51 protein-coding genes and 2 tRNA genes are annotated in these 49,375 nt (G+C 42.8%); 50 read left to right on the forward strand and 3 right to left on the reverse strand.

The window, feature by feature from the left end; genetic code table 11:
• Nucleotides 1-199 precede the first annotated feature (199 nt).
• The 11 genes from P855_RS0100395 (at nucleotide 200) to rsmI (ending at nucleotide 7,583) form a co-directional block, all read left to right on the forward strand.
• Nucleotides 200-382, forward strand: coding sequence for a sigma factor G inhibitor Gin (locus P855_RS0100395; RefSeq protein ID WP_028781754.1), 183 nt, complete (start codon nucleotides 200-202; stop codon nucleotides 380-382).
• Nucleotides 383-494: 112 nt separating this feature from the next.
• A complete protein-coding gene (locus tag P855_RS0100400) occupies nucleotides 495-1,922 on the forward strand; it encodes an aminotransferase class I/II-fold pyridoxal phosphate-dependent enzyme (RefSeq protein ID WP_028781755.1) in 1,428 nt (475 codons plus the stop codon).
• Between the two features lie 17 nt (nucleotides 1,923-1,939).
• A complete protein-coding gene (tmk, locus tag P855_RS0100405) occupies nucleotides 1,940-2,584 on the forward strand; it encodes a dTMP kinase (protein ID WP_028781756.1) in 645 nt (214 codons plus the stop codon).
• A gap of 44 nt (nucleotides 2,585-2,628) precedes the next feature.
• Complete coding sequence (locus P855_RS0100410) at nucleotides 2,629-2,958, forward strand: cyclic-di-AMP receptor (protein ID WP_028781757.1); 330 nt, start codon at nucleotides 2,629-2,631, stop codon at nucleotides 2,956-2,958.
• A gap of 21 nt (nucleotides 2,959-2,979) precedes the next feature.
• On the forward strand, nucleotides 2,980-3,420 hold the full coding sequence (locus P855_RS0100415; protein ID WP_028781758.1) for a YaaR family protein: 441 nt from the start codon (nucleotides 2,980-2,982) through the stop codon (nucleotides 3,418-3,420).
• A gap of 13 nt (nucleotides 3,421-3,433) precedes the next feature.
• Complete coding sequence (gene holB, locus P855_RS0100420; protein WP_028781759.1) at nucleotides 3,434-4,420, forward strand: DNA polymerase III subunit delta'; 987 nt, start codon at nucleotides 3,434-3,436, stop codon at nucleotides 4,418-4,420.
• A gap of 6 nt (nucleotides 4,421-4,426) precedes the next feature.
• Nucleotides 4,427-5,254 carry a PSP1 domain-containing protein gene (locus tag P855_RS0100425; protein WP_028781760.1) on the forward strand — a complete coding sequence of 276 codons (828 nt, stop codon included), beginning with the start codon at nucleotides 4,427-4,429 and terminating at the stop codon, nucleotides 5,252-5,254.
• 16 nt (nucleotides 5,255-5,270) lie between these two features.
• On the forward strand, nucleotides 5,271-5,624 hold the full coding sequence (yabA, locus tag P855_RS0100430; protein ID WP_028781761.1) for a DNA replication initiation control protein YabA: 354 nt from the start codon (nucleotides 5,271-5,273) through the stop codon (nucleotides 5,622-5,624).
• 89 nt (nucleotides 5,625-5,713) lie between these two features.
• The gene (locus P855_RS0100435) at nucleotides 5,714-6,457 is read left to right on the forward strand and encodes a tRNA1(Val) (adenine(37)-N6)-methyltransferase (protein WP_028781762.1); all 744 of its coding nucleotides are present in this window, start codon (nucleotides 5,714-5,716) and stop codon (nucleotides 6,455-6,457) included.
• The gene (locus P855_RS0100440; RefSeq protein ID WP_028781763.1) at nucleotides 6,447-6,710 is read left to right on the forward strand and encodes a GIY-YIG nuclease family protein; all 264 of its coding nucleotides are present in this window, start codon (nucleotides 6,447-6,449) and stop codon (nucleotides 6,708-6,710) included. The genes P855_RS0100435 and P855_RS0100440 overlap by 11 nt, the downstream gene beginning before the upstream one ends.
• Nucleotides 6,711-7,583 (forward strand): 16S rRNA (cytidine(1402)-2'-O)-methyltransferase, encoded by an 873-nt coding sequence (rsmI, locus tag P855_RS0100445; protein WP_028781764.1) that lies wholly within the window; start codon nucleotides 6,711-6,713, stop codon nucleotides 7,581-7,583.
• A 314-nt stretch (nucleotides 7,584-7,897) separates the two neighbouring features.
• Here the strand turns inward: rsmI and P855_RS0100450 are convergent, their stop codons facing one another.
• A complete protein-coding gene (locus P855_RS0100450; protein ID WP_028781765.1) occupies nucleotides 7,898-8,173 on the reverse strand; it encodes an AbrB/MazE/SpoVT family DNA-binding domain-containing protein in 276 nt (91 codons plus the stop codon).
• A gap of 484 nt (nucleotides 8,174-8,657) precedes the next feature.
• Between P855_RS0100450 and metG the strand changes: the two genes are divergently transcribed.
• The 25 genes from metG to P855_RS0100575 all read left to right on the forward strand — a co-directional run bounded on the left by metG (nucleotide 8,658) and on the right by P855_RS0100575 (nucleotide 32,776).
• Nucleotides 8,658-10,607, forward strand: a complete 1,950-nt coding sequence (metG, locus tag P855_RS0100455; RefSeq protein WP_028781766.1) for a methionine--tRNA ligase — start codon at nucleotides 8,658-8,660, stop codon at nucleotides 10,605-10,607.
• Nucleotides 10,608-10,690: 83 nt separating this feature from the next.
• On the forward strand, nucleotides 10,691-11,461 hold the full coding sequence (locus tag P855_RS0100460) for a TatD family hydrolase (protein WP_028781767.1): 771 nt from the start codon (nucleotides 10,691-10,693) through the stop codon (nucleotides 11,459-11,461).
• 301 nt (nucleotides 11,462-11,762) lie between these two features.
• Nucleotides 11,763-13,022, forward strand: coding sequence for a G5 and 3D domain-containing protein (locus P855_RS0100465; protein ID WP_028781768.1), 1,260 nt, complete (start codon nucleotides 11,763-11,765; stop codon nucleotides 13,020-13,022).
• Nucleotides 13,023-13,123: 101 nt separating this feature from the next.
• Nucleotides 13,124-13,687: a ribonuclease M5 gene (gene rnmV, locus P855_RS0100470; protein WP_028781769.1), complete on the forward strand. Its 564-nt coding sequence runs from the start codon at nucleotides 13,124-13,126 to the stop codon at nucleotides 13,685-13,687.
• The gene (gene rsmA, locus P855_RS0100475) at nucleotides 13,680-14,567 is read left to right on the forward strand and encodes a 16S rRNA (adenine(1518)-N(6)/adenine(1519)-N(6))-dimethyltransferase RsmA (RefSeq protein ID WP_028781770.1); all 888 of its coding nucleotides are present in this window, start codon (nucleotides 13,680-13,682) and stop codon (nucleotides 14,565-14,567) included. Before rnmV ends, rsmA begins: the two co-directional genes overlap by 8 nt.
• Nucleotides 14,568-14,638: 71 nt before the next feature.
• On the forward strand, nucleotides 14,639-15,553 hold the full coding sequence (gene yabG / locus P855_RS20175) for a sporulation peptidase YabG (protein WP_051353021.1): 915 nt from the start codon (nucleotides 14,639-14,641) through the stop codon (nucleotides 15,551-15,553).
• A gap of 263 nt (nucleotides 15,554-15,816) precedes the next feature.
• Entirely contained in the window at nucleotides 15,817-16,080 is a 264-nt protein-coding gene (gene veg, locus P855_RS0100485; protein ID WP_028781771.1) for a biofilm formation stimulator Veg, read from the forward strand.
• Nucleotides 16,081-16,230: 150 nt separating this feature from the next.
• Nucleotides 16,231-16,410: a small, acid-soluble spore protein, alpha/beta type gene (locus tag P855_RS0100490; protein ID WP_028781772.1), complete on the forward strand. Its 180-nt coding sequence runs from the start codon at nucleotides 16,231-16,233 to the stop codon at nucleotides 16,408-16,410.
• A 74-nt stretch (nucleotides 16,411-16,484) separates the two neighbouring features.
• Nucleotides 16,485-17,351: a 4-(cytidine 5'-diphospho)-2-C-methyl-D-erythritol kinase gene (gene ispE / locus P855_RS0100495; protein ID WP_028781773.1), complete on the forward strand. Its 867-nt coding sequence runs from the start codon at nucleotides 16,485-16,487 to the stop codon at nucleotides 17,349-17,351.
• Nucleotides 17,352-17,410: 59 nt separating this feature from the next.
• The gene (purR, locus tag P855_RS0100500; RefSeq protein ID WP_028781774.1) at nucleotides 17,411-18,232 is read left to right on the forward strand and encodes a pur operon repressor; all 822 of its coding nucleotides are present in this window, start codon (nucleotides 17,411-17,413) and stop codon (nucleotides 18,230-18,232) included.
• Nucleotides 18,233-18,436: 204 nt separating this feature from the next.
• The gene (spoVG, locus tag P855_RS0100505; protein WP_028781775.1) at nucleotides 18,437-18,727 is read left to right on the forward strand and encodes a septation regulator SpoVG; all 291 of its coding nucleotides are present in this window, start codon (nucleotides 18,437-18,439) and stop codon (nucleotides 18,725-18,727) included.
• Nucleotides 18,728-18,937: 210 nt separating this feature from the next.
• Nucleotides 18,938-20,317, forward strand: coding sequence for a bifunctional UDP-N-acetylglucosamine diphosphorylase/glucosamine-1-phosphate N-acetyltransferase GlmU (glmU, locus tag P855_RS0100510; protein WP_028781776.1), 1,380 nt, complete (start codon nucleotides 18,938-18,940; stop codon nucleotides 20,315-20,317).
• A gap of 15 nt (nucleotides 20,318-20,332) precedes the next feature.
• Nucleotides 20,333-21,286: a ribose-phosphate diphosphokinase gene (locus tag P855_RS0100515; RefSeq protein ID WP_028781777.1), complete on the forward strand. Its 954-nt coding sequence runs from the start codon at nucleotides 20,333-20,335 to the stop codon at nucleotides 21,284-21,286.
• A gap of 87 nt (nucleotides 21,287-21,373) precedes the next feature.
• Nucleotides 21,374-22,027, forward strand: a complete 654-nt coding sequence (locus P855_RS0100520; RefSeq protein ID WP_028781778.1) for a 50S ribosomal protein L25/general stress protein Ctc — start codon at nucleotides 21,374-21,376, stop codon at nucleotides 22,025-22,027.
• Between the two features lie 143 nt (nucleotides 22,028-22,170).
• The gene (gene pth / locus P855_RS0100525; protein WP_028781779.1) at nucleotides 22,171-22,731 is read left to right on the forward strand and encodes an aminoacyl-tRNA hydrolase; all 561 of its coding nucleotides are present in this window, start codon (nucleotides 22,171-22,173) and stop codon (nucleotides 22,729-22,731) included.
• Between the two features lie 132 nt (nucleotides 22,732-22,863).
• Nucleotides 22,864-23,094: an anti-sigma-F factor Fin family protein gene (locus P855_RS0100530; RefSeq protein WP_028781780.1), complete on the forward strand. Its 231-nt coding sequence runs from the start codon at nucleotides 22,864-22,866 to the stop codon at nucleotides 23,092-23,094.
• A 60-nt stretch (nucleotides 23,095-23,154) separates the two neighbouring features.
• Nucleotides 23,155-26,691 (forward strand): transcription-repair coupling factor, encoded by a 3,537-nt coding sequence (gene mfd / locus P855_RS0100535; RefSeq protein WP_028781781.1) that lies wholly within the window; start codon nucleotides 23,155-23,157, stop codon nucleotides 26,689-26,691.
• 195 nt (nucleotides 26,692-26,886) lie between these two features.
• Nucleotides 26,887-27,423, forward strand: coding sequence for a stage V sporulation protein T (spoVT, locus tag P855_RS0100540; RefSeq protein ID WP_028781782.1), 537 nt, complete (start codon nucleotides 26,887-26,889; stop codon nucleotides 27,421-27,423).
• A 162-nt stretch (nucleotides 27,424-27,585) separates the two neighbouring features.
• Complete coding sequence (locus P855_RS0100545; RefSeq protein WP_028781783.1) at nucleotides 27,586-29,178, forward strand: putative polysaccharide biosynthesis protein; 1,593 nt, start codon at nucleotides 27,586-27,588, stop codon at nucleotides 29,176-29,178.
• Nucleotides 29,175-30,626: a nucleoside triphosphate pyrophosphohydrolase gene (mazG, locus tag P855_RS0100550; protein WP_028781784.1), complete on the forward strand. Its 1,452-nt coding sequence runs from the start codon at nucleotides 29,175-29,177 to the stop codon at nucleotides 30,624-30,626. Before P855_RS0100545 ends, mazG begins: the two co-directional genes overlap by 4 nt.
• Nucleotides 30,627-30,643: 17 nt before the next feature.
• A complete protein-coding gene (locus P855_RS0100555) occupies nucleotides 30,644-30,907 on the forward strand; it encodes an RNA-binding S4 domain-containing protein (protein WP_028781785.1) in 264 nt (87 codons plus the stop codon).
• Nucleotides 30,908-31,035: 128 nt separating this feature from the next.
• The gene (yabP, locus tag P855_RS0100560; RefSeq protein WP_028781786.1) at nucleotides 31,036-31,338 is read left to right on the forward strand and encodes a sporulation protein YabP; all 303 of its coding nucleotides are present in this window, start codon (nucleotides 31,036-31,038) and stop codon (nucleotides 31,336-31,338) included.
• Nucleotides 31,335-31,925: a spore cortex biosynthesis protein YabQ gene (gene yabQ, locus P855_RS0100565; protein WP_028781787.1), complete on the forward strand. Its 591-nt coding sequence runs from the start codon at nucleotides 31,335-31,337 to the stop codon at nucleotides 31,923-31,925. Before yabP ends, yabQ begins: the two co-directional genes overlap by 4 nt.
• A gap of 13 nt (nucleotides 31,926-31,938) precedes the next feature.
• Nucleotides 31,939-32,313 (forward strand): FtsB family cell division protein, encoded by a 375-nt coding sequence (locus P855_RS0100570; RefSeq protein ID WP_028781788.1) that lies wholly within the window; start codon nucleotides 31,939-31,941, stop codon nucleotides 32,311-32,313.
• Between the two features lie 73 nt (nucleotides 32,314-32,386).
• Nucleotides 32,387-32,776: a S1 domain-containing RNA-binding protein gene (locus tag P855_RS0100575; RefSeq protein ID WP_028781789.1), complete on the forward strand. Its 390-nt coding sequence runs from the start codon at nucleotides 32,387-32,389 to the stop codon at nucleotides 32,774-32,776.
• A gap of 821 nt (nucleotides 32,777-33,597) precedes the next feature.
• On the opposite strand, the gene P855_RS0100585 is transcribed toward P855_RS0100575, so the two are convergent.
• Together P855_RS0100585 and P855_RS0100590 are read right to left on the reverse strand one after the other, a co-directional pair.
• A tRNA-Glu gene (locus tag P855_RS0100585) sits at nucleotides 33,598-33,669 on the reverse strand.
• Nucleotides 33,670-33,706: 37 nt separating this feature from the next.
• Nucleotides 33,707-33,783: transfer RNA gene (locus tag P855_RS0100590), tRNA-Met, on the reverse strand.
• 295 nt (nucleotides 33,784-34,078) lie between these two features.
• Here P855_RS0100590 and spoIIE point away from each other — a divergent pair.
• From spoIIE to lysS, 14 genes are all read left to right on the forward strand, one after another.
• Entirely contained in the window at nucleotides 34,079-36,523 is a 2,445-nt protein-coding gene (gene spoIIE / locus P855_RS0100595; protein ID WP_028781791.1) for a stage II sporulation protein E, read from the forward strand.
• 83 nt (nucleotides 36,524-36,606) lie between these two features.
• The gene (locus tag P855_RS0100600; protein WP_028781792.1) at nucleotides 36,607-37,344 is read left to right on the forward strand and encodes a vWA domain-containing protein; all 738 of its coding nucleotides are present in this window, start codon (nucleotides 36,607-36,609) and stop codon (nucleotides 37,342-37,344) included.
• Nucleotides 37,310-38,266, forward strand: a complete 957-nt coding sequence (locus P855_RS0100605; protein ID WP_028781793.1) for a serine/threonine protein kinase — start codon at nucleotides 37,310-37,312, stop codon at nucleotides 38,264-38,266. Before P855_RS0100600 ends, P855_RS0100605 begins: the two co-directional genes overlap by 35 nt.
• A 94-nt stretch (nucleotides 38,267-38,360) precedes the next feature.
• Nucleotides 38,361-39,761, forward strand: coding sequence for a tRNA lysidine(34) synthetase TilS (gene tilS, locus P855_RS0100610; RefSeq protein ID WP_028781794.1), 1,401 nt, complete (start codon nucleotides 38,361-38,363; stop codon nucleotides 39,759-39,761).
• Between the two features lie 12 nt (nucleotides 39,762-39,773).
• Complete coding sequence (hpt, locus tag P855_RS0100615) at nucleotides 39,774-40,310, forward strand: hypoxanthine phosphoribosyltransferase (RefSeq protein ID WP_028781795.1); 537 nt, start codon at nucleotides 39,774-39,776, stop codon at nucleotides 40,308-40,310.
• Nucleotides 40,311-40,429: 119 nt separating this feature from the next.
• Complete coding sequence (gene ftsH / locus P855_RS0100620; protein WP_028781796.1) at nucleotides 40,430-42,484, forward strand: ATP-dependent zinc metalloprotease FtsH; 2,055 nt, start codon at nucleotides 40,430-40,432, stop codon at nucleotides 42,482-42,484.
• Nucleotides 42,485-42,656: 172 nt separating this feature from the next.
• Entirely contained in the window at nucleotides 42,657-43,448 is a 792-nt protein-coding gene (locus tag P855_RS0100625; protein ID WP_028781797.1) for a type III pantothenate kinase, read from the forward strand.
• 6 nt (nucleotides 43,449-43,454) lie between these two features.
• Nucleotides 43,455-44,345 carry an Hsp33 family molecular chaperone HslO gene (hslO, locus tag P855_RS0100630; protein WP_028781798.1) on the forward strand — a complete coding sequence of 297 codons (891 nt, stop codon included), beginning with the start codon at nucleotides 43,455-43,457 and terminating at the stop codon, nucleotides 44,343-44,345.
• Between the two features lie 89 nt (nucleotides 44,346-44,434).
• Nucleotides 44,435-45,364, forward strand: coding sequence for a cysteine synthase A (gene cysK, locus P855_RS0100635; protein ID WP_200865931.1), 930 nt, complete (start codon nucleotides 44,435-44,437; stop codon nucleotides 45,362-45,364).
• 118 nt (nucleotides 45,365-45,482) lie between these two features.
• The gene (gene folP / locus P855_RS0100640; protein WP_028781800.1) at nucleotides 45,483-46,307 is read left to right on the forward strand and encodes a dihydropteroate synthase; all 825 of its coding nucleotides are present in this window, start codon (nucleotides 45,483-45,485) and stop codon (nucleotides 46,305-46,307) included.
• Nucleotides 46,308-46,309: 2 nt separating this feature from the next.
• A complete protein-coding gene (gene folB / locus P855_RS0100645) occupies nucleotides 46,310-46,672 on the forward strand; it encodes a dihydroneopterin aldolase (RefSeq protein ID WP_028781801.1) in 363 nt (120 codons plus the stop codon).
• A complete protein-coding gene (gene folK / locus P855_RS0100650) occupies nucleotides 46,673-47,206 on the forward strand; it encodes a 2-amino-4-hydroxy-6-hydroxymethyldihydropteridine diphosphokinase (protein ID WP_028781802.1) in 534 nt (177 codons plus the stop codon).
• Complete coding sequence (locus P855_RS0100655; RefSeq protein WP_028781803.1) at nucleotides 47,158-47,394, forward strand: helix-turn-helix domain-containing protein; 237 nt, start codon at nucleotides 47,158-47,160, stop codon at nucleotides 47,392-47,394. The genes folK and P855_RS0100655 overlap by 49 nt, the downstream gene beginning before the upstream one ends.
• 262 nt (nucleotides 47,395-47,656) lie before the next feature.
• Nucleotides 47,657-49,141 carry a lysine--tRNA ligase gene (lysS, locus tag P855_RS0100660; RefSeq protein ID WP_028781804.1) on the forward strand — a complete coding sequence of 495 codons (1,485 nt, stop codon included), beginning with the start codon at nucleotides 47,657-47,659 and terminating at the stop codon, nucleotides 49,139-49,141.
• Nucleotides 49,142-49,375 lie beyond the last annotated feature (234 nt).

Here is a 49,375-nt window from a genome sequence, read left to right on the forward strand (position 1 = left end):
TTTTTGCTTGTGAATTAAAATTCTGTTAGTGAAATGTGTTTTAGACCGTAAAGTCGAAGACTTGTTTCGATATATGGGAGAATCCAAGATTGTTGGGGGAATGGATCCTATTAAATCATCTCCTTCTTTCAAAATATCAATAAAAAAATAGTATAAGAGATGATAGATTTGCACATACTAATGCCATGGAGGTGGAAAGATGAAAACAATCAACCGCTGTGGCATATGTGATCGTAATACGACAGAAGGCATTCATATCTATCAATTATTCATTTGTGAATCTTGTGAAAAAGAAATTCTGGAAACAGAACCAGGCGATGCCAGATATTCTTTTTACATCAATAAGTTAAAGAATATCACGCCAACGAAAATACATTCTTAAAAAATAAAGAAGATCTTTGCAAAGAAGCGAAGATCTTTTTTTGTTTGTAATCAACTCACGAGTTAGGTAAGATGGAATAGATTTTTCAATTGCACGGAGAAGGTGAAACTCGATGGCACTTGACCAAACAGAAACACCGTTGTACGATAGGCTGTATTTCCAAAAAAACAAAAGTTACGATTCGTTTCATGTTCCAGGTCATAAAAACGGGAGAATATTTTCTGAGAAGGGATATGAAGACTTCCGTTCTATCCTCTCCATGGATTTTACCGAGATAACAGGTATGGATGACTTGCACGACCCTCATGGTGTCATTCAGCAAGCGCAGATATTGGCATCTGATTACTTTAACAGTGATTTCTCCTACTTTTTAGTGAATGGTAGTACTGGGGGAAATTTAGCAATGATTTTAGCTGTGTGTAAGACTGGAGATCAAGTTCTTGTTCAGCGAAATTGTCATAAATCAATTTTGCATGGACTGGAGTTAGCAGGAGCTCAGCCCGTCTTTTTGACCCCTGCTTATGAGGAAAATACAAAGCGATATAGCAAAATGGAAGTAGATTTGGTAGAGAAAGCATTAGCCCGTTTTCCAAATGCAAAAGGATTGATACTGACTTACCCAGATTATTTTGGTCGAACCTATGAAATAGAAAAAATTATTAGAACAGCCCATGCACACGATGTCCCGGTGCTGGTAGATGAAGCGCACGGTGTACATTTTCATCTAGGTTCTCCTTTTCCAACACCGTCTTTAACAGCAGGGGCAGATGTCGTGGTACAGTCCGCCCATAAAATGGCACCCGCCATGACGATGGCTTCTTTTATACATGGGCGAAAAGGCCGCATCAATCTGGAAAAATTACGTTATTTTCTTCAAGTGGTACAGTCAAGCAGTCCTTCCTATCCACTGATGGCAAGTTTGGACTTAGCCCGTCACTTTTTAGCTAATACAACTAAGGAAAATGTTGAAAAAGCGCTTGATCATACAGAAAATATCCGAAGAGTCCTGGTTGAAGGAGATGGATGGACGTTATTACCTGCCAGTCATAAGGATGATCCATTGAAAATAGTTTTACATGCGGATAAAGGATGGACAGGTTTCCAATTGGCGGGCTTACTGGAACAGGAAGATATATATCCTGAGCTGGCAGATAATAACCAGGTACTGCTTATTACAGGGCTTGGTGAATACGCCGATCTTTCCAATTTGAATAAGTGTATCGCTAATATTAATGAGCAATTAAAAACCACTTCAAAGCATGCTACAATAAAGGATAGAGTTTCATTCCCCACCAGCACTCAAGAATTACTATATTCTTATGAGGAAATGAAAACGAAGCAAACCACATTTTCGGAGTGGTCGAAGGCAGTTGGTAAGGTAGCAGCCCAACCTGTGGTACCTTATCCGCCAGGTATTCCATTACTGGTTAAAGGGGAAAAGATTACTATTCAGCATGTAGAACTGATTAGGTTATTACTTGAACAGGGTGCCCGTTTCCACAATGAGCAGATAGAAACAGGAGTCTTCACCTTTCAATAGATTTGAGGAGAATGAGTGTGAAAGGATTATTTATTACGTTTGAGGGCGGAGAAGGTGCCGGGAAAACTTCTGTACTCCAGGCGCTCTCCCAGGAATTACACCAAGAAGGATATGACGTACTGGCCACCAGGGAGCCAGGAGGAATAGAAATTGCAGAAAAAATTCGCCAGATCATTTTAGATCCAGCACATACGGCTATGGATGGGCGTACTGAAGCCCTACTATATGCTGCAGCACGGCGACAGCATCTGGTCGAGAAAGTATTACCTGCTCTTAAACAAGGGAAAATTGTTCTTTGCGACCGTTTTGTCGATAGCAGCCTGGCTTATCAGGGGCATGCCCGCGGATTGGGTATAGAAGAAGTGTTCCAAATCAATCAATTCGCCATTGAAAATTGTATGCCAGATGTAACGTTATTTTTTGATATTTCCCCGGAAGAAGGGCTTCAAAGAATAGCTGCGAATAGGGGCAGGGAGCAGAACCGGCTTGATATGGAGAAATTGGGTTTCCACCAAAGCGTTTATGAAGCTTATCAAATGCTGATCAGGAAATTTCCGGAGCGTATTCATGTCGTCGATGCCTCTCAAGCATTCGAATTGGTACAAGAGGATGTTTTAGCAAAACTTCACCCATATTTGCCGAACAGTAATGAGCACAGGTGACATTTGGTATAATGTAAAAAAAGGAAACAGGAGGCTGCAACGTTATGAAAATGATCATTGCGGTTATTCAAGATAAAGACAGTAGTCGTCTGACCGATGCATTAGCAGAGAATAATTTTCAGTCGACAAAACTTGCTACAACGGGTGGATTCCTGAAAGCCGGAAATACGACGTTAATGATCGGGTGCGATGATGAGTCCGTCGATGAGGCTTTGGAAATTATTAAAGATAATTGCAGTCAGAGGGAACAGATGGTAGCACCGATTTCTCCAATGGGTGGGAATGCAGATTCCTATATACCTAAACCAGTGAAAGTGGAAGTCGGTGGTGCGACTGTGTTTATATTGCCTGTTGAATCTTACTTTCAATTTTAGGATGAAGGGGGCTTTTTCATAATGAAAATCAGTCAGAAAATGCGGGCCCAGGTAGAAGCCGCGCAAAAACCCTCTTCCACTAATGTAAAAGGTCAGAAGGGATTTGATGCACTCGTGCACTCCCAAAACCAAAAATTGAAAGAACAGGAACTGGGGAAGTTAATAAAAGATATTACTGCACAGGGAAACCGTGTCGCCCGACATCGTTCCTTCCGAGATTTGGCAAAATATAAGCGGATGATCAAAGATTTTCTTCAGGAATCTGTCCATCATGGGGTGAACCTGAAGCATTCACAAAGCTGGACAAGGGATGGACAGCCTCGGAAACTTACCACTGTTGAATTGCTCGATGAACGACTGAAAGAATTGGCCGATACAGTGGTGGATCAGGAAAAGAGGTCCATTGACATCTTAGGGATTGTCGGAGAAATCAAGGGTTTATTAATTAATTTATATACTTAAGGACGGAATCCATATGTATACATGGGAAGACATGAAACAAATCCAGCCGCTGGTCAGTAAAATGCTGATCAATAGTTTTAAGAAGGACCGTATTTCACATGCTTATCTTTTTCAGGGAGCACAAGGAACAGGAAAAAGAGAGATAAGCCTGTTATTTACAAAAGCGATTTTTTGTCCGAACCGGGATGGAGCAGAGCCATGTCATCAATGCAATGCATGTAAAAGAATTGAATCTGGAAATCATCCTGATGTTCATTGGATAAAGCCGGATGGGCAGTCGATAAAAAAAGACCAAATTCTTCACCTCCAAAAAGAATTCACTTATACGGGCATGGAATCGAATAAAAAAGTTTATATTGTCGAAAGCGCAGATAAAATGACAGTCAACGCTGCAAATCGGCTGCTTAAATTTTTAGAGGAGCCCAGCAAACAAACGACTGCCATGCTGCTGACTGAAAACAGTCATGCGATTCTTGATACGATTCGTTCCCGGTGCCAATTGATGGCATTTCATCCTCTCAACGCTCTAAACGTCGAAGAAAAGCTTACCGGTGAAGGTGTAAGTGAATCTACTGCTAAGATACTCTCTCAAATGACTAACAATTTATCAGAAGCATTGGAAATAAACGCCGATGATTGGTTTGCTAATGCACGAAAATTAGTGATACAATTAATAGAAGTGCTGAACAATAAACCAAATGAAGCGCTTTTATTTATCAATCATCAGTGGATGCCTCATTTTAAGGAAAGAGAACAGCTTCAACGCGGTTTAGACTTGTTGATATTCTGGTTTAAGGACTTGATCAATCACGAGTTGGAAAGAGAAGAGGCCATCATTTACTCACAAGAAAGAGATAGGATGGAGCAAATGTCCATGTCCTGGTCTCGCGAAAGCGCGGTAAGAGGCTTATCATCGATCCTTGAGGCGAAGCGGAAGATAAATCAGAATGTCCATCCCACACTTGTGATGGAACAACTTACACTTCACTTGAAGAGGTGATCATAATTGATCGAAGTGATAGGCGTCCGCTTCAAGCAAGCGGGTAAAATATATTATTTTGACCCAAGGAACATTAAGATGACAACCGATGATTATGTAATCGTGGAAACAGTCCGCGGTATTGAATTTGGTAAAGTCGTCATTGCTAACAGGCAGGTGGATGAGGAAGATATTGTATTGCCTTTGAAAAAAGTCATTCGGATCGCAGATGAAAAAGATAAATTGACGGTGACTGAGAATAAGGAAAATGCAAAAGAAGCCTATACTGTCTGTGAGGCAAAAATCAAAGATCATAAGCTCGATATGAAGCTTGTGGATGTGGAATATACATTTGACCGTAACAAGGTGATATTTTACTTCACTGCAGACGGCCGGGTCGATTTCCGGACCCTGGTAAAGGATTTGGCTTCTGTGTTTAAGACCCGAATCGAGCTGCGCCAGATCGGTGTCCGGGATGAAGCAAAATTGCTGGGAGGCATCGGACCTTGCGGACGGATGTTATGCTGTTCCACATTCCTTGGTGATTTTGAACCAGTTTCCATTAAAATGGCCAAGGACCAGAATCTTTCGCTGAATCCGGCCAAGATATCCGGATTATGTGGACGTTTGATGTGCTGCTTGAAGTATGAAAATGATGATTATGAAGCAGCTAAACGTGAACTCCCTGACCTTGGTCAGCGGATTACCACTTCTATGGGTAAAGGAAAAGTAGTTGGAATCAATATGCTGGAACGTCTTGTTCAAATTGAATTTCCTGAACTTGAACGTACCCTGGAATATACGTTGCAGGATTTGATTGATGAAGGAGCCGTTTCAACCCAAGCCACAGAATGACGGGGTGGAAGGAAGCGTGAACAAGAAAGAAATTTTTGAACAAGTATCCCATTTAGAATCACAAATTGGAGAGCTGTATCAGCAATTAGGTGATTTGAAAACACAGTTGGCTCACCTCTTAGAGGAAAACCAGCATTTATCCTTGGAGAATCACCATTTAAGGAAACGGCTGGATCGGGAGGCAGCAGCGCCTGCCCAGCAGGAGACATCGAAGGAAAAGAGCCATTCCAAGGACTCTTATGTAGGGGAAGGTTATGATAACCTTGCCCGGCTTTATGAAGAAGGCTTCCATATTTGCAATTTACATTTTGGCAGTCCAAGAGATGAAGATTGTTTGTTCTGTCTATCTTTCCTAAACAAGAAAAAATAACAGAACACCGCCTTTCCTTGCCATAAGGAGAGGCTTTCTTTTTATGCTTGATGAAAGTAATTGTTTAACAGGAAAGGATTAGAAGAAAAATGGTTGAATTGAAAGACGATGAACGAATTGATGATTTATTAGCAGATGAAACGATGCAAATTATCCAAAGCCCCACTGCGTTTGCTTTTTCCCTGGATGCGGTTTTGCTTGCTGACTTCACTTATGTTCCAATCAAGAGAGGGAAAATCATTGATTTGTGTACGGGGAATGGTGTAATCCCTTTATTGCTGTCCCGACGTTCCAGAGCCTCCATCACTGGTGTAGAAATCCAGGAACGATTATATGACATGGCGGTACGGAATGTAGAACTTAACCAATTGAATGAACAATTAGAAATGATTCATGGAAATTTAAAAGACATGCCCGCCCGTTATGGCAACAATAAATTTGATTTAGTCACCTGTAATCCTCCTTATTTCCCTACACCGAGAAAAAAAGAGCAGAACTTGAATGATTTTTTGACGATCGCCCGTCATGAGATATACTGTTCCCTGGAAGACGTCGTCCGCTCCTGCAGTCAACTGGTTCGCTCCGGGGGAAAAGTATCCATGGTACATCGACCTGGCCGGATGGCAGATATATTGACGCTTTTTCGAAAGTACAGGATTGAACCGAAGCGGCTGCGGCTGGTTTATCCTAAAATGGGAAGAGAAGCTAATGTGCTTTTAGTGGAAGGAATCAGAGATGGCAATGCCGATTTGAAAATCCTCCCGCCTCTTTATGCCTTCACGGACGAAGGAGAATATACCGATGAATTAAGGAAGATTCTTTATGGCGGATAATCATTTTGTTTATATATTGAAATGTAAAGACGATACCCTGTATACGGGGTACACCAATGATTTGGAGCAGCGTCTGGCTAAGCACGAAAGCGGTAAAGGCGCAAAATATACGAGAGGACGCGGTCCTTTCGAGTTAGTTTTTTATGAACGTTTTCCTACGAAAATCGCTGCGATGCAGAGGGAGTTTCAAATCAAACAATGGAGCCGTTCCAAAAAAGAAGCATTGATTGCTTTAAAAAATGAGGGTGTTTAAATGGATCTGCAAAAAAGTTTTCAAACGTCTGAATATGGGACACTTTATATTGTACCGACCCCGATTGGTAATCTGGAAGACATGACTTTTCGAGCTGTGCGTATACTGACCGAGGTAAAGAAAATTGCTGCAGAAGATACTCGGAATTCAAAAAAATTGTTAAGCCACTTTGATATCCATACTCCTTTAATCAGCTACCATGAGCACAATAAACATGTCCGGGAAAACGAATTGATAGATGCTTTGGAAAATGGCGACGATCTTGCGGTAATAAGCGATGCAGGTATGCCTGGAATCTCCGATCCAGGATATGACCTCATTCAGGCGGCCATCATTCGTAACATTCCTGTGGTTGTCCTCCCAGGAGCGAACGCCGCTTTGTGCGCGTTGATAGGTTCTGGTCTGGAAACGGATCATTTTCATTTTTACGGCTTTCTGCCAAGGAAGAAAAAGGACAGGGATCAGGAATTAGAAGCAATAAGTATATTCCGTTCCACACTGGTATTTTATGAATCCCCTCATCGTTTGAAAGAAACATTGAAAGGGATGCAGGGGGTGTTCGGGAATCGAAAAGTTGCATTGTCGAGAGAATTGACAAAACGCTATGAAGAATATGTTCGTGGCAGTTTAGACGAAGTAGTGGAATGGGCCGGGAACAATGAGCTTCGGGGGGAATTTTGTATTGTAGTAGAAGGGAATAAAGAAGAAGTTGCCGAAGATAGTTTATGGTGGAGCAGTCTGTCCGTAATCGAGCATGTCGAACATTATATCGAAGAAGAAGGCTATTCCAGCAAACAAGCGATAAAGCAAACATCCAGTGATCGGAAGCTTCCTAAACGTGACGTCTATCAGGCCTATCATGTAGGGGAATAGTCTTTGAAATCTGCGGTAAAACTTTTATTATTAAAGGCTCTGTTAAAGGGTATTATTGTTCCATAAGATGCTTATTCACCTAAATGGCCGAAAAGCCGCAGACTGGATTTCGGGATATTATTGGAGTCTCACCGTTTCCCTACGCCCCTTGTCATAGAAAATTCCCGAAATCATCCTTATGGAAAATAAACAATATGGAAAATAAACAATGAGATTTAACAGAGTCATATAAAAAGCACTGACTGCCAGTCGGCTCAGTCAGTGCTTTTTGATGAGACCTTTCTCTGTTTGTATGGGTCTCTTTTTTGTTTAAATTACTTCATGTTGTCCTGAATTTCTTTCATCAGCTGGTTCGCGCCTTCACGGCTTAGAACCAATTTGCCATTTGCGAGGGAAAGGTTGTCCTCTGATACCTCGCCAGTAACATGACATGTCATGTTTGGCTTGTATTTCTTAAGTACGATACGATCGTCATCGACATAGATTTCCAAAGCGTCCTTCTCGTTAATACCTAATGTACGACGAAGCTCAATCGGAATAACCACACGTCCAAGTTCATCAACTTTTCTTACAATCCCAGTAGATTTCATTTTTTGTTTCTCCCCTCAATCAAAAGTTTTCGCCAGATTTCGACATCTGTCTAAGGTAATAATACCAACCTTTCCCAGCTGTGTCAATTCTTTAATTTTCCAATTTGCTCAGTACATTAAACTATTATAGATACTACATATAGTATCTATTTACTAATGTATTGATCCATATTGGGATTTAACGGATATTAAAGGATTGAATTATGTAACATTTTTGAAAAAATATTACAATCATCGCAGAACCTTAACCAGGTTCCGCCAATAGGATTCGACAAAATTCTGTCATTATATGGGGGTATTTCGACAAAAAAAGTAAAAAAATGTTGATAGTACTTTTAATTTTTTGACTTTAAATTGTATTCTTCGGTATATTTTGTTGTTAGGAATGGAAATCCTCTATATAAATCGATACAATAAGGAGATACGGAAAGTTATTCAATGAAGGCTGACATAGTCTTTCGAATATAGTCGAGGAGGGAAAAGGATGCCTGAAGAAAAAAACACCTTTTATATTACAACACCAATCTACTATCCAAGTGGTAACCTGCATATCGGTCACGCCTATACAACTGTAGCTGGGGATGCGATGGCCAGATACAAGCGTTTAAAAGGGTTTGACGTCATGTATTTGACTGGAACGGACGAACACGGTCAAAAGATTCAGCGCAAAGCGAAAGAGAAGGACGTTACCCCGCAAGCCTATGTAGATGAGATAGTGACTGGAATCAAAGACCTTTGGGGGAAACTGGATATCTCTTATGATGATTTTATCCGCACCACCCAAAAACGTCATAAAGATATTGTGGAAAAGATTTTCTCTCACCTGCTTGAAAAGGGGGATATTTACCTGGACCAATATGAAGGCTGGTATTGCACGCCTTGTGAATCCTTCTTTACCGAGCGTCAGCTTGATAATGGTAAATGCCCGGACTGTGGAGGGCCGGTGGAAAAGGTGAAAGAAGAATCGTACTTCTTCAAGATGAGCAAGTATGTCGACCAGCTGCTTGCCTTCTATGAAGAAAACCCGGAGTTCATTCAGCCGGAAAGTCGTAAAAATGAAATGATCAACAACTTTATCAAGCCAGGATTGGAAGACCTCGCTGTTTCCCGTACCACATTCGACTGGGGGGTCCAGGTACCTGGCAATGCCAAGCATGTCATTTATGTATGGATCGATGCACTCAGCAATTACATTACTTCGCTTGGTTATGGTACAGACCAGGATGAACGTTACCAAAAGTATTGGCCGGCTGATGTCCATCTTGTCGGCAAAGAAATCGTACGTTTCCATACGATTTACTGGCCAATTATGTTGATGGCCTTAGACTTGCCTTTACCGAAGAAAGTCTTCGCTCACGGCTGGATTTTGATGAAAGACGGTAAAATGTCCAAATCAAAAGGAAATGTCGTGGATCCGGTGAAGCTGATTGACCGTTATGGACTTGATGCGCTTCGTTATTATCTGCTTCGGGAAGTGCCGTTTGGTTCTGATGGTGTATTCACACCGGAAGGTTTTGTCGAACGTACCAACTATGATCTTGCCAATGACTTAGGGAACTTATTGAATCGTACGGTGGCTATGATCAGTAAATACTTTGGCGGTGAAATTCCGGAATTCAAGGCTGGAGAAGATCAATATGATGAGAATCTGGAACAGCTGGCTAAAGAAACCAGAAAACAAGTGGAAGAGAACCTGGAAAATATGGAATTTTCGGTAGCTCTTTCCCAGCTTTGGACATTTGTCAGCCGTACAAACAAGTATATCGATGAAACACAGCCGTGGGTTTTAGCAAAGGATGAAAGCAAGAAAGAACGCCTTGGCAATGTAATGGCACACTTAGCCGAATCCTTACGTCATATCGCTGTCATGCTGCAGCCATTCCTTACACAAACTCCTGCGAAAATTTTCAAACAGCTCGGAGTAGAGCAGGAAGAGTTGAAGCAGTGGGGCAGCCTGGAGCAAATCGGTATGATTCCCGAAGGAACCAAAGTTCAAAAAGACGACCCTATCTTCCCTCGATTGGATGCTGATGTTGAAATTCAAGCAATCAAAGATATGATGAAAAAACCTGCTGCAAAGCCAGAACCGAAGAAAGAAGAACAATCAGAAGAAGTGACAATCGATGATTTCATGAAACTGGATTTCCGTGTAGCGGAGGTAACCCAGGTAGATAAAATGAAAAAAGCAGATAAACTACTAAGAATTCAATTGGACCTTGGCTATGAAAAGCGTCAGGTAGTATCAGGGATTGCAGAACATTATACACCGGAACAGCTGATCGGTAAGAAAGTAATATGTGTGACAAACCTGAAGCCTGTCAAGCTTCGCGGGGAGCTTTCCCAGGGGATGATCTTAGCTGGAGAAGATGAAAGTGGCAAATTGGCCTTAGCCTCTATTGACCAGACTCTGGAAAATGGGGCGAAAGTTAAATAATAGCACAAAAGGGAAAGCTGAATAATGGCTTTCCCTTTGCTTGTACTTTTAAAAAAGTTTTATTCTGAAAGGTGGTTGTAATTGTGTTATTTGATACTCATGTCCATTTGAATGCGGAACAATTTAAGGAAGACCGCGAGGAGGTCATCCAACGTGCAAAGGATGAAGGAGTAGAGTATATGGTCGTCGTAGGGTTCGATCGTGAGACCATCCCATTAGCGATTGAGATCGCAGAGTCCCACAATAATATCTATGCCGCTGTCGGCTGGCATCCCGTAGATGCTATCGATATGGAAGACGCCGATCTGGATTGGATTGAAGAATTGACTTCCCATCCTAAAGTAGTCGCCTTGGGAGAAATGGGATTGGATTACCACTGGGATAAATCTCCAGAAGATGCCCAGAAAGAGGTATTTCGTAAACAAATACAATTAGCAAAAAAAGTGAACATGCCCATTATTATTCATAACCGGGAAGCGACTCAGGATATCGTGGATATATTAAAAGAAGAACAAGCGGAAGAAGTAGGAGGCATCATGCATTGCTACAGCGGTTCCGTAGAGATTGCGGAAGAATGCGTGAAAATGAATTTTATGATTTCTCTGGGAGGTCCGGTAACTTTTAAAAACGCCAAGCGGCCGAAAGAAGTTGCAGAAGCGATAGATCTCGATCACTTACTTGTGGAAACAGATTGTCCATTTTTAGCTCCCCATCCGAACCGCGGAAAACGAAATGAACCTGCTTATGTCAAATTAGTAGCAGAACAAATTGCTGAATTGAAAGGCGTTTCATTGGAAGAAGTAAGCGAAAAAACGACTAGAAATGCTTTGAAATTCTTTAATATTAAGGAATGATAGATTTGTAAAGAACATTTTTTCACCGTCCTTCATAATGAAGGGCGTTTTTTATTTTTGTATTAGGTAAAAGGTCATGTTAAAGTTCGCCTTATATTGTCGTATCCTTGTCGCATTTTGGAAATTAGGGTATTTTCGCCTATTTTATTATACAAATGTATGAGAATTGTAACATGCTTGTTATGTTATTTCATTTGTCGGACGTGTATATTGGGTATTGTGTAAACGGGCCTGCTGGCTTGGTTATGCAGATACGTACTTATGTGTTACGGCTTTTTTATCAAAAAGGGGGCAAGAAGGCATGAAAAAAATATTTTCAAAGCTCTTTCCAGCTTCGAAATCCACGATGGTCCTGACTATTATTAGCAGCGTCGTATTGTTTGCCTTACTTGGTGTTTTAACTCATGAAGCAACGAAAGCAGAAGTCATCGTGAATAATAACGGTGAATCAACTCAAGTACGCACACATGCGGACACAGTTGGTGAACTCCTGCAAACATTAGACATAGACATCTCAGAAAATGATGAATTATCTCATCCGGAAAATACTGCTTTAACTGACGGTATGGAAGTGGATTATCAAACTGCGCAGCCGGTCCAGGTAGTCATTGATGGTGAACAAAAACAATATTATACAACTACAGAAACAGTTGGAGAATTTTTCGAAGAACAAAACCTCAGTTTCAAAGAGCGTGATCAAGTCTCGCATAAGCAGGATGCTCCAATCCAGGCAAATATGAATATTCAAATAGATAAAGCTTTCCAGGTTACCATCAATGATGGCGGGAAGATGAAAAAAGTATGGACGACAGCTTCAACCGTAGGTGATTTACTGGAAGACCAGAAAATAGAACTGGGTAAGCTTGATGAATTGAAACCGAAGAAGTCCAAACAACTTAATGGGGAGACTCCAATACATATCACACGTGTAGAAAAAGTTACAGATGTGGTAGAAGAAGAAGTCGATTATTCAGTAGTAACCAGACAGGATAGTTCACTATTGAAAGGAAAAAGAAAAGTTGTATCGGACGGAGAAAAAGGTCTTGTCACTAAAAAGTATGAAGTAACCTTGAAAAACGGCAAAGAAGTCGATCGTAAGCTGATTAAAGAAGAAAATAAGAAGGACAGCAAAAATAAAATTGTGGCGATTGGTACAAAACAGCCGGAGAAGCAAACAGTAACCACGGTTTCCAATACTACAAGTGAAACTGAATCAAGCAGCAACAATAATGACGGCACAGTATCACGGAGCAGCTCAGATACCGGAGTCAAAACGCTGCAAATGAGCGCAACAGCCTACACTGCGAGTTGCTCGGGATGTTCTGGTATTACTGCCACAGGCATCAATTTGAAAGCAAATCCTGATGCTAAGGTGATTGCGGTTGATCCAAGTGTCATTCCATTAGGAACACGTGTATGGGTTGAGGGTTATGGAAATGCGATCGCTGGTGACACAGGTGGAGCGATCAACGGTAATAAAATTGATTTGTTCATGTCCTCAAAAAGCGAGGCGCTAAGCTTTGGCCAGAGGACTGTGCAAGTGAAAATACTCGGGAAATAATGCAAAAGCAGGGGAATCGCTCCTCTGCTTTTTCTTTTGTAATCATTTCGTGGTATGCTGAAAGCAAATTATACAGTGCGAGTGCACGGAGGAATACAGGTTTGAAAAAGATTAAAGAAGTTATTGTTGTAGAAGGAAAAGATGACACAGCGAAAGTAAAGCAGGCTGTCGATGCGGATACCATTGAATCGAATGGATCTGCTATCCATGAGGAAACTATTGAACGAATCAGGCATGCAAAAGAAAAACGTGGCGTGATCATCTTCACGGACCCTGATGCTCCAGGTGAGCGGATTCGTGCGATCATATCGGAAGCAGTTCCTGGCTGTAAGCATGCGTTTTTACCAAAAGATCAGGCCCGTTCTAAATTTGATAAGGGATTGGGGATTGAACATGCTACAGTAGAAGCGATACAGGCTGCTTTAGAGTCTGTTTATGAGTTGTCTGAAATGGAAGGAATCGCGATAACCAAATCCGATTTAATCGCGTATGGTCTTTTAGGAGGGCCGCGTGCAGGTTGCAGAAGGGATCGGCTGGGAGAGCTTCTTAACATAGGAAAAACAAATGGCAAGCAGTTATTGAAGCGGCTTACAATGTTTCAAATTTCGAAGCAGGAGTTCGAAAAGATGATGGAAGTGTTGATACAGGAGGAAAATGATGAGTAACCAAAAAGCGATTGCCACCCCGACGAGAACGAAAGAGATTCTGAATCACTACGGCTTTTCTTTTAAGAAGAGCCTGGGGCAGAACTTTTTAATCGATGCCAATATATTAGAGAATATTGTCCAGCACGCAGGTGTGGATGGCCGCTCGGGTGCCATTGAAATAGGGCCGGGAATAGGAGCGTTGACAGAACAACTTGCAAGGCATGCCGATCGTGTCGTGGCATTTGAAATCGATCAGCGGCTGGTACCTATTTTAGAAGAGACGCTCTCACCTTATGACAATGTGACAGTCATTAACAGGGATATCCTAAAAGCCGATGTCCATGAAGTGATTCGTACGCAATTTGAACCCGGACAAAGTTTGAAAATCGTAGCTAATCTGCCTTATTACATTACGACGCCTATCTTGATGAAGTTACTGATGGAACGTCTTCCCGTAGCAAACATTACGGTGATGATCCAAAAAGAGGTTGCCGACCGTATGGCTGCATCGCCTAATACGAAGAGCTATGGGTCTTTATCGATAGCGGTTCAATACTATACGGAAGCTAAAGTAGTGATGAATGTTCCGAAAACCGTATTCATGCCTCAACCGAATGTTGATTCTTCTGTCTTACAGTTGACCCTTCGGGATACCCCGCCAGTTCAGGTGAAAGAGGAGGAATTTTTCTTCACCGTCGTACAGGCCACTTTCGGGCAGCGACGCAAGACTTTGATGAATAATTTATCCCGCCACTTTAAAGGAAAATTCGATAAGGAACAGCTCCGGGAGAAACTGACAGCGGCATCCATAGAACCTTCACGTCGGGGAGAGTCTTTGAGCATGGAAGAATTCGCAACTCTTGCCAATTTATTATATGAAGAGCCAGGAACAAATTAAACTTCTCACTATACACAACTTCCCGCCTTTCACATAGGCTATGTTAGTGATATGTGTGAGGTGGTGGCAACATGATTGTCAAAGGAGACTTAGTTACACGTAGTTCCTATAACCATGATCTCTTATTTCGCGTCCAGTCTGTCAGCAGAGACCGTGTTCTCCTGTTTGGGGAAGATTTCCGTCTTGAAGCGGATGCGCCGCTTGCTGACTTGAAAAAAGTGACAGGAGAAGAATATCGGCAGCACAAAAAGAAGGTGAAGGTCCAGGAGGATTATTCCTATCGATTGTTTCGCCAGGATTATCAGCTTCTTAAGGAAAAAAGGGATCATGAATCAACCAATGGCTACCAGTATGAAAATAACTATTTTCAAATATCCCCTCGTGTCTTGCATGTTGATGGCGACCAGCTTTTTTTAAAGAAATGCATCCAGCTTTATCAGCAGCTTGGCCTTCAGGTCCACGGCACCCATATGGATGAAAAGGAAATGCCGTTGCAGATTGGGGCTTTATTACAAAAAATACAGCCGGATATTGTAGTAATTACCGGCCATGACTCTTTTTCTAAAAATAAGGGTACGGTTCGTGACATACGTGCTTACCGGCATTCCCAATACTTTGTAGATACGGTGCGGGAAATAAGAAGTAAAACCTCCCATCTCGATCAAATGGTGGTATTCGCTGGAGCCTGCCAGTCTCATTTTGAATCCTTGATTAAGGCCGGTGCAAACTATGCCAGTTCCCCGAAAAGGATAAATATTCATGCGTTAGATCCTGTGTATATCGTGGCACGTATTGCTTACACCTCTTTTATGGATAAAGTCAATGTCCGGGAAGTGTTACGGAATACGCTGACTGGGGAAGAAGGGCTGGGCGGTGTAGAAACGCGGGGATTGCTTCGTGTAGGTATGCCGTACCGGTCTTTAGAGATGCTTGAAGAGGAAGAAAAAGCATCGGAAGTGGGATCGGAAACGAAATCGGAAACATAAAACGCACTGTCTCGAAATGTTGCTGCCTTAAACGTTCGTTTACAGGAACCCTTTGGTCACCGTTTACGGCCTGGCGATTATTTTGAGACAGCAAGCGTTTTTATTTTTTATACATATAATTTCCTTTTTCAGGAATAATAAATATATCATGACATAAGCGATTATTTTGTTGACATCAATTTTGTCATACTGGTATAATATAAGATTTTATTTGACAAAACCGATGGCTTGTGTTATATTTATATACAGTGAGGTGGAGTGTAGTGGCTAAAACGTTATTCGAAATAAAAGAATCCCTTGAAGGCCAAATTGGTAAGCGATTGACTTTGACAGCAAATGGTGGTCGTAGAAAAACGATCCAGCGTTCCGGCATACTGGCGGAAACGTATCCTTCGGTATTCATTGTCGAGCTTGACCAAGAGGAAAATGCTTTTGAACGAGTATCTTATAGCTATGCAGATGTACTTACAGAAACGGTTGAATTAAGCTTCGACGAGATAAGCAAACTGGCTATCGGAGAACAGTGAACTTTGTTTACTGTTCTTTTTTCATGCCCGAAAATAATGAGTAGGTAGGCAATATTTGTTTTTTTTACCCAATAGTCCCTGAATGAGTATCGTGCAAAATCATATGCTATAAATGTCGTATTAAAGCTTTTTCGAAAGGGGCTGCACCAGGTGAGCAGACGAAGAGGGATTATGTCCGATGGCTTGAAGGAAGAGATAGCGAAGGAACTTGGCTTTTACGACAAAGTACAGAAAGAAGGCTGGGGTGGCATCACGACCCGGGATGCCGGGAACATGGTGAAACACGCCATCCAAAAGGCTCAGGAACAAATGATAAGGGAGCGGTCCTGACAGACCCCTCCCTTTTTTGAAATGAATTGTGGTACAATCTCATATAGTAATGATGAGAAAAAGTAGGTGTAGCAATGTATGTGTATGAAAAAGCCCCAGCTAAAATAAATCTCTCTCTGGACGTTCTATATAAAAGGGATGATGGCTACCATGAAGTGGAAATGGTGATGACGACGATCGACTTAGCGGATCGGCTAACACTGCAGTTGTTAGAGGAAGATCGCATCATCATTGAGTCGGAAAGCCGGTTTGTCCCTAATGATGACCGCAACCTGGCATACAGAGCCGCTAAATTAGTAAAGGATACATATAATCTGAAGGCTGGAGTAAGGATTTTTATTGATAAGAATATTCCGGTAGCTGCTGGCCTTGCAGGAGGCAGCAGTGATGCCGCAGCTGTTTTACGTGGTGTTAACCGCCTGTGGGGACTGGGGCTGGACCTGGAGGAGTTAGCTGTTTTAGGCAGTTCGATCGGTTCCGACGTATCTTTTTGTGTCTATGGCGGAACAGCCATCGCGACAGGCCGTGGTGAACAAATCAGGGAATTACCTGCCCCGCCTTCTTGCTGGGTAGTCCTTGCTAAACCGGAAATTGGTGTTTCCACTGCCACCGTGTATAAGAAATATAATGGAGAAAAAGCTGTCCACCCCGATACAGAGCAGATGATTGAAGCACTTGAACAGCAGGATTTTCGTCGGTTATGCGATAACGTCGGTAATGTACTTGAATCAGTAACATTAGAGCTTCACCCGGAAGTACGTCAGATTAAAGAACAAATGGCACAGGCTGGAGCGGATGCTGTATTAATGAGCGGAAGCGGTCCGACTGTGTTTTCACTCGCACGTCAGGAAACGAGAGCTCATCGCATCTTTAATAGTCTGAAGGGTTTTTGTGATGAAGTTTATTTAGTCAGAATGTTGGGCTATCGTCCAAACACTTGATTAAAACCGTATGAATCTGATATTATTAGATGATAACATTCGGATTTAGAGGTGTGCTTATGAAAAGAAGCGAACGTCTTGTAGCCATGACCCACTATTTATTAGATCATCCTAGAGAGTTAGTTTCTTTACCATTCTTTTCAGAAACGTATCAGGCTGCCAAGTCTTCCATCAGCGAAGATTTAGGCATTATTAATCAGATGTTCCAAAAAGAGAGCATTGGATACTTGCAGACAGTATCCGGGGCTGCCGGGGGCGTTAAATATATCCCGCAATTTTCAAAGGAATATAGTGAATCCTTTGTGAAGCAGTTGTGCAATCGATTGGAAGATCCGGAACGTCTGCTGCCAGGCGGTTACTTGTTTATGAGTGATTTACTTGGGGAACCACAAACAGTAAGGAATATTGGACGGTTGTTTGCATCTGCTTTTGCTGATAAAGAAGTGGATGTAGTGATGACGGTAGCTACAAAAGGGATACCACTCGCTTATGCTGTGGCCTCTTATCTCAATGTTCCTGTAGTGATCGCCCGCAGGGACCCTAAAGTCACAGAAGGCTCGACGGTAAGCATCAATTATGTTTCTGGGTCCACCAGAAAAATCCAGACCATGGTATTGACGAAACGGAGTCTGCAGGAAAATTCACGTGTACTGATCATTGATGATTTTATGAAAGCCGGAGGCACGATTGCCGGCATGAAAAATCTGCTTGAGGAATTCAATGCTATAACCGCCGGGATAGCTGTTTTGGCAGAGGCAGAAGACGAAGAGGAAGAACGTGTCGTCCATGATTATTTATCACTTGTCCAAATCATCAATGTCGATGATCGAAATAAACAAATTAAAGTTACAAATGGAAATTTACTAGATAAAATCACATGATAAAATTTATTGACCGATATAATATGTAAAAAGCGGAATCCCTGTTATACCAACAGTCAGGATTCCGTTTTTTAATAAAGAAGTGTTATTAATTTCTTTTAAATTTAGAAAAGGTGAAATTTTTTTATTAAATAAAGAAGGAATTTTTGCCGTTTTGTGGAATTTATCTAATAAGTTCTTATAGGAAAAAGGTGGTGAATTTTAATGGAAGTAACTGACGTTAGACTGCGACGCGTGAATACTGAAGGAAGAATGCGAGCAATTGCTTCTATTACTTTAGACCAGGAGTTTGTCGTACATGATATCCGTGTCATTGATGGCAACAATGGTCTATTTGTAGCTATGCCAAGTAAGCGCACGCCTGATGGGGAGTTTCGTGATATTGCTCATCCGATTAACTCGAACACCCGTGGAAAAATTCAAGACGCTGTACTTGAAGAATACCACCGTGCTGGTGAAGCAGAAGTAGAGTATGAAGAAGCCGGCGCTTCGTAAGTGAATATCGTGACAACAGGGGGTCTAACTTCACAGGAGTTAGGCTTCTTTATTTTGTTTTCTTATACCCGGTTTTCACCGGGTTTCATCATGTCTTTTTTTGGAAACCCTTCCTATTTATAATTATTGTCATTTCGCGTAGGGTATTGTTGAAATAACAATGGTTTTAAGATATGATTTTTATGGATAAATAGGATGGAGGGTTACTTCATGGGGAATAGATATGCCGTTGTGCTTGCGGCTGGTCAGGGTACAAGGATGAAGTCTAAACTTTACAAAGTTTTGCATCCTGTATGCGGCAAACCAATGGTACAGCATGTTGTAGATCAATTGAACAAAGTGGATTTAAGTGAATTGATTACAGTGGTAGGTTTCGGAGCTGAGAAAGTTCAGGATCAGTTAGGCGAAGACAGCCACTATGTCATCCAGGAGGAGCAGCTAGGAACAGGACATGCGGTTCTCCAGGCTGAAGATATTCTGGCAGACAAAGAAGGCACGACGCTGGTTGTTTGTGGGGATACGCCGTTATTGACAGGGGAGACATTACAGGCGTTGATTGATCATCATGATCAAGAAGGAGCGCTGGCAACAGTTCTGACCGCTCATGCTGATGACCCGACAGGATATGGCCGTGTCATTCGCGGAGCAACAGGAGAAGTCGAGCGAATTGTCGAACATAAAGATGCCAATAATGAAGAAAGAGAAATTAAGGAAATCAATACAGGCACTTATTGTTTTGATAACCGGGCGTTATTTGACGCCTTACAAAATGTGTCGAATGACAATGTTCAAGGGGAATACTACTTGCCGGATGTCATTGAAATCCTGAAAGATAAACAAGAAAAAATCAGCGCTTACCAAACGGATGATTTTTCAGAAACGCTGGGAGTCAATGATCGTGTTGCACTCGCTCAGGCTGAAAAAACGATGAAGCAGCGCATCAATGAGCACCATATGCGGAACGGGGTTACTTTGGTTGACGTAGATAATACTTACATTGGCCCGGATGTAAAGATTGGCCAGGATGTTATCATATATCCCGGATCAGTAATCGATGGGCACACAGTGGTTGAAGATGATGCCATTATCGGGCCGCACACTACAATAGAAAACTGCCGTATAGGCGCTGGTACAGTCATTAGACAAAGCGTAGCTGCCGACAGTAACATCGGGAATCGTGTCCAAATTGGTCCTTTTGCACATATTCGTCCGCAGTCTGATTTAGGTGACGAAGTAAAGATCGGTAATTTTGTAGAAGTGAAAAAGGCTGCTTTTGGTAATAAGAGTAAAGCTTCCCATTTGAGTTATATCGGTGATGCGGAGGTAGGCAGCGGAGTGAATATCGGTTGTGGAACAATTACAGTCAACTATGATGGCGCTAATAAGCATCTGACCACGATTGAAGATGATGCGTTTGTGGGGTGCAATTCGAACTTGATTGCTCCTGTAACGGTGGGTAAAGGAGCTTATGTAGCTGCAGGATCCACCATCAATGAAGATGTGCCGGCAGAAGCACTTTCGATTGCACGCTCGCGTCAAACGAACAAAGAAGGCTACGCTTCAAAAATGAAAAATTCAAAAAAAGGTTAACGGAGGGTATTTCAAATGGCAACTGGTTATAAGGATCCATCCTTGAAGGTATTTTCATTAAATTCCAATCCTTCATTAGCGCAGGAAATTGCGGAAAATATTGGTACGGAACTGGGAAAATGCTCTGTAACGACTTTCAGTGACGGGGAAATTCAAATTAATATTGAAGAGAGCATCCGGGGCTGTGACGTCTATGTCGTACAATCCACCTGTGCTCCAGTAAACCAGCATATCATGGAACTTCTTATCATGATTGACGCATTGAAGCGGGCGTCTGCAAGAACAATTAATATCGTGATGCCTTACTATGGGTATGCACGGCAGGATCGTAAAGCCCGTTCTCGTGAACCGATCACTGCTAAGCTTGTAGCGAACCTGCTGCAAACTGCAGGGGCGACACGTGTATTAATGCTTGATTTGCATGCGCCGCAAATCCAGGGATTTTTCGATATTCCAATTGATCATCTTGTTGGAGTCCCGATTCTATCTGAGTATTTCGAAGAGAAAAATTTTGATGATGTTGTTGTCGTTTCCCCGGATCACGGAGGCGTTACCCGTGCAAGAAAGATGGCGGATATATTGAAAGCGCCGATTGCTATCATAGATAAACGCAGGCCGCGTCCAAACGTATCTGAAGTGATGAATATCGTTGGTAATATTGAAGGGAAAACGGCTATTCTGATTGATGATATCATTGACACTGCAGGTACGATCACGCTTGCTGCCAATGCTTTAGTAGAAAATGGCGCCAAAGATGTCTATGCCTGCTGTACCCACCCGGTACTCTCCGGTCCTGCTATTGAGCGGATCGAAAACTCTAAGATAAAAGAGCTGGTTGTCACCAATACGATTCCACTTGGTGAAGACAAGAAAATTGATAAAGTAACAGAACTATCCATTGCACCATTGATCAGTGAAGCGATCATCCGTGTGCATGAATTCAAATCCATTAGTATTTTGTTCGACTGATTTTAATAGAAAAACAGGTTTAGCTCAGACAGCGAAAGGGAAACATTACTAAATAGATGGTTTTTATTTCAATGGAGGGTGATTAACTTGGGAATTCAATTAAAAGCAAATCAAAGAACAGATTTGAAACAATCAACGAGCAGGGAATTACGCCAGGAAGGCAATGTACCTGCTGTTGTATATGGTAAAGATAAGGAACCGATCACTGTATCTGTCAATAGCATCGAACTATTGAAAACAGTACGTGACGAGGGAAGAAACGCAATCATTTCCCTGGATGTAGAAGGTAATAAAACAGTAGATGTCATGCTTCATGAATATCAGATCGATCCGCTTAAGGACGAGCTTATTCATGCAGACTTCTATATTGTCGACATGGCTCAGGAAATGGACGTCGAAGTGCCAGTACGCCTGGACGGAGAAGCAATTGGTTCAAAAGAAGGCGGAGTACTACAGCAGCCTCTTTACCACCTGCAGGTCCGTGCGAAGCCAAACAATATTCCAGAAGAGATTACAGTCGATGTATCTGAACTGCAAGTCGGAGACAGTATCATGGTCAGCGACTTGAAGCAGGGCCGTAACTACGAAATCCTTGATGATGAAAATCAAACGATCGTTTCTGTCACTCCGCCGGAAGAAATGCCGGAAGAACCAGAAACTGATGACGCAGAGGCAGAACCTGAGTTGGTTGGAGCCGATAATGAAAGTGAAGAATCCGAAGAAGAAAACGATAAAGAGTAAATCTTCGGAAAGTATACAGGGGGCGTGACATTGTGTTGCGTCCCTTTTATTTTAGTCTGCACAACCGTCACATCAAAGCGGTTGCGATTTTAAATCTGCTATAATGTATTATAAGACCTTATGTGTAAAAGGAAGTTGAAAAGATGAAGTGTATCGTGGGTTTAGGAAACCCTGGTAAAAAATATGAGAAAACGAGACATAATATAGGCTTCATGGTCATCGATCATTTGGCTGCTGAAAACCATTGGGAATTGAAGCAGGAGAAATTCAAAACCCTTTATACAATAGAACATATCAATGGGGAAAAGGTTTTGCTTCTTAAACCTCAAACTTATATGAATCTTTCCGGTGAAGCGGTCCGGGCTTTTGCAGATTATTACGATTTTGATATTGATGACTTTCTTGTTATTTATGATGACTTGGACTTGCCTCCTGGAAAAATCCGTCTGCGCCAGAAAGGTGGGCATGGGGGGCATAACGGTATACGGAATATCATCGAACATTTCCACGATAAGTCATTCAAGCGAATCCGTGTAGGAATCGGGCGCCCTGATGTGCCTATGTCGGTTATTGATTATGTACTTGGTACTTTTGATAAAGCTCAGCAAGAGCCAGTACAGGCAAGCATTGATAAAGCTGCGAAGGCATGTGAAGCATGGCTCGATCGCCCGTTTCAGGAAGTGATGAATGATTTCAACCAATAATCACCTGTTTCCTTACGGAAGGTGATCGATTGGTATGTCTTAAATCGTCTGATCATAAACTGTATGAATCGTATAAATCGTACGGTAGACGGTCAAACTAAGCACAATTGCTCTAATTAGGAGGGTTGTGTGATGTCGATCATATATGTTTGCCGTCATTGTAATAATACTGTGGGGAAATTAGAACAGGAAATAGCAGATGAGAATATGCTTGGTCTAGGCAAGTTGACGGAACAAGAGCGAGAAGAAATGATCGAGTTCCAACACAATGGGGACCTACGCATAAAAACGATTTGCGATGATTGCCAGGAGGCACTTGATCAAAATCCCCAATATCATGAACTAGACTTTTTCATTCAATAAACCGTCGGGATCAAAAAAGGTCTTTGATGGGTGAGAACGATGATTGTGGAGGAATCGTTTATGCAAGGATTAAAGGAATATTTGCATGGCCAAGATGATATCCATTCCATAGCTTCCGGATTTACTTCCGGGATGCAAGAACAAATGGTATCAGGTTTATCGGGATCTGCCCGCAGTGCGCTCGTCTCCATTGTAAACGAGTCGTTAGAACGTCCAATTCTGCTTGTTACCCATCAATTGGTCCAGGCACAACAATTGTATGAAGATTTACAGGAGATAGCTGAGGCTGATAAGGTCCATTTATACCCGGTCAATGAACTGATCGCTTCGGAAATTGCCATTGCAAGCCCAGAGTTAAAGAGCCAGCGGATCGAGGCATTGAACAATTGGATGAACCAGAGCTCAGGTATCTTGATTACACCTATTGCTGCATTAAAGCGGATCCTTCCTCCTAAGCCCTATTGGGAACGATACCGTCTTTCCTTTGAAGTTGGGGAGGAAATAGACGTCCAGAATTATTTAACCCGGTTAGTAGAAATGGGCTATGAACGCACGGGAATGGTAGCTTCCCCTGGTGAGTTCAGCATTCGTGGGGGAATCATGGATATTTATCCACTGACTGCAGAATTCCCTTATCGAATTGAATTGTTCGATACAGAAGTAGATTCCATTCGAACCTTTGATTCGGAAACCCAACGTTCCCAGGAAAAGCTGGAACAGATCACTATCGCTCCTGCAACAGAACTTTTAATTACAGAAGAAGATTTCACACGAGCCTCTCATCGCTTAGGAGAGGCCTTAAGTCATTCTCTGAAAAAACTTACTAAATCGGAAGCTAAGACACGGCTGACGGAAGTAATTGAACATGATCTGGAGCGGCTTAATCAGCAAGAGCGTTTTCAGGAAATGTATAAATATATAAATTTCTACTATGAAGAGCCCGCTAATTTAATAGATTACTTGCCGGAAGATGGCCTTGTAGTAGTGGATGAAATGAGCCGAATTCAGGAGACTGCCCAGCGACTGGACCAGGAAGAGGCGGAATGGTATCAAAGTCTTTTGGAAGCCAATCAGATGGTACGGGACCTTTCTATCTCTTATGATTGGCATGACGTATGGTCCAATATCAAACATCCACGGCTATATTTGTCGGTGTTTTTAAGGCATATTCCCAACACACAGCCGGAAAATGTCGTGAATATTTCCTGCCGTCAGATGCAGCAGTTCCATGGCCAGATGAATTTATTGAAAAATGAAATGGAACGATGGGAAAAGCAGAATTTTTCTGTGTTGATCCTTGCACCTAATGACGAGCGGGCGGAAAAGGTGCAAGCTGTACTTGATGACTATGGAATGGAAGCAGCGATCAGTAAGCAGGATGTCACCCTCCCTGTTTCCAAGCCGACGATTGTAACAGGGAATATCAGCAGCGGTTTCGAATTGCCGTTGCATAGACTTGCTGTCATTACAGAAAATGAGATGTTCAAAAAGAAAACATCGAAACCGAAAAGGAAACAAAAGTTGTCCAATGCTGAACGCATCAAGAATTATCAAGAATTAAAGGTCGGCGATTATGTCGTTCATGCTAATCACGGAATCGGAAAGTATCTTGGCGTAGAGACGCTGACGATGAATGGGGTGCATAAAGACTTTCTGCTCGTCAAATATTCTGGAAATGACAAACTGTTTGTACCAATCGAGCAGATAGATTTAATCCAGAAATACGTCGGTTCTGAAGGCAAAGAACCTAAGGTCTATAAACTTGGCGGCAGCGAATGGGGAAAAGTGAAACGAAAAGTACAATCCTCCGTCGAGGATATAGCCGATGATTTAATCAAGTTGTATGCCGAACGGGAAGCTTCGAAGGGTCATGCCTTCCAGGAAGATAGTGAAATGCAACGGGAATTTGAAGCATCGTTTCCTTATCAGGAAACGCAGGATCAGTTGCAATGTATCGAAGAGATCAAAGAAGATATGGAAAAAATCCGTCCGATGGATCGGCTGCTTTGTGGGGATGTCGGTTATGGAAAAACAGAAGTAGCTATCCGTGCCGCCTTTAAAGCTGTGGCGGAAGGAAAGCAGGTAGCGATTCTTGTGCCTACCACTATCCTCGCGCAGCAGCATTATGAAACCATCCAGGAGCGGTTTCAGGATTTTCCTATCAATATCGGTTTGTTAAGTCGTTTCCGTACAAAAAAACAACAAAAAGAAACAACCGAGCAAATGAAAAAAGGGTTAGTAGACGTGGTGATAGGTACCCACCGGCTGTTATCCAAAGATGCTCAATTCAAAGAACTCGGATTATTGGTTGTCGATGAAGAACAGCGTTTCGGTGTTAAGCATAAAGAAAAAATCAAGCAACTGAAAACCAATGTTGACGTGTTGACGTTAACCGCTACACCGATTCCAAGAACATTGCATATGTCGATGCTGGGGGTACGGGACTTGTCGGTCATCGAAACACCGCCAGAAAACCGGTTTCCGATCCAGACCTATGTGCTCGAATACAATCCAGTATTCATGCGGGAAGCAATCGAGCGTGAGATGGCAAGAGGCGGACAAGTGTTTTTCCTTTTCAACCGCGTAGAAAATATCGAGCGGATGGCAGAAGAAATTTCGGCACTCGTACCGGAAGCAAGGGTTACTTCGGCCCATGGTCAGATGAACGAAACCGCACTAGAAAATGTCATGTTCTCCTTTTTGGAAGGTGAATACGATGTCCTGGTCAGCACTACAATCATTGAAACCGGGGTGGATATCCCCAACGTCAATACACTGATTGTCTATGACGCAGATAAGATGGGTCTCAGCCAGTTGTATCAATTGAGAGGACGGGTCGGTCGTTCCAACCGTGTCGCCTATGCTTATTTTACTTATCAACGGGACAAAGTACTGACAGAGGTCGCTGAAAAACGGCTGCAGGCAATCAAGGAATTCACAGAGCTGGGATCAGGTTTCAAAATCGCTATGCGCGACCTTTCGATCCGGGGAGCGGGTAACCTGCTGGGAGCGCAACAGCATGGTTTCATTGATTCGGTCGGTTTTGATATGTATTCCCAAATGCTGAAGGATGCGATCGAAGCAAAAAGGCAGGGAAAAGAACCAGAGGAAATTCAGCCATTCCAAGTCGAACTGGATGTGCAAATCGATGCTTATCTGCCGGATACGTATATAGCGGATGAAAAACAAAAAATCGATATTTATAAACAGTTCCAGGCGATTGAAAGCGTGGAAGATATCCACGACTTGAGGGATGAAGTAATAGATCGTTTTGGCGACTATCCCGAGGAGGTGGAGAATTTATTCCTTGTTTCTTCCATGAAAATGCATGCAAAGCAAGCCAGCATCGAATCTGTATCTGAAACAAAGCGTAAAATTGAATTAGTGATGGATGCAGAAGCCAGTCAGGAAATCGATGGAGCGAAGTTATTCGATCTGGCTAACAGTTATGGCCGGATGGTTCAATTAGGAACAGAAGATCAGAAACTGAAAGTCACGTTCCAATGGGATAAAAAGACGTACGTTCGGCGTTATGAAGTGGTAGATGAGTTTTTACAACGCCTTCCTGGAATGAAACGGGAAGTATCCACTGCGTGATATAAAAAATGGAGAGAAGGGCGGAGGCTCTTCTCCTTTTTTATGATTTCAAGCCTATTTCTTACCATAAAACCATTGTTTAGGTGAATAGGTTTTTATTGTTGATTCATACTAAAGTCATCAACTGTATTTTTGTTGTATCCTATCACCAGAAATATTAAGACTAATCATCAAGGAAAGTGAGGCTTCTCAGCTATGAAAGCAACAGGAATTGTACGTCGCATTGATGATCTCGGAAGAGTGGTTATCCCTAAAGAAATCCGTAGAACACTGAGAATTCGTGAAGGAGATCCTTTAGAGATCTTCGTGGACCGGGAAGGTGAGGTCATACTTAAAAAATATTCACCGATCAGTGAACTTGGAGACTTTGCGAAGGAATATGCGGACGCCTTATTTGACTCATTAGGGCAGCCGGTTCTGATTTGTGACCGTGATGAATTTATTGCGGTATCCGGAGGTTCTAAAAAGGATTACTTGAATAAACACATCGGACCGAAGATTGAACAAGCCATTGATAATCGAACTGTGATGACAGAAAAAAATAACAGCCAGGTAGAGTTGGTACAGGGCCGTGAAGAAGAGCTGGCGTCGTATGTCGTTGGGCCGATCATCGCTCAAGGGGATCCGATCGGTTGTGTGGTCATTTATTCAAAAGAAGGGCCGGCATTAGGGGATGTGGAAGCGAAGTCTGTAGAGACAGCTGCAAGCTTTCTCGCCCGTCAAATGGAATAACAGTCTGCGAATTTATTCTATACGTGTTGGGAGAAGCTGTATGACTTTAATGCTGTCATACGGCTTTTTAAATGGATTAGGCTTCTGCAGCATTTGAAATGTGATGGATGGAATACTCGTGTGCTATAATGAATGGAAGTAATGATGGAAAGGCGTTCCAACATGAATGACAAAATAGAAACCAAGCAGTTTTTCAAGGGTGCATTCATCCTTACATTGGCAGGATTATTCAGTAAAATATTAAGTGCAGGCTACCGGATTCCACTCCAAAATATTACAGGGGATCTGGGCTTTTATATTTATCAACAAGTTTATCCTTTTCTTGGGATAGCAATCATGCTTTCACTATACGGCTTTCCGGTGGCAGTATCCAAAATGGTGGCAGATTTCAATGATCAGCAACGTGAGCTATCGCTACGCTCTTTTATTCTTCCTGTTTTTGGTATTATACTTCTGTTGAGCGTACTGTTATTTTTACTATTATTTACACAAGCATACAGAATTGCAGAATTAATGGGAGACCAGGCTTTATCTGTTCCCATAAGAGCAAGCGCCTATGTTTTCCTTGTGTTACCGTTCACTTCATTGTTCAGAGGTATATTTCAAGGAACAGGTGATATGAAACCCACTGCTGTATCACAGGTTCTGGAACAGCTCGTCCGTGTCAGCATTATCATCATAGTCGCTGTTTTGCTGCTTCAACAATCTGATTTCTACGCTATCGGTACAGGAGCAGCTATCGCATCCGTCGTTGGTTCGGTTGTTGCTGCTATCTTTCTGGGGGCAGTTTTGATAAAAAGGCGGTTTTGGAGCCGTAACCTACATAGAGATCTTCCTTATAGATATTTTATCAAAACAGTTTTCCTATACGGTTTATTCATTAGTGTTAATTATATGTTTCTGCTGCTTATTCAAATGGCTGATGCTTTTACCCTGGTTCCTTCATTAGAAAGTTATGGATTTACTCCTCACGAGGCAAAAGTGATGAAAGGGGTATTTGATCGTGGTCAGCCCTTGATTCAGCTCGGAATTGTACTAGGTTCTTCACTTGCTCTGGCCCTAATACCGACAATTACGAAGCAGCGTCTTGAGCAGCAGCCGGATAAATTTCATAATCATTTACATTCAGCATTGAAGCTAAGCTTATTTTTGGCTGCTGGAGCTACGGTGGGACTGATCATGATTTTTCCTTACGTCAATAAACTTCTTTATCAAAATAATCAAGGGGAAGCCTATTTGAGAATTCTTATGTTAGTCATCCTGTTCAGTTCAATTGCAATTACTACATCCTCCGTTCTTCAGGGGGTGGATGCTGTCTATCAGACTGCAGGGGTTATATTGGCAGGAGCAGCAGTGAAGTGGTACGGGAACCTGCTGCTTGTCCCTTACTTCGGTTTGCACGGAGCCGCCTGGGCTTCAGTGAGTGGAGCGGTTGTAGTACTGGCCTGGAACATATGGCTGATGCGACGCAGGTTCAGGCCGGTTGTCTGGCGTAAGCTGCCATTTTTAAAAGTTTTCTTAGCCCTGGCGGGAATGACAGCTTTTCTCCTTTTTATAAGTATGCTGGAAAGCTTTTGGCTGCCGATTGAATCACGAGGTGTTTTATTACTATTCACATTGACAGTGGCTGGCGCAGGGGGGATGGTTTATTTTATGGTATTAATCAGGCTCGGGGTTTTTTCAAAGGATGAATTGGAACAGATTCCATCAGGAGAGCTGCTGGATAAATGGTTTTCAAGGAGGAAGTACCAATGAATACGATTGAAGTGATTGGGCTGGGAGCGGGAGATATGGAACAACTTCCCCTCGGAATGTACAGGAAATTGACGGATAAATCGAACAAGATTTATCTGAGGACGGAACATCATCCAGTCGTTGATGAACTGCAGAAAGAAGGAGTGGCATTTCAATCTTTTGATGAAATATATGAGGCATATGATCAGTTCGAGGAGGTTTACGAACAAATCGTAAAGCAGTTGATGGAATCTGCATCCGGGCAGTCAATCATCTATGCAGTTCCTGGCCACCCTATGCTTGCTGAACGAACCGTTCAATTGCTGCTTGAAAAAGAGGAGCAGGGAGAGTTGAAAGTTGTAATAGCCGGAGGACAGAGCTACCTCGATGATCTGTATACAGCGCTCAGAATCGATCCTATCGAAGGGATGCAATTTATCGATGCAACCGCATTTGATCGTTTCCAGGTGCAGTATCAAGGTCATATCATTTTTTCCCAGGTATATGATGCGATGATCGCTTCTGAAGTGAAGCTGGCTATGTTAGAAGACTTGAAACCAGAGCACCCGGTTACGATTGTAACAGCGGCAGGGAGTGCATACGAGAAAATCATTACCTTAACCTTGGAAGAGCTGGACCGCTCTGTTGAGCTCGGTAATTTGACCAGTGTGTATGTACCCCCTGTGGCAAAGGATTCTTTGAATCACCAATTTTTCCGCCTGCGTGAAGTGATCAGGGAACTGCGCGGCCCTGAGGGGTGTCCATGGGATAAAAAGCAAACCCATGAATCATTACGCAAGTATTTGATTGAAGAAGCATATGAATTCATTGACGCCGTTAATCAACTCGATGACGAAGCGATGGTGGAAGAGCTTGGCGATGTACTATTGCAGGTGATGCTCCATAGCCAAATTGGGGAAGATGAAGGATTTTTCACAGTCGATGACGTAATATTATCGATAACAGAAAAAATGATCCGCAGACACCCGCATGTTTTTGGGGATGTAGCTGTAGACTCTTCGGAAGAAGTGGTCACAAATTGGGATGAAATAAAAAAGCAGGAGAAATCTGTCGAGTTGGAATCGTTATTGGATCAAGTGCCTGCCAGCTTCCCCGCCTTGTTACAGGCAGAGGATATCCAAAAGCGGGCAGCGAAGGTGGGATTTGACTGGAAAGAAGCAGGGCCGGTGTGGAGCAAGGTGGAAGAAGAGTGGCAGGAATTCAAAGAGGCGCAGCAAGCAGCCGATGCAAGGGAAATGGAAAAAGAGCTTGGTGATCTTTTATTTTCTATCGCAAACCTTGCCCGCCATTATAAAATCAATGCAGAAAGCGCTCTGCAAGGCACCAATGAAAAGTTTCGGGCTCGCTTTCGTCATATGGAACAAAAAGCATCGGAACAAGGAACAGCTTTACAAGACATGACGCTGGATGAGTTGGAGAAATGGTGGAATGAAGCCAAAAAACGATAAAAAGGAGATTGTGCCTAATGCGTTTAGATAAGTTTTTAAAAATTTCCCGTTTGATTAAGCGGCGAACGTTAGCTAAGGAAGTGGCTGACCAGGGAAGGATCACCGTCAATGGCAACCAGGCTAAAGCTGCCACGAACATTCAGGTTGGAGATGAATTGGTCATTCAGTTCGGACAAAAAGTATTGACGCTTGAGGTGAAAGACCTTCGGGAAAATGTTAAAAAAGATGAAGCGACCACATTATATGAAATCGTAAAAGAAGAAGCTGTACACCAGTCTTAGTTTATACCACCTCATTATTTGAGGTGGTATTTTTAGATATCTTTTCATATGAAACCTCAGAGAATACCGTGAGTTCTAATTTCCTTTTTTTTATCATAGGTTGTACTAAGTGAAGGGGGATCAGAACCATGGAATATTATGAAAAGAATCCGAACAACGTGCGTGGACAAGCTGAGCATCACGTCAGGATGATGAATAGAAAAAACTTAGAGATTACAGGCGTTAAAGAGGTAGACAGCTTTGATAATGAAGAATTTTTATTGCAGACCAGCATGGGTTATTTAGTGATCCGGGGTGAAAATCTGCAAATGAAGAATCTCGATGTCGACCAGGGAGTTGTGTCCATTAAGGGGAAGGTTTTTGAAATGACATACCTGGACGAACACCATGCGGAGAAAGCTAAAGGTTTCTTTAGCAAGCTGTTCAAATGACGTTGACAACCCAATTCCTCACAATGGCAGTGATGATTGCAGGGGGGATTTATTTGGGTGCCGCCATGGATACATTAAAACGATTTGAAAAGCTGTATCGAAAACGGATGCTGATGAACTATACCATTGTCATCAGCTTTTGGCTTTTACAGGCATTCATTCTTTTTTTTCTTTTATATCAAGCAAATTATGGGGAGCTGCGTCTGTATATCTTCCTTTCGGTTCTCTGTGGATATGCGGCCTACCGCGCGCTCTTTCAAGGTATTTATACTCGAATCCTTGAGCGGATGATCCGAATGATCATGGCGATGGTGCGGTTTTTCCTTCGTTGCTTTGAAATTTTGATTGTAAAGCCGATAATAGTAATATGGAATGTCGCTTCAGCTATTGTATTATGGGTTTCATCAACCTTATTAGCGGGTAGCATATTGATGTTACGGGTGCTATGGTGGCCTGTAAGGCTGATACTTCGTTTGTTGTGGAAGCTTCTTCCTGAAAATATGAAAAATTACTTACACACGTTAGCAGGATTTTACGTTACAATAAAGAATAGAATAATAAACTTGTCAAAATTATGGAAACGATAAGGAGGCAGAGTAGATGGCCGAAAAACAAGTGACACGATTAGAATCGAATTATATGAAACAGTATGATACATACGTAGCACGCCAACAACGAAAGAAAAAACGTCTGTTTCGTCGGCTGGCACTTTTTACCGTCCTGACCCTTGTTATTATGGGATCGATGCTGACTTATCATTTTAAACAACAAGCAACTTATCATGAAAAGCTGGAGCGCATGGAAGAACTGCAGGAACAAAAAATCGCGCTTGAGAACCAGGAAAAGAACCTCAAGGAAGAAATTGAGCTATTGAATAATGAAGAATATGTTCTCCAAATTGCACGGACGAATTATTTCTTTTCTAAAGAAGGCGAAATTATCTTTAAACTTCCCGAAGAAGACCCATCTTATTGACACACTTTTCATTGCTTAGATATAATAGTAAAGAAGGATATTTATCGAAAACTTAAGGAGGAGCATTTTTTTTATGTCAATCGAAGTAGGCAGCAAGCTGCAGGGTAAGGTAACTGGTATCACTAATTTTGGAGCATTCGTGGAACTTCCCGATGGGCAGACAGGTCTTGTCCATATTAGTGAGGTTGCCGACAACTATGTCAAAGATATTAATGACCATTTAAGCGAAGGCGACAAAGTAGAAGTGAAAGTCATTAATGTCGGGAAAGACGGAAAGATCGGCCTTTCCATCAAGAAAGCGAAAGAGAATTACGGACGTCGCAATAAGCCGCAGAATCGGAAGCCGGCAGAATCATTCGAACAAAAGATGAATCGCTTTCTGAAAGATAGTGATGAGCGTCTTGCTTCTTTGAAGAAGCATACGGAATCAAAACGTGGAGGTCGAGGTGCTAAAAAAGGCTAACTTGCTGCCTATGTAAATATATCATGGACGTGCAAAAAAACGGGCTTGCCAGAAAAGGCAGCCCGTTTTTACTTTGTAAAAATACTTTTCTTTTATAACCTGTGGTGATTAATACCACTTGCTTTCTGAAAACCTCCTCGTGAATCTTAAACTGCACTGTTAAACATGGCCCTGTTAACCAAGCACCTTATTCAACAAAAGGGCCGGATTGTGAAAGACTCAGTTTCAAGATAATATGGGTTCGTTACCGAGATAGAGGGAAGGGTGGCTGGGAATCGATTCGCTTTCCTGTGGGGGAGGCTGGCAAGCCTCCTCGGCCGTTTCACGACCTGTGGGGTCTCGCCTAGCCCCTTCTCCCACGGGAGTCTCACCGTTTCCCCGCCACCTTATCCATATTTTGACGAACGAACCCTACGTTGTGAGAAGATATCTTCCACATTTTCTGCATGAAAAGCTCAATGATTCAGGACATAAGCTCTTTTCAGCTGTTAAGATGGTGGTTCCGCATATCGATGTTTCCGTTAGTCTTACAAACGCAAGGAGGGCCGGGAAATTGCGAGACTCCTATGGGAGTAGAGTACATGGTGAGATCCCGCAGGGCTTTAGCCCGAGGAAGCTCACCGTACCCCCATGGAAAGCGAGTGATTTCCCGGACCTCCAAACCGTTACTATCGTAACGGAAACAATGTATCTCGAAACTGAGTCTTCATTTAAAGGGAGCTTTAACTGGAGACTCAAGACTGAGATGGAACAGAGTATGAATATAAAAAACTGAGGCAGCTTCCGGAGAAGCTGCCTCAGCAGGACAAGAATGTATTGGATGACCCGTACGGGATTCGAACCCGTGTTACCGCCGTGAAAGGGCGGTGTCTTAACCACTTGACCAACGGGCCTTGTCTTGGTTTATGTAACCTTTATAAAAAGAGAAAATGGTAGCGGCGGAGGGGATCGAACCCCCGACCTCACGGGTATGAACCGTACGCTCTCGCCAGCTGAGCTACACCGCCATAAAGTCATGATTCAAAGTCACAAGCAATATATTACAACATGATAGATTACGTGTCAACAGAATTTATATTTTCGAATTAGTCTGTCAATTTTTGAAAATGATAGAAATCGTGTGGATAAAGGGTTAAACACCTGTCTGCACTTTTAAAAGCTCGAATAAACGACGTTGAATTTGTAGAAGAGCCCTTTTCAAACTGGAAATCAGTCGAACTTTTTGTTACTGCTCTCCTCTTGTTTTGACAAATTACATGATAGATATGTGGTTTAATAGAGCAACAAGAAGGAGTGGTGAAGATGTTGGGGACATTAACGAGAAAGGGTTCACAAACAATTGGGGTAGAAAAAGCCAGATGGAGCAAATTGAAGAAGAAAGCGGAAGGTAGAGCGAAGTACTTATTGATCGAGAAGGGCTGGCTGCTGATGATTATAGCTTTGCTCCTGGGTCGAGCGGTCATCTTATCTTCTATCTCCCCGTTCGTCATCGCATTGATTGCGTCCGTGTGGTGGCTCAGAAGAGATCGTGTGCCGGCTGTCGTTTTATTTGCCGTCATCGGAGCTTCTACTTATGGCTGGCTGCAAACGGGCTTTGTATTTACAGCTATGCTGACGTTCTTGATTCTCGCCTTCATCGTACATACATGGAGAGAACATCAGAAGCTGCTGCCATTCATGGCATTCTTAGCCTGTGTCCTCCCAAGAGCCATCGCATTTACATTACTGGATGCATGGCAGCCATACGAAGCACTGCTTATGGCTGCTGAAGGCGTACTAAGCGCGATGCTTGTCCTTATATTTATGCAGAGTGTTCCGCTATTATCACCAAAAAGATATAAAGCAACATTAAAAAATGAGGAAATCGTCTGTATGATCATTCTGCTGGCTTCCGTACTGACGGGTACAATCGGATGGCAAATCCAGGACGTTTCGCTGGAACAAATATTCTCCAGGTACCTGGTTTTATTCCTTGCCTTTATCGGTGGGGCAGCGATAGGTTCTACGGTCGGTGTAGTTACGGGGCTGGTGTTGAGTCTGGCAAATGTAGCAAATCTCTATCAAATGAGTCTGCTTGCTTTTTCAGGGCTGCTGGGGGGGCTCTTGAAAGAAGGAAAAAAAACTGGTGTCAGTATTGGTTTGATTGTCGGTACATTGTTGATCGGTATATATGGGGGAAGTGTATCGACGTTATCACCATCACTTACAGAGACCGGTTTGGCTATAATCCTGTTCGCGTTGACACCGGAAGGCTGGATAAGGAAGCTGTCACGTTTTATCCCAGGTACGCAGGAGCATTCTCAGGAACAAGAACAATATTTACAGAAAGTACGAGATGTAACTGCTGTTCGGGTGGAAAAATTCTCCGATGTATTCCGTGCGTTATCCAAAAGTTTCCACTTGGTCGATCATCAGACAGATAATGATGAAGAGCAGCGGGAGAAAGATTACTTCTTAAGCCACGTAACGGAAAAGACATGTCAATCCTGTTTTAAAAAGGAGCGATGCTGGGCCAAACAATTTGATCAAACGTATCAAGTGATGACAGATCTGATGACTGATTTGGAAGAGGGGGACGAGCCAAGCCGATTAGTGCGCAAAAACGTGGACCAATATTGCGTCAAACCGCAAAAGCTCATCGATACGATGAAGTATGAAATTTCATTCTATCAGGCGAATCAACAGCTGAAAAAACAAGTGCTGGAGAGCCGGAGGTTTGTTGCAGATCAATTGCGTGGAGTGTCGGAGGTGATGGAAGACTTTGCAAAGGAAATTACTAAAGAAAGGGAGAATCATGAGCTCCAGGAGCAAGAGATTACGTATGCCCTGAATCAACTGGGCTTGGAAATAGAAACGCTCGATATCTATACTCTTGATGCTGGCAATATCGATATCGATCTCACTTTTTATGTGCGAAATTATCATGGGGAAGGCCCAAAACTGATTGCTCCGCTTCTTTCTGATATTTTAAAAGAGACAATTGTCGTAACAAAAGAAAATATTGCCCCATTTCCAAATGGCTATTGTGAACTGTCTTTTCAGTCAGCTAAGAGATATATCATGGAGACAGGTGTCGCTCATGCTGCCAAAGATGGAGGGTTTATTTCTGGTGACAGTTATTCGACGATGGAGTTAGGTGCGGGGAAATACGCCCTCGCTATCAGTGACGGTATGGGGAACGGCATCCGTGCGCATGAAGAAAGTATGGAAACGCTGCGGCTTTTACAACAAATCCTGCAATCAGGGATACAGGAGCAGGTAGCGATTAAATCGATCAATTCCATACTCTCGTTGCGAACGACCGATGAGATATTCTCAACTTTAGATCTAGCGGTAGTAGATTTACAGGATGCTACTTCAAAATTCATTAAAATCGGAAGCACCCCAAGCTACATTAAGCGTGGATCACAAATGATGAAAGTGGAATCCAGTAACCTTCCTATAGGAATCATCCAGGATGTGGATGTCGAGATTGTCAGTGAACAGCTGGCTCCAGGTGATTTATTGATCATGATGAGTGATGGCATCCTGGAAGGACCGAAGCATGTAGAAAATATTGAAGCATGGCTGAAGCGGAAGATAAGAGAGTTAGAGACCGACGATCCCCAGGCGGTAGCGGATTTAATATTGGAAGAAGTGATTCGTACCCGTGGGGCGATCCAAGATGACATGACCGTACTGGTGGCCAGGTTAGACCATAATCAGCCACAATGGGCAGCAATACCATATACACGAAAGGAGGCTTAATTTCATTTTTTAAAACCGATGCGCAGGTATAAACCCCTCGATGTTCGGCGATGATGAAGATAACGAACAGGAGGGGTGATCCAGTGAAAAAAGGTACATTAAAGCAAATCTTGTTGTTGACGGATGGGTGCTCGAATCAGGGAGAGGATCCTGTAGCGGTTGCTGCTCTCGCTAATAATCAAGGCATCACTGTGAATGTTATCGGGGTGCTTGATGACCATCAGAGCGAGCAGCCCGATGGACTGGAAGAAGTTGAAGCGATTGCAATGTCTGGTGGTGGTGTCAGCCAAATTGTATACCAGAAAGCTCTTTCTCAAACCGTACAGATGGTCACCAAACAAGCAATGACACAAACGTTACAAGGAGTAGTCAACCAGGAGCTGAAACAGATTCTTGGGGAGAAGCAGACGTTTGAAGAATTGCCGCCTGATAAACGTGGCGAGGTGATGGAAGTAGTGGAAGACCTCGGGGAAACGTGTGACCTTGAGGTGCTGGTGCTTGTCGATACGAGTGCCAGTATGACTCCGAAGCTTTCTACAGTCAAGGAAGCTCTTTTTGACTTGTCTTTGAGTCTGAATGCGCGGTCTGGGAACAATCGCTTCAGCATCTTCTGCTTCCCTAATAAAACAAAACCGATTCAAAAACTGATGGATTGGACCCCGGAACTGGACGGGATTTCTAAAGTTTTTCCTAAGCTGGCCAGTGGAGGCATAACGCCTACTGGACCGGCCTTGAAAGAAGCGATGTACCAGTTTGGCAAAAAAAGCTTGTTTGGGAGCATGAAGCATGCAAGTAAACCATACGAAGAAACTGGTTACTAACTTAAAACAGGGGACCATCATCCGGGGAAAATGGAACGGAACGAAATACCAGGTGATTCAAAAGCTTGGTGAAGGTGCCTGTGGAGTTGTCTATTTGTGTGAACGAAATGGAGTTCAGGCGGCGCTTAAGATTGGTACCGACAGTTCGAGGATCATTACGGAAGTGAATGTTCTGAAAACTTTTCAGAAGGTCCAGGGGAAACGCCTTGGGCCTTCTTTGTTGGATGTAGATGATTGGGTGACTCCTGCAGGGATTATTTTCCCGTACTATGTAATGGAGTATTTAAGAGGGACGGAACTTGCCAGTTTTCTTCGCGGTAAGGGGAAAGAGTGGCTTGGGGTCATGATGCTGCAATTATTGACTGACTTAGAAGAACTTCATAACCAGGGCTGGGTGTTTGGAGATTTGAAGACAGATAATCTGCTTGTTACCACCCCTCCCCCTCAGCTGCGTTTGATTGATGTGGGAGGTACTACGCAAACCGGACGGGCGATCAAAGAGTATACGGAATTTTACGACCGCGGTTATTGGCAAAGGGGCTCAAGAAAAGCAGATCCTTCCTATGACTTATTCGCCCTTACGATGGTGATGTTGGAAATAGCTTACGGGAGCCGTTTTGAGCGAGGTACGCACCCACGGCAGACTTTAGAAAAGAAATTACAGCAAGCCTCACTTTTAAAACCTTATCGTCTGCTCATCCAAAAAGTCTGGACCGGGGGTTATACGCACAGCAGGGAAATGAAAAACGACCTTTCATCGATGCTGAACAGTCCGTCAAAATATAAAGCGGCAGAGATGAAAAACACCCGGGTATCAAGAAGAAGAGAAGCTGAAAAAACGTCATTCGCTTCAGCAGAGTCCGTAGTGATTTTTATTACCGTCATTCTATTTTATATCCTATATTCGATCGTTGCCTGGTAAAGCTCCTATGTTTTGCAGGACCACGGCTACAAATGATAGGATAAGGGTGTTCAGTATTGATCAAATGCTAATGCTACTCGAGGTGGAAGGGAACATGAAAACGGCTGTCGATTCATTCATGGAACGATTTCAAATGCTTAAACCAGAGCAGACCGTACTGGTAGCTGTTTCCGGGGGTCCGGATTCCATGGCGCTTCTACATTATTTTAAGACTATTCGCAAGCAGTGGAAGTTAAGGGTCTCAGCTGTTTCAGTAGACCACGGGCTTCGCGGGGAGGACTCCGTGCAGGATTTGAAATACGTGGAAGAAATGTGCAGGAAGTGGAATATCGAATTTATTGGAACCTCTGTCGATGTGAATACGTATAAGAAACAGCATCAATTGAATACACAGCAAGCGGCCCGTATTTTACGCTATCGTTTCTTCCGCCGGCAAATGGAAGAGAAGAAAGCGGATGTGCTTGCATTGGGACATCACGGGGACGACCAGGCAGAAACCATAGTGATGCGTTTAGTCAGAGGCACGAGCCCTGCAGGGCTGACGGGTATTCCCGTAACAAGGGAATTTGCTGGCGGAAAAATCATCCGGCCTTTTTTAGGCGTTTCTAAGGAAGCGATTCTTAACTATTGCGAAAATCATCACATCGAGCCGAGAGAAGATGCATCGAATCAGGATACGAAATATACGAGGAACTATTTTCGGCACAGGATCCTGCCATTATTGAAAGAAGAAAACCCGAAATTGACTGAACATTTATGGAAGCTCAGTCAAGTGATAAAAGACGATCAGGAATACTTGAATACGGAGGCGAAAAAGCTTTTGGATCAGGGAGTTACATTAGAAGAAAATCCTAAAAGTGTTTCTTTTAACATTTCTGCATTCAAAGCTTCTCCGATAGCTTTACAAAGAAGGTCCTTTCATCTAATATTAAACTATCTTTATGATGAAAACTCTGAAGATTTTTCTTATATACACGAAGAACAATTTTTTGATTTTTTGACACGGGATATCGCTAATGCCGAGCTGGACTGGCCTGGTGGTTTAAGGTTGCGGCGTAATTATGAAAGAATCACTCTTCATTTCGGCAACACTGAAAAGCCTGTACCATACAGGAGTACGCTTGATATAGGAGATACATATCGGTTACCTGATGGTTCGGAACTTTCAGCCAAAGTGGTTTCTGGCTACCATTTACCAGAGGACACCTGCACCTTTACATGTGATTTGACTCACGTAGAGCTTCCGTTAATTATACGGACCCGTCGCGCAGGCGATCGTATGACATGGAAAGGTATGGAAGGTTCCAAAAAAATCAAAGATATTTTCATTGACCAGAAGGTTCCGAAAGAATTAAGGGATAGTTGGCCGGTTATCACAGATCAAACAGGGAAGATTCTGTGGCTTGTCGGCTTGAAAAAGGGTACGGGGTTTGAAAGTGAGAGGCCGGAAGAATGGCTTCAAATACGCTATGAACAGCCAAAGGAAGACACGTAGGAGGAGCAGACAATGCATAATGAAATTAAGGAAATTTTAATTTCTGAAGAAGAAATCCAAGCGAAGTGTAAGGAAATTGGCGCACAGCTGACAGAAGAGTATGAGGGGAAATTTCCTCTGGCGATCGGCGTCCTGAAAGGTGCTATGCCGTTTATGGGAGACCTGCTTAAACGAATAGAAACACACCTGGAGATGGACTTTATGGATGTATCCAGTTATGAAGGAATGAGATCTTCCGGTGAGGTTAAGATTGAAAAAGACTTGAATACACAGGTCGAAGGAAGAGACTTACTGATCATCGAAGATATCATCGACAGCGGATTGACATTGAGCTATCTGGTCGATCTGTTCAAATATCGGAAAGCGAAGTCGATTAAAATCGTCACGTTACTGGATAAACCGACTGGACGTACTTCCCATATCAAAGCAGACATCATCGGTTTTGAAGTGCCGGATGAATTTGTTGTCGGTTATGGTCTTGACTATGATGAAAAATACCGGAACCTTCCATACATCGGGGTATTGAAACCGGAAGTTTATGGAGGGTAATGATAGTGGTGCATGAAACACAAAATATTCACATATTGTTTAAGGGTAATTAGTTGTGCTGGTACTTTTTAGTATGATACTATTTAATATAGTTTTTGTTGATTGGGAGGAGGTAGGCAATGAACCGGATATTTCGTAACACAATCTTTTATTTACTTATCTTCCTCGTAGTAATCGGCGTAGTCGGTCTATTTAGAGGACAAGGTGAACCACAACAAACACTGACAGTAAATAAATTCTATGAAGAGTTGAACAGCGGTCAGATTGAAGAAATGACGATTCAACCTGTCAATGGAGTGTATCAAGTCAAAGGAACGCTTAAAGATGGCGGCGGTGAAGAGGGTGACAACTCCTTTACAGCTAAGCTTCCAGCGAATGAACAGGTAATTGCGAATATAACGGAGACTGCTCAGGAACAAAGTATCCTGAAAGTAGAGGAAGAGGAACAGCCTAGTGCCTGGGTGTCGTTCCTGACAACCATGATTCCGTTCATCATCATATTCATCTTATTCTTCTTCTTGCTTAACCAGGCTCAGGGCGGCGGCAGCCGTGTCATGAACTTTGGTAAAAGTAAGGCCAAGCAGTATACGGAAGAAAAGAAAAAGGTGCGTTTCAAAGACGTGGCTGGTGCTGATGAAGAGAAGCAGGAACTTGTGGAGGTCGTCGACTTCCTTAAAGATCCTCGAAAATTCTCAGCAGTCGGTGCGCGAATCCCGAAGGGTGTCCTATTAGTAGGACCTCCGGGTACAGGTAAAACCTTGCTTGCCCGTGCTGTTGCAGGTGAAGCAGGTGTTCCGTTCTTCTCTATCAGTGGTTCGGATTTCGTAGAGATGTTCGTCGGTGTCGGTGCGTCCCGTGTACGTGACTTGTTTGAAAATGCTAAAAAGAATGCACCGTGTATCATTTTCATTGATGAGATTGATGCAGTTGGACGTCAACGTGGTGCAGGCCTTGGCGGCGGTCACGATGAGCGTGAACAAACCTTGAACCAATTGCTTGTCGAGATGGATGGTTTCGGCGTAAACGAAGGAATCATCATTATCGCAGCAACTAACCGTCCGGATATTTTAGACCCAGCCTTACTGCGTCCAGGTCGTTTTGACCGTCAAATCACGGTCGACCGTCCTGATGTAAAAGGAAGACAAGAAGTGCTTGCGGTTCATGCTAAAGATAAACCATTAAGTAAAGATGTGGACTTGAAGACTATTGCGATGCGTACACCTGGATTCTCAGGTGCAGATTTGGAAAACTTACTGAATGAAGCGGCGCTTGTAGCGGCGCGTGGCGATAAAGACAGTATTGATATGGAAGATGTCGATGAAGCGATCGATCGTGTCATTGCGGGTCCTGCTAAGAAGAGCAGGGTCATTTCTAAGAAAGAACGCAACATTGTGGCTTATCACGAAAGTGGACATACCATTATCGGAATGGTATTAGACGATGCAGATATGGTACACAAGGTTACGATCGTGCCTCGTGGGCAGGCTGGCGGCTATGCTGTCATGCTTCCGCGTGAAGACCGTTACTTCATGACCAAACCGGAATTGTTTGACAAAATCACCGGGCTGCTCGGAGGACGTGTAGCGGAAGAAGTCATTTTCGGTGAAGTAAGTACAGGTGCTCATAATGACTTCCAGCGTGCTACAAGCATTGCCCGTAAGATGGTTACTGAGTATGGCATGAGTGAAAAGTTAGGTCCATTGCAATTCGGTTCTAATTCTGGCGGACAGGTATTCCTTGGCCGTGATATCCAGAATGAACAAAATTACAGTGATCAGATCGCTTATGATATTGATAAAGAAGTACAGAACTTCATCAATTACTGCTATGAGCGTGCCAAAACGATTCTTACAGAAAACCGCGATAAACTGGAGCTGGTTGCTTCTACTTTGCTGGAAATCGAAACATTGGATGCGAATGAAATCAAATCCCTTTTCGAAAAAGGCCGCCTTCCTACACAGGAAGAAGTAGAAGAATTGGCGCAGAAACGGGAAAAAGAAAGAAAAAAAGAAACATCTACGAAAACTGATGCTTCTGATGTCCGTGTCAATGTCCAGACGAAAGAGGATGAAATCAAAACGGATAATAAACCTACAGAACCTGCTGAAGACCCCTCAGTAGATAGTAATAGGGAAACAACAGAAGAAAAAGACGATCAGGACCGTAAAGAATAAAATTATATTAAAGTCACGCTGTACCAATGCAGCGTGACTTTTTTTGTTTCGCTATTTTTAACGATAAGCCTTTGGCCTTGCTTTGGCTTGGCAGGAAAATATATCATAAAGCATGAATAAGTAGTGTGTTATGATAAAATCGCAAAAAAGATTTATAAAGTGGGGTCAGGTCATGATATTTGTGTTAGATGTGGGGAATACAAACACCGTACTTGGTGTGTTTGAAGCAGATAAATTGAAGTATCAGTGGCGTATTAAAACGGATAGATATAAAACAGAAGATGAATTCGGTATGTTGATTAAATCATTGCTGGATCATGAAGGGTTAGCTTTTTCAGACATTGATGGAGTAATTATTTCTTCTGTAGTACCACCGATCATGTTCGCTTTAGAGCGCATGTCACGTGTTTATTTTGAAAAAAAGCCGATGATCATTGGCGCGGAAGAAGTGGATGAAGGATTGGCAATGGCCTATCCGAACCCTAAAGAAATTGGAGCAGACCGGATTGTCAACGCAGTTGGTGCATTGCAAGAACATACCGCTCCTCTTGTAATCATCGATTTCGGTACAGCTACTACTTATTGTTATATCAATGAAAAAGAAGAGTACGTCGGGGGTGTAATAGCTCCGGGGATCAATGTGTCTATGGAAGCTCTCTATGCTAAAGCGGCTAAGCTTCCTAAGATCGAGATAAAAAACCCAGGCCAGGTTGTCGGTCAAAGTACCGTAGGGGCGATGCAATCCGGTGTTTTCTTCGGTTATGTCGGACAAGTGGATGAAGTTGTGAGAAGAATGAAAGAGACTGCTCCATCTAATCCTGAGGTTATCGCTACCGGAGGGTTAGCCGGATTGATTGCAGATGAATCCAGGACAATCAATGTCGTGGATCCCTATTTAACCTTGAAGGGGCTTTATACAATTTATCAAAGAAACAAAGAAAAAAAGGAATTCAAAGGAGAATGATGATAGATGGCAGACTATTTAATTCGTGCTACAGCATATGAGGGGCAGGTCCGTGCTTACGCTATTCAATCTACAGAGACAGTTGAAGAAGCACGCCGCCGCCAGGATACATGGGCGACCACTTCAGCTGCACTGGGACGGACATTGACCATCAGTGCAATGATGGGGACCATGCTCAAAGGAGAAGATAAACTTACAATCAAACTTGAGGGAAATGGACCAATCGGAGCAGTAATTGTAGATGCTGACGCACATGGTAATGTCAGGGGATACGTAAAGAACCCCCATGTCGATTTTGATTTAAATGCTAAAGGAAAGTTGGATGTAGCCCGCGCGGTAGGAACGGAGGGTACTTTAAGCGTTGTTAAAGATTTAGGGATGAAAGATCACTTCACCGGTCAGGTTCCGATTGTTTCAGGAGAAGTAAGTGAAGATTTCACGTACTACTTTGCGAACTCTGAACAGGTACCTTCCGCTGTAGGTGCCGGGGTGCTGGTTAATACCGATCATTCCATCCTTGCTGCTGGCGGATTCATCATTCAAATGATGCCAGGAGCGGATGATGAAACAATCAGTACCATCGAAAAAAGGCTGACTGAAATACCACCTATCTCCAGCCTGATCCGGGAAGGTAATACACCGGAAGAGATACTGAATAGATTATTAGGCGAAGAATCCCTGCATATACTCGACCGTGTTCCTGTACAGTTTAAGTGTCGATGCTCAAGGGAACGTGTTGAAGTTGCGCTGGCCAGCCTGGATGACGCAGAGCTTCAAACAATGATTGAAGAAGATCATGGAGCAGAAGCAAAATGTCATTTTTGCAACGAAGCTTACCATTTCGATGTGAAAGACTTAAAGGAACTGCAATCCAGTAACAATGATGGAGAAAATTAAAAATATCTTTAAATTGTTTGACATTTTACATGGATTTGCGTACATTATTAATAAATCCTATAAAAATACTCGGATTTAGGAGTGAGATAATGAGAATTGCAAATAATGTCAGTCAGCTCGTCGGTAATACACCAGTAGTTAAACTGAATGGTGCTGTTGATGAAAATAGTGCCGATATTTATCTGAAACTGGAATTCATGAATCCTGGCAGTTCAGTAAAAGATCGTATTGCTCTTGCGATGATTGAAGATGCAGAAGAGAACGGTGAGTTGAAGGAAGGCGATACGATTGTGGAACCGACAAGCGGCAACACTGGTATCGGTCTTGCGATGATTGCGTCAGCTAAAGGCTATAAAACCGTTCTGGTTATGCCGGATACTATGAGTCAGGAACGACGGAATCTGCTACGCGCTTATGGTGCAGACTTAGTACTTACACCTGGGGCAGATGGTATGAAAGGTGCGATTCAAAAAGCGGAAGAACTGCAAAAAGAGTATGGCTACTTCATGCCTCAACAGTTCAATAATCAGGCAAATGTCGCCATTCATGAAAAAACAACCGGCCCTGAAATAGTCGAGCAAATGGGTGATCAATTAGACGCCTTCATTTCAGGCGTGGGTACCGGCGGAACGATAACTGGTGCAGGAAAGGTTTTAAAAAAGCATTATAGCAATATTAAAATATTTGCTGTGGAACCGGATGCTTCACCAGTATTATCTGGTGGTCAGCCAGGCCCTCACAAAATTCAGGGCATTGGTGCCGGTTTTGTTCCTGGTATACTGGATACAACTATCTATGATGAAGTTATCCAGGTCTCTAATGAAGAAGCTTATGAAGCGGCTAGAGAAGCTGCCAGAAAAGACGGCATTCTGGGAGGAGTATCCTCTGGAGCAGCCATCCACGCTGCACGCAAAGTTGCCCGGGAGTTAGGGAAAGGCAAAAAGGTACTCGCCATCCTTCCTAGTAATGGTGAAAGATACCTATCCACACCACTTTATCAATTTGAAGATCAGCAATAATGTAAGGGACTGTGTCACATGTAGAAGTGATGCAGTCCTTTTTCTATTTCATGAATTCATGTTTCAAATAGTGTAAAATAGACAAGGAATACTTTTGTACGGAAGAGGGGAAATAGCGATGAACTATACGTTACATACTAGGAAGCGGGTATACGACTTAGGTAAAAAGACATTAATCATGGGAATCCTTAATGTCACTCCAGACTCTTTCTCGGATGGCGGAAAGTTTTCTGATTTAGAAAAAGCAGTGGCACAGGCAGTTGCGATGGAAAGGGATGGAGCCGATATTATTGATATCGGTGGAGAATCTACCAGGCCGGGTCATACGCCAGTATCAGAACAAGAGGAGCTGGAACGAATCACCCCGGTTATTAAAAAGCTTTCTGGTATGCTTACCATTCCAATCTCTGTTGATACGTATAAAGCTGAGGTAGCACGTCAGGCCGTGGAGGCGGGAGCTGACATAATCAACGATGTCTGGGGTGCTAAAAGAGATTCGAAAATGGCTGAGGTTGCAGCAAGTTTAAATGTCCCGATTATCCTGATGCATAACCGGGACAATAAAGGATACCACAGCCTGATAGCTGATATGAAAGAGGATTTGAAAGAAAGCATCGCTATTGCGAAGGAAGCTGGTGTCCGGGATGAAAATATTATTCTGGATCCAGGCATTGGTTTTGCCAAAGATCATGATGACAACCTGGAGGTAATGCGTCACCTTGAAACCTTCCAGGAGTTGCATTATCCAATACTGCTGGCAACTTCCAGGAAGAGGTTTATTGGACAAGTTCTTGACCTTCCCGCAGAAGAACGCATGGAAGGGACTGGTGCCACTGTTTGTCTTGGTATATCAAAGGGCGCCCATATAGTGCGTGTCCATGATGTTAAACCAGTCGCGAGAATGGCAAAAATGATGGACGCAATGCTTGGTAAAGGAGAATGAGGATGGATAAAATATATCTGAATAAAATGGAGTTCTATGGCTATCATGGTCTTTTCCCGGAAGAAAACAAGCTCGGGCAGAGATTTTTTGTTGACCTGGAACTGGACGTTGATCTTAAGCAGGCGGGTAAAACGGATGATATGAATGCATCCATCGATTATGGTGAAATATATCAAGTCACGAAGTCTGTAGTAGAAGGAGAAGCGAAAAATTTGGTCGAGACTGTAGCTGAAGACTTGGCGGATCGTTTACTTGCCGCTTTTTCGAAGCTGGAAGGATGTCGTGTGAAAGTGATCAAACCAGATCCGCCAATTCCAGGGCACTATCAATCGGTGGCAATTGAGATATACAGGAGCCGTGGTTGAATGGATAACCAGGTTTACATTGCCTTGGGCTCCAATATTGAACCGAGAAAACAATATTTAGATGATGCCGTAGCTGAGTTGGATTCACATCCTGATATCCACGTGACACGAAGCTCCTCTGTATATGAAACCGTACCCGTCGGATATACGGAACAAAGTGATTTTTTGAATATGGTGGTCGAAATCGAGACGACACTCCGTCCTCTCGAAATTCTCGACATATGTCAATCCACTGAAGCACACTTAGGGAGAAAAAGGGAAATTAAATGGGGGCCCCGTACTATAGACCTTGACATTTTACTTTATAATCAAGAAAATATTATATCAGAGCGTCTTATTGTCCCGCATCCCCATATGCATGAACGCGCATTTGTAATAGAGCCTTTGGCGGAGATCAATCCAGATGCCTATATACCCACTTGTAACATGACAGTTAATGCTGTTTTAAATAAAATACCTGAGGATGAAGCAAAAGGAGTAGTTCCATGGCAGAGAACCAATGGGGAAGAAGGATCAAAGGGTTTCGAAAATTAAAAGGGATGACACAAGTGGAATTTGCCAAAAAGCTTAACATGTCTGTATCAGTGCTTGGAGAGTTGGAACGCGGGGCACGCCAACCAAGCCGTTCCAACCTGGAGCTTATCGCCGAGACATTGGATGTCCCTTTGGAAGAGATAGCTGTTAGCAGCCATAATAATAAAGAGAAAGATCTCTATGTTTAATATTGAAAGACATGGCAGCTGAATGAACTGAAAGGCATTCTTTTTGAGTTTGCGTATGAACTGGAAGTTCGCATGTAAGTGTCTTGACGCTTTACATTGACACTTACCTGAGTCTTTTCTATACTAAATCATAGTTGTAATCCTGCCAGTTGCTATACTGGCAGTTTTTATATGGAAGAACGAATCGAGTTTGAATAGCATGAGCCAACCTGAAAAAGGTCGTTTGTATATCTACACCAGTAAGGGAAACGGAGTGGTTGAAGTGACGGAAGAATTAAATGATCACATGCGGGTGCGTAGAGAAAAGTTAGAAGCTTACCGCGAAAAAGGTCTGGATCCTTTTGGCGATAAGTTTGTCCGGACCCATCTAGCAGAAGATTTGAAAGAGCAGTATGAATCTTATACGAAAGAGGAACTGGAAGAGAAAGAAATCAACACTACAATTGCCGGCAGGATCATGACAAAGCGTGGAAAAGGTAAGGCAGGATTTGCTCATGTTCAGGATTTGAGCGGTCAGGTCCAGATCTACGTAAGAAAAGACCGTGTTGGAGAAGACGCGTATGAACTTTTCAATACAGCAGATATGGGAGACATTGTTGGGGTAACAGGTACGGTATTTAAAACAAAAGTTGGAGAGTTATCAGTTAAAGCAGATGAATTCAAGATGCTGACAAAATCATTACGCCCACTTCCAGAAAAATTCCATGGCCTGAAAGATGTAGAACAGCGCTATCGTCAGCGTTATCTTGATTTAATTACGAATCCGGACAGCAGAGATACGTTTGTGCTCCGAAGTAAGATCATTCAGTCTATGCGTCGCTATTTAGATGGTCTTGGCTTCCTTGAAGTAGAAACGCCAATGATGCATGGAATTCCAGGCGGGGCATCTGCGCGTCCTTTCATTACACATCATAATGCGTTGGATATACCTTTATACATGCGGATTGCGATTGAGTTGCACTTGAAGCGCCTGATTGTAGGCGGGCTGGAAAAGGTGTATGAAATTGGACGAGTTTTCCGGAATGAAGGGGTATCTACACGTCATAATCCTGAATTCACCATGCTTGAGTTATATGAGGCGTACGCAGACTTCCATGATGTCATGGACTTGACCGAAAGCCTTGTAGCTCATATTGCCAAAGATGTTCTGGGTACGACCAAAGTCGCTTACGGTGAAGTGGAAGTTGACCTTGAACCTAAATGGGAGCGTCGCCATATGGCAGATTTGGTTAAAGAACATACTGGTGTAGATTTCTGGAAAGATATGAGTGACGAAGAAGCTAAAGCTCTGGCCAAAGAGCACGGTATTGAAATTCAGGATACGATGACGTTCGGTCATATCCTGAACGAATTCTTTGAGCAGCGGATAGAAGAAAAACTGATCCAGCCTACATTCGTATATGGGCATCCGATTGAAATTTCCCCGTTGGCTAAAAAGAACCCTGAAGATCCTCGCTTCACAGATCGTTTTGAGTTGTTCATCGTAGGACGGGAACATGCAAATGCATTCTCGGAGCTAAATGATCCAATTGATCAACGTGAACGTTTTGAAGGCCAGCTGAAAGAAAGAGAGCAAGGAAATGATGAGGCTCATATGATGGATGAAGATTTCTTAGAATCCCTGGAGTATGGTATGCCTCCGACTGGCGGTTTAGGTATCGGTATCGACCGTCTCGTTATGTTATTGACTAATTCACCGTCAATCCGGGACGTATTACTGTTCCCGCAAATGAGAAATCGCGAATAGACTTAAAAGAGAGCTCCAGCTGATCAGCGGCTGGAGTTTTCTTTTTGAGGTTGAATAATCAGAATTAATTTATATTTTAATTTCCCCTTGATTGATTTCTGGAACCATGATAAATTATTAAACGTTGCGTTAAGAGAGCAAGCAACCGAGACAAAAAACATTCATGAAAAGTTGTTGACATCAAAACAACCACATGATATATTAATTAAGTCGCTAATTTGAGCGGCGGAACAA

It is taken from the genome of Thalassobacillus devorans MSP14, assembly GCF_000496835.1.
Classification (GTDB): domain Bacteria; phylum Bacillota; class Bacilli; order Bacillales; family Halobacillaceae; genus Thalassobacillus; species Thalassobacillus devorans_B.

Bases quoted from the DNA above. Each gene is read 5' to 3' on its own strand.
- mfd (WP_028781781.1), top strand. From the start codon at position 23,155: ATGCAAGGATTAAAGGAATATTTGCATGGCCAAGATGATATCCATTCC.
- P855_RS0100400 (WP_028781755.1), top strand. From the start codon at position 495: ATGGCACTTGACCAAACAGAAACACCGTTGTACGATAGGCTGTATTTC.
- metG (WP_028781766.1), top strand. From the start codon at position 8,658: ATGCCTGAAGAAAAAAACACCTTTTATATTACAACACCAATCTACTAT.
- mazG (WP_028781784.1), top strand. From the start codon at position 29,175: ATGAATACGATTGAAGTGATTGGGCTGGGAGCGGGAGATATGGAACAA.
- P855_RS0100555 (WP_028781785.1), top strand. From the start codon at position 30,644: ATGCGTTTAGATAAGTTTTTAAAAATTTCCCGTTTGATTAAGCGGCGA.
- P855_RS0100545 (WP_028781783.1), top strand. From the start codon at position 27,586: ATGAATGACAAAATAGAAACCAAGCAGTTTTTCAAGGGTGCATTCATC.
- spoVG (WP_028781775.1), top strand. From the start codon at position 18,437: ATGGAAGTAACTGACGTTAGACTGCGACGCGTGAATACTGAAGGAAGA.
- ftsH (WP_028781796.1), top strand. From the start codon at position 40,430: ATGAACCGGATATTTCGTAACACAATCTTTTATTTACTTATCTTCCTC.
- P855_RS0100465 (WP_028781768.1), top strand. From the start codon at position 11,763: ATGAAAAAAATATTTTCAAAGCTCTTTCCAGCTTCGAAATCCACGATG.
- P855_RS0100570 (WP_028781788.1), top strand. From the start codon at position 31,939: ATGGCCGAAAAACAAGTGACACGATTAGAATCGAATTATATGAAACAG.
- hslO (WP_028781798.1), top strand. From the start codon at position 43,455: ATGGCAGACTATTTAATTCGTGCTACAGCATATGAGGGGCAGGTCCGT.
- P855_RS0100530 (WP_028781780.1), top strand. From the start codon at position 22,864: ATGTCGATCATATATGTTTGCCGTCATTGTAATAATACTGTGGGGAAA.
- P855_RS0100605 (WP_028781793.1), top strand. From the start codon at position 37,310: ATGCAAGTAAACCATACGAAGAAACTGGTTACTAACTTAAAACAGGGG.
- P855_RS0100625 (WP_028781797.1), top strand. From the start codon at position 42,657: ATGATATTTGTGTTAGATGTGGGGAATACAAACACCGTACTTGGTGTG.
- pth (WP_028781779.1), top strand. From the start codon at position 22,171: ATGAAGTGTATCGTGGGTTTAGGAAACCCTGGTAAAAAATATGAGAAA.
- glmU (WP_028781776.1), top strand. From the start codon at position 18,938: ATGGGGAATAGATATGCCGTTGTGCTTGCGGCTGGTCAGGGTACAAGG.
- P855_RS0100415 (WP_028781758.1), top strand. From the start codon at position 2,980: ATGAAAATCAGTCAGAAAATGCGGGCCCAGGTAGAAGCCGCGCAAAAA.
- P855_RS0100440 (WP_028781763.1), top strand. From the start codon at position 6,447: ATGGCGGATAATCATTTTGTTTATATATTGAAATGTAAAGACGATACC.
- hpt (WP_028781795.1), top strand. From the start codon at position 39,774: ATGCATAATGAAATTAAGGAAATTTTAATTTCTGAAGAAGAAATCCAA.
- P855_RS0100515 (WP_028781777.1), top strand. From the start codon at position 20,333: ATGGCAACTGGTTATAAGGATCCATCCTTGAAGGTATTTTCATTAAAT.
- folP (WP_028781800.1), top strand. From the start codon at position 45,483: ATGAACTATACGTTACATACTAGGAAGCGGGTATACGACTTAGGTAAA.
- ispE (WP_028781773.1), top strand. From the start codon at position 16,485: ATGTATGTGTATGAAAAAGCCCCAGCTAAAATAAATCTCTCTCTGGAC.
- P855_RS0100575 (WP_028781789.1), top strand. From the start codon at position 32,387: ATGTCAATCGAAGTAGGCAGCAAGCTGCAGGGTAAGGTAACTGGTATC.
- P855_RS0100395 (WP_028781754.1), top strand. From the start codon at position 200: ATGAAAACAATCAACCGCTGTGGCATATGTGATCGTAATACGACAGAA.
- P855_RS0100435 (WP_028781762.1), top strand. From the start codon at position 5,714: ATGGTTGAATTGAAAGACGATGAACGAATTGATGATTTATTAGCAGAT.
- tilS (WP_028781794.1), top strand. From the start codon at position 38,361: ATGAAAACGGCTGTCGATTCATTCATGGAACGATTTCAAATGCTTAAA.
- P855_RS0100450 (WP_028781765.1), bottom strand. From the start codon at position 8,173: ATGAAATCTACTGGGATTGTAAGAAAAGTTGATGAACTTGGACGTGTG.
- yabG (WP_051353021.1), top strand. From the start codon at position 14,639: ATGATTGTCAAAGGAGACTTAGTTACACGTAGTTCCTATAACCATGAT.
- folB (WP_028781801.1), top strand. From the start codon at position 46,310: ATGGATAAAATATATCTGAATAAAATGGAGTTCTATGGCTATCATGGT.
- holB (WP_028781759.1), top strand. From the start codon at position 3,434: ATGTATACATGGGAAGACATGAAACAAATCCAGCCGCTGGTCAGTAAA.
- cysK (WP_200865931.1), top strand. From the start codon at position 44,435: ATGAGAATTGCAAATAATGTCAGTCAGCTCGTCGGTAATACACCAGTA.
- rsmA (WP_028781770.1), top strand. From the start codon at position 13,680: ATGAGTAACCAAAAAGCGATTGCCACCCCGACGAGAACGAAAGAGATT.
- spoIIE (WP_028781791.1), top strand. From the start codon at position 34,079: ATGTTGGGGACATTAACGAGAAAGGGTTCACAAACAATTGGGGTAGAA.
- yabQ (WP_028781787.1), top strand. From the start codon at position 31,335: ATGACGTTGACAACCCAATTCCTCACAATGGCAGTGATGATTGCAGGG.
- spoVT (WP_028781782.1), top strand. From the start codon at position 26,887: ATGAAAGCAACAGGAATTGTACGTCGCATTGATGATCTCGGAAGAGTG.
- yabP (WP_028781786.1), top strand. From the start codon at position 31,036: ATGGAATATTATGAAAAGAATCCGAACAACGTGCGTGGACAAGCTGAG.
- rsmI (WP_028781764.1), top strand. From the start codon at position 6,711: ATGGATCTGCAAAAAAGTTTTCAAACGTCTGAATATGGGACACTTTAT.
- P855_RS0100655 (WP_028781803.1), top strand. From the start codon at position 47,158: ATGGCAGAGAACCAATGGGGAAGAAGGATCAAAGGGTTTCGAAAATTA.
- folK (WP_028781802.1), top strand. From the start codon at position 46,673: ATGGATAACCAGGTTTACATTGCCTTGGGCTCCAATATTGAACCGAGA.
- purR (WP_028781774.1), top strand. From the start codon at position 17,411: ATGAAAAGAAGCGAACGTCTTGTAGCCATGACCCACTATTTATTAGAT.
- P855_RS0100410 (WP_028781757.1), top strand. From the start codon at position 2,629: ATGAAAATGATCATTGCGGTTATTCAAGATAAAGACAGTAGTCGTCTG.